Origin of the sequence: uncultured Chloroflexus sp. (assembly GCF_937951745.1) — a bacterium.
GTDB lineage: Bacteria > Chloroflexota > Chloroflexia > Chloroflexales > Chloroflexaceae > Chloroflexus.
Map to the genome: position 1 here is coordinate 1 of NZ_CALFBQ010000046.1, position 57,671 is coordinate 57,671.

Below are 57,671 nucleotides of genomic sequence, written 5' to 3' on the forward strand. Positions count from 1 at the left end.
ATTTCAACAATTTCGGCTCACGGTAGAGCACTGAAACCTGTTGATTTGAAATTGAGCGCCAATCGTAAAGTTGCTGATGATGGCCGGGTCGGTGAACAGTTTGCGGCGCATACGATTGGCATACAGATGGCCGCGACCGAGATTGGGACGGCGCTGATCCCAGTTGGAATGGGGGTTGTTGGCTAGTGGGGGTCGCTTGAGCTGATCCCGCTTGGTCTGTTAGCCGTAGATGGGGCGTTGTTACGGTGCTATCTGCTCGCGATGCGCCCTGCCTAAACGAATATCGTTTAGTAGGTCTAAATAATTTGGGTGGTCTGGTTGCGCCGCTGATAGTTTCCGCCATTTCATATTGGTAGTACAATGAGATAACGCACCGCAGCAGACGAAAGCTGTGGCGCTATACTGGCGGAGGCTCGTGTGGACATTGATATTGCGCTTGCGCGCGCATGGGCGCAGCGCGCCGGCGAGCTGCTTTTGCGCTCGTATTTTAATCGGGTGTCGCCGGAACGTAAGCTCGATAAGAGTTTGGTGACGGCGGCTGATCGCGCAATTGAAGATTGGTTGCGCGAGCAGATTCATGCCCACTATCCTGATCACGGCGTGATGGGTGAAGAACGCGAGCCGGAAGGTCTCGACCGCGAGTATGTGTGGGTCATCGATCCGATTGATGGCACCAGTTCGTTTGTCTCCGGTTTACCGATGTGGGCAGTGTCGATTGGGGTGATCCGGTGCGGGCAGCCGGTGGCCGGTGTGATCTACCTGCCGGTGTTGGGTGATTGTTATTGGGCAGTCGCTGGTGGGCGCGCGTTCTGGAATGAAACGCCGATTCATGTGGCGCCGCCGCAGCCGCCGAGTCCTAATGACTGGATTGCGATCCCTTCGACGTTTCATCGCGCCTATACGATTCACTATCCCGGTAAAGTGCGGGTGTTGGGGTCGGTGGCGGCTGATTGTTGTTATGTAGCCCGTGGGCAGGCGCAGGCGGCGATTATCGGGCGGGCAAAAGTGTGGGATGTGGCCGCTGGCTGGGTGATTGTGCAAGCTGCCGGTGGTGTGGTCTGCCCGCTAGAGGGTGAGTTGCCCGATTGGTTGACATTGCTGCGTACCGTGCGTTTGCCGGCGGCGGTGGTGATTGGTCATCCGCAACAGGTGGCGCAGGTCTGCGCGTGGGTGCGGCGGATAACGCCATGAGCGGGGAGATGGGGGGTGGGGAGATTGCAGCGCGGCTTGTGCCGCGCTTTTTGTTATAATGACGGGTATCGAATAGATTGCTTTTGCAGATGCACAAAGGAGTGTCGTATGACTGCGCCAGCCGTGCGCCATATTCGTCTTGTCACCGAAATTCCCGGCCCACGTTCGCGTGAGTTGCTGGCCCGCCGCGATGCTGCGGTGGTGGCTGGGTTGGGCCGGGCGACGCCGATTGCGATTGCTTCTGGTCACGGCGCGTTGGTGACGGATGTTGATGGGAATACCTTGATCGATTTTGTCAGCGGGATTGGCACCTTGGCGGTCGGCCATTGCCCGCCGGAAGTGGTGAGCGCAATTCAGGCGCAGGCTGAGCGGTTGATCCATGTGTCGGCGCTAGTCGGTACCTACGAGCCGTATGTGGCGTTGTGCGAGCGGCTCAATGCGCTGGCACCGATCAGCGAGCCGTGCAAGACGTTGCTGGCTAATTCGGGTGCCGAAGGGGTTGAGAATGCGATAAAGTTTGCCCGCGCTGCAACCGGACGTCCGGCGATTATTGTCTTTGATGGTGCGTATCACGGGCGCACGCTGTTGACCCTCTCGCTCACCTCGCGCACCTATTTTAAGAAGAAGTTTGGCCCTTTTGCTCCTGAAATCTATCGCGCTCCCTTCCCCTACGCCTACCGGATGGGGATGAGCGAGGCGGAGGCGGTTGAGCAGTGTTGGGCGGCGTTTGAGCGGATGCAGATCGCTGGGGTTGACCCGGAAACCGTGGCGGCGGTGTTGATCGAACCGGTGCAAGGCGAGGGCGGCTTTATCCCGGTGCCGGTGGAGTTTATGCGCCGCTTGCGCCAGTTCTGCGACCGCAATGGTTCGTTGCTGATTGTCGATGAGGTGCAGAGTGGCTTTGGCCGCACCGGTACTATGTTTGCGATCGAGCAGTTTGGCGTTGAACCAGATATCATTGTGGCTGCCAAGAGTATTGCTGCCGGGATGCCGCTAGCGGCGACCATTGGGCGGGCGCGGGTCATGGATAAAGCGCATTACGGTGGGGTGGGCGGAACCTACGGCGGCAATCCGCTGGCCTGTGTGGCGGCACTGGCGACGATTGATATCATCGAGCGCGAACGGTTGCTGGATCGGGCTAACGTGATCGGGCAGCAGATCCGCACTCACTTTGAGCCGATGCTGGCCGATGATACGCTCGATCCGCTGGTTGGTGATGTGCGCGGTTTGGGTGCGATGATCGGGATCGAGCTGGTGAAGGATCGGCGTAAGCGCACGCCGGCTGCTGCCGAAGAGGTGCTGGCGATTCTGGGTCGCGCCCTCGAACGCGGTGTGCTGGCGATGCGGGCCGGTCTATATGTGAACTGTATTCGCTTGTTGGTGCCGCTCGTGATTACTGATGATCAGCTCAATGAAGGGCTGGAAGTCTTGGTTGGCGCAATGCGCGGGTAGTACGAATAAGTGAGGGTGCAGTGTTATGCGCCCTCGCGTACTTATATTTCTGTACAGGGATTACTATGCCGATTACTGTTGTCCAAACCCAACCCGACCATATCCCGCAGTTGGTCATTCACCAGCGGGTCTGTTTTCCGACCCTCGACCCAGAGGATCACTTCAGCGCCGAGAACTTTGCTACCCATTTGCGGCTCTTTCCCGAAGACCAGCATGTGGCGCTCGACGGTAATCGCGTGGTTGGTCAGAGTAGCACCTTCCGCATCAGCGGCGATAAGGTATTTAAGCCGCATACGTTTGAAGATATTGTCGATCACGGCAATTTTGGCTATCACGATCCCAATGGCGAGTGGTTGTACGGCGCTGATATCAGTGTTCACCCCGATTACCGTGGGCGCGGTATCAGCCGCATGCTCTACGATGCGCGCAAGGCGCTGATCCGCCGGCTTGGTCTGCGCGGCATGGTTGCCGGCGGGATGTTGCCCGGTTACGTTGCTTACCGCGACCAGATGTCGGTTGAAGAATATGTAGCCGCAGTGGTGGCAGGCCGGTTGAGCGATCCGACTCTGACGCCGCAGTTGCGCAATGGCTTTACTGTGCGGGGCATGCTCTACGATCATATCCGCGACGGCAAGGTGCCCCACGCGGCGTTGATTGTGTGGGAAGCGTAGCGGTATGGTTTCGCTCAATGTCTTTCACCGCCAGAGCATGCAGCAAATTGCCGATCTCGATCAGATCAGCGACTTGCTCTTGCAGCCGCGCACCTTGATCTGGCTCGATCTCGAGCAGCCATCGCCGGCTGAGCTGGCCCTGTTGCGCGAGGAGTTTGGCTTTCACCAGCTCGCGATCGAAGATGCGTTGCAAGCGCACGAGCGGCCAAAAATTGAGACCTATCCCGGTTATTACCTGATCATTTTCTACAGCGTAGAATACGATGCTGCCGAGCGTGAATTGCGCTTTTTGCCGATCACGCTATTCGTTGGTGCGAACTATTTGGTCAGCATCCGGCCCGGCCCGATACGCCATATCGAGCAGACGCTGGCCCGCTGGCAAGCAAATGGTCATGTGCCCGGCTATCAGGTGAGCAGTGTGCTCTATGCGCTGATCGATGCCATTGTTGATGACTACTTTGTCGTGCTTGATCAGATCGGCGAGCAGATCGAAGATGTGGAAGCGGCAATCTTTCAGTATGGCCGCCAAGAAGTAGCGAATGATATCTTCATGCTCAAAAAGGATCTCCTCTTCTTCCGCCGGATTGTCGCTCCCGAACGCGATGTGCTCAATGTCTTGCTGCGCCAAGAGGTTCGCATCTTTCAGCCCCGCGAATTGGCCTATGTTCGCGATGTCTACGATCATTTGGTGCGCGTGACCGAGTCGATCGATCTCTACCGTGATTTGCTATCGAGCGCGCTCGATAGCTATCTGTCACTACAGGGCAATCAGCTTAACCAGTTGGTGAAGGTGTTGACCCTCTGGTCGATTATTCTGATGGCCTGCTCGCTGGTGGCAGGAATCTACGGTATGAATTTCGTGCTGATGCCTGAACTAGAACAACCGTGGGGCTATCCCTTTGCGCTAGGGTTAATGGCGACGATTGCGCTAGGTCTGGCAATCTATTTCAAGCGGAGGCGATGGTGGTAGCCGGGCCGGTCTTGTTGCTCGATGGCGTGCCGGCAGCAGCTCCCATTGTGCCTGAGCGGAACGTGGTTGAGTGGTCGTGCGCGGTGCCGGCAGGGGCGACGGCGCAATTGGCAATCGATGGCGAACCGCTCGAACCGTTTCTCCGCCCCGGTGACTCGATGTGGCGCTGGCGTTGGCAAGCGCCAGCGGCGGCTGGCGTGTATCCGGTGCGTTTGACCATTACCGCCGCAACGCAGGTTACGGAATGGCGCGGCACAGTCCATGTCGCTCCTTCCCTGCTCGATGCGCGCCGTTACGCTGCGTTGTTGGCCGATCTGGTTCAATTGGCACCGGCGCTTGCCCATGCCCTGAACGGTGGCCGCTACGCTGCCGGCAGCGGTGCGTCCGGCTATCCTGATCGGGCGGCGCTGCCGGCGCTCTTGACCGGCCCGCTGACCCAACGCCTGATCGCCGCAGTGGAACGGCTGGCGCGCCAACCGCGCCAGCGCCGGTGGCAATGGGAAGGGCCGCGCGAATTGGGCATGCTCCGCGAACGGCCCGATCCGGCCCGCTGGCGGATCGCATCAGATGCTGCGCCGCTACCGCCCGCCGGTTGGCCTGATCGGGTAGGGGTGCAGGCGTACCGGCCCGATCCGCTTGAGCGTGGCCGGCAAGTGGCTGCCCAAGTACTCGACCGGCTGATCGCGAACGGGCAAGCGTTGCTGGTGATGCCGTTGCCTGCTGAGGCGCGGGTGCGGCTGGTGATGGTGATCGGGAGGTTGCGCGCAGCGCGTCTACAATTTGACGTAAATAATCAGCCGTTGATTGGGAGGCCGATGTGGCGGCCACGCAGCCGCGATGAGCGCATTGTCGCCGCCTACCAACGGCTGATGCAGCGCCGGTTGGGAGTTGGGTGGGCGCCGGAGTTGCTGGAAATACCGGTGCGCGAGGTGGCCCGCCTCTATGAGACGTGGTGCGCGGCGCGTGTTGGGTTGGATCTGCTGTCCCTCAGCGACTGGCAGGTGCACGATCAGAGCATCTTTGCCGGGCAGACGGCGCAATTGACGACGCAGCAACCTTTGCTCGTGCTGGCGCATCCTACGGGTGCTACCTTGGCATTACGCTATCAACCGCGCTATGCGCCGGATAGTCAACCGTTCCGCTCGCTCGACGATCGGGTGCGAGTGCCGGATGGAGCGATCGAGTTCACCCATCCGCGGCGCGCGCCGGGGTTGATCGTGCTCGACGCCAAGTATCGCAGCGAGGAAGGCGCGCTGCCGGCCAGCGCCATTGATGAGGGGTACAGCTATTTGGCCGGAATAGGCCATCATGACGGTAGCCGCGCAGTTGCTGCGTTGGCGTTGCTATTCCCCGGATCCGGCGCGCCGGTGGTGTATGCTAGCGGCCTCACCGCGCTGCCGCTGCTACCGGGAGAGCAGACTCGCACCTTAACCGCGTGGCTACGAGATCGCATACTTGACGCCATCATCTGAAGAGTGCGACAGATACGGCTGCAAGGCGGCCAACCGCTCCTCCACCGATGGATGGAACGAAGCTTGGTTCCATGGCAGATTCATCTCATCGAGTCGGGCTTGGCGCAGGAAGAGGGTTAAGTCGTGAGCAAACCCATGCTGCGCGGCGTATCGATCGGCAGCCAATTCGCGCTGGCGAATATAGCTACGCCAGAGCGGCGTAGTAGCCACAATACCTCCCGCCAACCAGTGTGATCAGCCCTAATGAGAAGATATACTGGGTAAACTGGCCGATCCGGGTAGGAACAGCGATTTCGACCCGCAGCACGATATAGCTCAGCGCGTCGAGCAGGCGCATGATGGGGTTGAGCAAACTCGTGATCACGTGCGTCAAGCGTATCGTGAATGACACCATCAGCCAACCGCCGGGGAACGTCAACCGATGCAGCGCCAGCGCGAGGCGCCCGTCGCTGGTATGGTAGTGTCCCAGTTCATGGGCGAGAATCGCAAGAAGATACGGGCTAGTGTACGTATCGCGGTGTAAGTAGAGGGTATGGCCAATCGCACTGGCATTGAGGTCAGGCTGATCGACAGCGTAGACGAAGCAAGGTGGGGTGATGCCGCGGTTCGCAAGCACGCGGAATGCTTCCGCAAGGATCGCTTGCTCAGTAATGGTTGGCGCTCGCCCGCGCACCTTCCAGCGCATAACCCGGTTGCCTCCCGGTGGCCCAACCCATGCCAGCAAGGAATAGCACGGCGGCCCCACGGCACCGATGATTGCCAAGGTGTGAACGGTACTAGCGCTGAAGAACGGCGAACTAGCCCAAATAATAGCAATAGCGCAACCCGACGCCGGCCATCTCAAGAGTGAGCGTCAGGCTGTAGCGTATGCCTCCCCCCATAACGCTACCCTGTCAACTTGTCCCTAGATGATGGTTGCTACCCCTGCGGCAGCATTGGCCCCCACATCAACCAACTCACCCCACGATCGGTTTGCGGCAGGTCAACAGCCGGGCGGTCACCAATCGGATACCAACGTAATGCCGTCCCGGTCTCGGTTCGTACCAATGCCACAATGCCGCTCGCATCCGGCGCCCAACGGATGAGCAACGGCGTTTCGCGAAATGGCGGGCGCAGCTTGGTAAGGGTACCGTCAGGCGATTGGCGAGTCAGGGTAAAGGTGAAACCGTCACTCACCCGCTCAACCGCGACAAAGAGCAGGTCAGAGCCGTTGAGAAATGGCGCCCGCGCAAGCACGTTAATAGCGCTGAGACGGGAAGCCTGCATCGTTTGCACGTCAACTTGCCAAACACCGGGACCTTCCGGCGGCCCAACTAACAGCAGCGCCGTCCGGTTATCGCCAAGCCATACTGCTTCGCCGCACCAACCATACATGCCGTCTGGAACACGTGGCCGGCGTAACTCCTCACTTTGTGGTTGCCAAAACACGAGTTCACAATCATCGTAGAAGGCAGCAGATGACGCTACTAACAGGGTGTCGCCTGCCGGATTCCAGAGAAACGGGGCATAACTACGAATAGAACGGCTTGGATTCAGCGGATCATCAACCGGATCATCGGCGCGCACCAGTTCAAGGTCGCCGCCGGTGGCTGGCAACCGGTACAGACCGTCGGGGAGATCGCGTACCTCGCGGTTGTTTTGGAAGCGGAGATAGATAAATTGCGCATCGGGCGACCAGCGCACGGCGCTGAGTTGATGCCCTTCCGCAAAGTACATCACCTGCGGATTGCTGCCGTCAAGCGTGGCGCGCACTAAACGATCCCCTTTCGCAGCGCCAACCACATAGACTAACCCAGCCACCGGATGGAGATCCATATCACTAATCGGCGGAATGCTCTCCAGCTCAATGCGTTCGCGGGTAAGTTGGCGGCGAGTCGCGCCATCGGACTCGATCCGCGCAATCTGGCCGCGATCAAGGACGTAGAGCTGCGCCGGTAAAAGCCGTGCGCCGGGTGTGGGCTGGATGACTTCGGGAATGGGTGATGGTGTGGGTAACGCGGGTACTGTGCTACATGAGACGAGCACGATGCTGAACAGCACACTCCAAAGTACATGTCGCATAGTGATCCTACGAGTGAAGGATGTCTGAGGCAAGGATTGTCTCACGAGTTGGGTATTGCGTAGATTTGGTAAATAACCATTGTGTATAGCGGAGGCGGCCACTTCATCATTGGTATTAGACGCTTAGGCACAGCGGTTGCCACAATCGTGTTGCTCGCGAATGGGTCGCGCTCAAACATAGTATACGCTATCTTTCGCATGCGCGATAAGATCTGACTGAACTGTGACCGGATATATAATGGAGTGTGTTAACAGCGATTTTGGCGCGAGCAAGCCGTATGAACCTCCGCCAGCTTCTTTCGACATTCTGGCCGACTGACCAGCAACTCAATCAGCTCTTTGCTGACGATCGACAGCGGGTTGCGATCTTTCTCTTGCCCATTTTTGGCTTTTTCACCGTGATAGCGGGCGGATTCGTGCTCATCACTCCTTGGCTTTACCCAACACCTCAGATTCCGTTGATTGCTGCACTCATTATGACCGCCGTGTTTGGTGGGGGGGCTTGGCTTGTGCAGCGTGGCGCGATCTACCTCGCTGGTGGGATGGTCTGCAGTGTGCTTTGGCTGGTAATTACCTTGGTAGCGCTATTTTCCGGTGGTGTGCAGAGTTCGGCGGTATTACACTACATTATTGTGACGCTCTTGGCCGGGATTAGCTTTGGCCGGCGCGGTGCGATAGGAGCGATGGCAGCTACTACCGCCACGATCGGTCTGCTCTGGTTGTTGGAGGTATCCGGACATCTGCCGGTGGGATCGCTGCTTACCACCTCGCTAGCGTATGCGATAATGTTGCTGGTGATCTTACTATTGACCGGTATCATTCTGGTCATTGTTGATATTCAATTGTCAGCGGCGTTTCTAGCGGTGCAGCAGGAAATAAACGAACGGAGCCGCACTGAGCAACGCTTACGAATGGCGTTATTAGCGGCGCGCGCCGGTGCGTGGGAATGGGATGCACCTTCTCGCACAGTGCGCTGGTCGCCGGAAAACTATCCGTTGTTGGGGCTGAATCCCCAGACGGATACGCTCACGTTTCGGCGTTGGCGCGAGCAAGTGTACGCTGAAGATCGCGCTGCCTTACAAGCGGCGATTGATCGTTCGGTTCAACGGCATGCTGAGTTCGAGATTGAATTTCGGGTTGTCTTGCCTGATGGCACCCTACGTTGGCTGCGCGTCATCGGCCAACCGATAATCAACGCTGAGGGTGCGCTGTAAGGGATGTATGGGTTGCAAATGGATGTTACTGCGCGCAAGACGATGGAAGCTGAACTACGGCGCAGTGAGCTGTATTATCGCAGTCTCGTAAATGATCTACCGGCGATGGTCTGCCGCTTTCAGTCCGATGGTACGCTCACCTTCGTTAACGACCTCTATTGCCAATTGTTTCAGCGTACCCGCGATGAATTGATTGGTTTTAACTTCTACGACCTCATTCCTCCTCCCCAACGCGCGCTAGTGGCAGAGGGGATTGCCAAACTCAGCCCAACTCAGCCGGTGATTGAGCATGAGCACGAAGTGTTGCATCCCGATGGCTCGATCGGTTGGCAGCGCTGGGTTAATCGCTTGCTGCTCGATGAGCGAGGGCAACCGGTTGAGTATCAAGCATTGGGGATGGACATTACGGCACGCAAGCGGGCCGAACTTGAACGCGAGCGGTTGATCGCCGAACTCGAAGCGCGCAATGCCGAATTAGAGCAGTTTACGTACACGGTTTCACATGATTTGAAAAGCCCGTTGATCACGATTAAAGGCTTTGCTAGTTATATCGAGCGTGATCTCGCTGCCGGCAAGCTTGAACGCATCCCATCCGATTTACAACGCATCATTTCAGCGGCGGATCGGATGTACCAATTGCTCGAAGATCTCTTGCATCTATCGCGTGCAGGCCGGCAACTCAATCCGCCGGAGCGCATCGGGCTTGGGTTGCTGATTAGTGAAGCGGCAGCCGCAGTGAGCGGGAGATTGGCGGAACGCAATGTCTACTTGCATCTCCCGCCGAATTTGCCGGAAATCTACGGCGATCGCACCCGTTTGCGCGAAGTGTTTCAGAACTTGATCGATAACGCCGCCAAATTCATGGGTGATCAGCCAAACCCTCAGATCTGGATCGAAGCACGTGCTGCTGATGAGCCTCATTTTGTGCTGGTGAGTGTGCGGGATAATGGGATTGGCATCGATCCTCGCTATACCCAGCGGATTTTTGGTCTCTTTGAGCGTCTTGAGCAGCGGGTGGAAGGCACTGGCATCGGGTTGACGCTCGTGCGCCGGATTGTGGAAGCGCACGGTGGTAAAATATGGGTAGAATCAGAGGGATTGGGGAGTGGTTCAACGTTTTATCTAACGTTGCCAACGGCGTTGCAAACCTCAGCGCCTGCAGAGAGGATAAATTCTCATGAAAGCAAGCATTGAACCAGCTATCATTCTGCTCGTCGAAGATAACCCCGACCATACTGAGCTGATCATACGGACATTGAACGATCATCGGATTCCGAACCGGATCATCCATGTCACCGATGGCGAATCGGCGCTCGATTATCTTTGGCGGCGCGCGCAGTTCGCTGATCCGGCCACCAGCCCTCAACCGGATATCGTGTTGCTTGACCTGCAACTGCCGCGGCTGAGTGGCTTGGAGGTGTTGCAAGAGATTAAGACCCGCGCCGAGACGCGCCATATTCCCGTCGTGGTCGTGACCACCTCGAGCGCCGAGCGTGATTTGCAGGCTGCCTATCAACGCTATGCGAATAGCTATTTGGTCAAGCCGGTGGATTTTCAACAGTTCACGCGGATGTTGAACGATCTCGGCGATTACTGGTTAGACTGGAATCAGACGCTCGGCGATCGGTACAGTCTTGCTACACCTTAGTCGTTAACTATCATCAGCTAATCCATATCGGGGGGAGTGCTGGAGAGTGACGCTCAATTTCTTATTGGTAGAAGATGATCCAAGCCATGTTGAACTAGCGCGGCGGGCTTTCGCACAAAGTAACGTGACGCTTACGCTGGCCTCATCACTGAGTGAGGCGCGCCAGCATATAGCTGCACAGACGTTCGATCTCATCATCTGTGATCTCTTTCTCCCGGATGGGCAAGGTGATGCGTTGTTGAGCGCTACCACGGGGCCATTGTCTTTGCCGGTCGTATTGATGACCAGCCATGGCAATGAACGGATTGCGGTGGCAGCGCTGAAGGCGGGTGCGCTCGATTATCTGGTTAAAACGCCAGCAGCGTTGTTAGATTTGCCCCGGATCGCCGAGCGCGCGTTGCGTGAGCGGCGGTTATTGATCGAGCGCCACCAGGCCGAGCAGGCATTGCAACAGAGCGAGCGACTCTTTCGGGCGATGATCGAGCGGAGCAGTGATGCGATCTCGATTGTTGATCGCCACGGTCGCATTCACTACGCGAGCCCCTCGACGCGCAATCTGGTTGGCTACCCGATTGAAGGCTTCCTCGCGCAGCCGATCGATGGTTTTGCGTTAATCCACCCTGAAGATCTCGAGCGGGTGCGTCATGTGTTTGGCGAGCTGATCCAGCATGCCGGCGCATCGGCAACGATTGAGTTTCGCGTGCGCCATGCCGATGGCAGTTGGCGCTGGCTAGAGGTCACCGGTTCCAATTGGCTTGATGATCCGGCGGTGCAGGGGGTGATCGTCAACTATCGTGATATTACCGAGCGCAAGTTGATGGAGTTACGGCTGCAATACGGCATTTTGCACGATGCGCTCACCGGCTTGCCCAATCGCTTACTGCTGAGCGATCGGCTGGCACTGGCGATCAAGCGCAGCCAGCGCAACCCGAACTATCATTATGCCCTGCTGTTCCTTGACCTCGATCATTTCAAGTTTGTGAATGATAGTTTTGGCCATCCGGTCGGCGATCATCTGTTGATGGCCATCGCCTCGCGGTTGCGCTGTTGTCTGCGCGCGGTTGATACGTGCGCGCGGTTAGGCGGCGACGAGTTTGTTGTGCTGCTGGATGATGTCGAGTCGCAAGCGGCGGCGATCCGGATTACCGAGCGCATCTTGCAGCAGCTCAGCCGTCCACTTGAGTTGGAGGGCCGGCTCTTTCATTTGTCGGCTAGCATAGGCATTGTATTTGGTACGGCCGAATATCACGAGCCGGCAGAGGTGTTGCGTGATGCTGATATTGCGATGTACCGGGCAAAGGCAGCCGGTAAGTCGCGTTATGAGATCTTTCAGCCGGAAATGCGGGAAGCGGCGCAGGCTCGCTTGGCGCTCGAAAATGAATTGCGCCGGGCCGTAATGCAACAAGAGTTTCGGGTCTATTACCAGCCCATTATTGACATTCGCTCAGGCGTCTTAGTTGGATTTGAAGCATTGGTGCGATGGGCGCACCCAACCCGTGGCATCTTGTCGCCAGCGGCATTTTTGGATGTGGCCGAGGAAGCTGGGCTGAATGATGCTATTGGTTGGCAGGTACTTGAACACGTGTGCCGGCAATTGGCGGAATGGCGCAGGATGTTGCCCCACGTGGCGACCTTGTCAGTCAGTGTCAACTTGTCGGCGCGCCAGTTTATGCTGCCTGATCTCTACTCTCGGCTTGTCCGGCTGCTTGAACAATACCGGTTGCCGCCAGCCGCGCTCAAGCTCGAATTGACCGAAAGCGTCTTGATGGAGTACAGCCGTGATGCGGCGGCGGTGTTGATGCGCTTGCGCAAATATGGTATCCAGATTGCGATTGATGATTTTGGCGTGGGCTATTCGTCGTTGAGTTATCTGGTGCAATTACCGATTGATCAGATCAAGATTGATCGCAATTTTATCGTTCAACTCGAACAGGCGCAGCATTCGCAAGCCATCGTCAGCGCGATCGTGAATTTAGCCCGCAGTCTTAATCTCGAAGTGGTCGCCGAGGGCTTAGAGACCACCGGTCAAATCGAGCGTATGCGCGCGGTTGGCTGTCAGTATGGTCAAGGCTATTTGATCGGCTATCCCTTACCGGCTGAAGATGCTACGCAGGTGTTGTTGAGTAGCGATAGACTGTTCTGACCTTAAATGTTGTCGCCATACCCTGCTACTGCCCAAAAGCAGGGTATGGCTTGGTTGCTTCAGTATGATTCGCTAATTCTTGATCATCCACTCGCACTGCCACCCAGTCAAGCGAGAAGTCGCGTGTAGTGTTGCTAGCGATTTGGTAATCCGCACCCGAAAGTTGGCATTGCTCAACTCGCTCGCGTTCCACGTGCGCCCCCATGTGTTGGTTGCGCTGCCGAGCAGGTAGGTCGTCTCACTTGTGGTCAGGGTTGCCGTTGGGTGCGCGCTCGTCTATGAAACACCGCCATCCCACGAGAGCTAGACATCCATACGCGGGTTGCCGTTGGTGCTGTCGGCGAAGGAGTCGAGCCGCACAGTGATTCCCGTGATGGTTGTGCCAGCGGGAATGCTTAGGTTGTAGTCACAATAGATGTGGCGATCTTTGCGGTGAGACGTACACGAAGTCTGGGTTCCGGTACCGCTGTCGGTGTCAACCGCAACGCCGCCGCCATCGGCATAAGCGTTGGCCGGGTTGGTCTGGAAGCCATTGTTGTTGCCCGATCCGCTGGTGACCGGCGCGTTGGCGGTTGGGCTGAGCCAACCGGTGTTGCTGGCTGTATGGGAGTAGGGTATATATTAAAGAAGCTTTCATTTCTGACAAGTCAACGCTATCGGTGTATACTCACAGAGAGGAACGAAATGTTCGGTTGGGAGTGCTGTTTGCATGGATGCCCATTGTGCCATTGACTGGTCGCCTATCCGTCACCTCTTCCCTTTTGCTATTGGTGAATATGCGCTACCCGCCGGTGTGTTGCGCTATGTTGATGAAGGTGCTGGCACGCCGGTTGTTATGCTCCACGGCAATCCAACGTGGTCATTCTTTTACCGGCGGTTGATCACGGTCTTGCGCGGGCAACGCCGCGTCATCGCGCTGGATCATCTCGGTTGTGGCTTGTCGGATAAGCCGCAGCAGTATCACTATTGCCTCGCCAACCATATTGCCAATCTCGAACAGTTGTTGGCGTATCTTAAGCTGGGGCCGATCGATCTGGTCGTCCACGATTGGGGCGGCGCGATTGGGATGGGATGGGCCGTACGCCATCCCGAATTAGTGCGGCGGATCGTCATTTTGAATACGGCTGCGTTCCTCTCGCCGCATATCCCGCTGCGGATTGCCGCCGGTAAGACGCCGAAGATTGGCGAGTGGGCGATTCGCCAGCTTAATGCCTTCGCCCTTGCCGCAACCGTTATGGCGGTGGCGCGACCATTGCCGCCGGAAGTGCGCGCCGGCTATCTCTGGCCATACCAGACTCCGGCTGACCGGATTGCGATTGCGCGTTTTGTGCAGGATATTCCGCTGCATCCGGCCCATCCCACATGGCCGATGGTCGATGCAATTGATCGCGACTTGGTCAGGTTACGTCATAAACCGGTGCGCATCTTGTGGGGCGGGCGCGATTGGTGTTTTGATGACCGGTTTTTGGCCGGCTGGCTGGCCCGTTTTCCGCATGCTGAAGTCACCCGGCTCGATGACGTCGGTCATTACGTGTTGGAAGATGCCTCCGCTGAGATGATTGCGCGGTTGGCGAATTGGTTATTGGAGAAACCTTATGAGCGTTGAACCGATCAACCCGCCGGTAGCCGAGCGGAAACCGGTGGTGATCCAGCTCCACGGCGATGAGATCGTCGATGAGTTTGCGTGGTTGGAGAACCGCGATGACCCGGCGGTGATTGCCTATCTTGAAGCTGAGAATGCATATGCCGAGGCGGTGATGGCCCCGGCGGCGGCGTTACGCGCGCAGCTTTACGCCGAGATGCGTGGCCGGATTAAGGAGGATGACCGGTCGGTGCCGGCGCCGCGTGGCCGCTATCGCTACTATGCGCGCACTGAGACCGGCGCGGAATATCCGTTGATGTGCCGGACGGAAGGCGACGATGGGCCGGAAGAGGTGTTACTCGATCTGAATGCGCTTGCAGCCGGGCATGCCTTTTGTCAGCTTGGCCCCTACGAGCCGTCGCCGAATCAACAATTACTCGCCTATGGTCTTGATACCACCGGTTCGATTATCTTCACACTGTTCATCAAAGATCTCGCTACCGGCGCGCTGCTCGATACGCCGATCGATCACGTTGACGATGTAGCATGGGCGGATGATCAGACCCTCTTTTATACTGTGTTCGATCATGCCCATCGCGCTTACCGCCTGTATCGCCATGTGCTGGGTACTTCTCCCAGTGAAGATGTACTGATCTACGAAGAGACCGACGAGCGGTTTAGCCTTAGTCTGCGCCGCACCCGCTCTGGCGCTTACCTATTGTTGACCTGCTTTAGCCATGGCGGCACCGAGGTGCGCTATCTGCCCACCGCTGCCCCCTTCGTTGAGTGGCGCGTCATCTACCCGCGCCGGCCCAACGTTGACTACTTTGTCGACCACCACGGCGATTATTTCTACATCCGCACCAACGATGGCGCCGAAAACTTCCGTTTGGTGCAAGCGCCGGTAGCCGATCCAAACGCAGCCGTTGTAGTGTTGCCGGGCCGCGACGACACGCTGATCGACCATCTCGACTGTTTCGCTGACTATCTGGTCGTCTATGAGCGGCGGGCCGGCTTGCGCCAGATCCGCATCAGTGCACCTGACGGCGCCGATCCGCGGTACATCGCTTTTCCTGAGCCAGTCTATACTTGTTGGCCGCAGGTGAATGATGAGTTTGGCACTAGCCGGTTGCGGCTGAACTACAGCTCACTGGTGACGCCGACCTCGGTGGTGGAATACGATATGGCGAACGGTATGTGGCAGGTTCTTAAGCAGGAAGAGATTCCTTCCGGCTACGATCCGTCGTTGTACGTCAGCGAGCGGTTAGCGGCGACGGCTCCCGATGGTGCGCAGGTGCCGATTTCGATCGTCTACCGGCGCGACCGTCCGCGCAAGGGCGGCCCGTGTTTGCTAGTGGGCTATGGCGCGTATGGCTACAGCTACGATCCCTCGTTCGACAGCAAACGGCTGAGCCTGATCGATCGTGGTTTTGCGGTGGCGATTGCCCATATCCGTGGCGGTCAAGAGCTAGGCCGGCGGTGGTACGAGCAGGGCCGTATGTTCCACAAGCCAAATACGTTCAGCGACTTTATCGCGTGCGCCGAGCATCTGATCGCCGAGGGCTACACCACGCCGCGCCAATTGGCCATCAGTGGCCGCAGCGCCGGCGGCTTGTTGATGAGCGCCGTGGTCAATGCCCGGCCCGACCTGTTTCAGGCCGTAGTGGCTGGCGTGCCATTTACCAATGTCGTGATCGCGCTGCTCAAATCCGATCTGCCGCTGACTGTCACTGAATGGGAGCAATGGGGCAATCCGGCGATCGAGGCCGAATACCGCCTGATGCGTTCCTACGATCCGTATCTAAACCTCAAACCGGGGGCGTACCCGCACATTCTGGCGACTGCCGGCTTGTACGACCTACAGGTACCCTATTGGGATCCGGCCAAGTGGGTGGCCAAGCTGCGCACGGTCAAAACGAATGACACGATGGTGCTGTTGCGCACCAACTTGCAAGCCGGACACGGCGGCCATTCGGGTCGCTTCGCCCGGCTGGAAGAGTTTGCGTGGGAATATGCGTTTATCTTGACGGCGTTGGGGATAGCGGAGTAGCATCCGGTAGGTAGGTGGCAGTATGGGGTGCGAGTGAGTGTCGGGAGTGGTGTTCTGCCCCCACTCGCAAAGCAATTCCTAGCGCAGGGGTATGCTCCAGAATGCCTCTGATCGTTGGCCTGCATTCATCGCGAAAGCGGCGCTAGTTGGTTAGCTTACTCGTCAACATCGAGCAGTCTGTTAGCAAGGAGCACCCATGGCTTACTCTAGCGCGCTTGATCTGAATCGTGTGCGCACCACGCCAGTCGGCGCGAATGTCGCCCGCTATCTGCCGTGGATGGCGCAACACATTCCCGATCAAACGGCAGTGATCACCGGCGTTGGGCGCGATCGGGCCGGCAAGGTGATCTACCACCGGCAGAGCTTTGCTGGCCTGCATGCGGCCAGCGATCGCTTATCATGGGGGTTGACCGCGTATGGCATCCGCCGCGGGATGCGGGTCTTGCTAATGGTGCCGGCGGGTGGGCCATTGATTAGCTTGACCTTTGCTTTGCTGAAGGCGGGTTGTGTGCCGATCTTGATCGATCCAGCTATGGGCCGGCGCAATCTGAGTCAATGTATTGCCGAGGCAGCGCCGGAAGCTATAATCGGTGTGCCACGCGCGCATCTGCTCCGGCTGATCTTCCCCCGCGCCTGCGCGACGATCAAGCGGGCCGTGTCGGTTGGCCCGGCTCTGCCCGGCGCGCCGGCATTGCGCGAACTCGAGGTCGCGATCAAGACGCCGTTTGGGCTGGCCGAAGTCGCTGCCACCGATCCGGCGGCGATCGTCTTTACCAGCGGCAGCACCGGCACTCCGAAAGGGGTGCTCTATACCCACGGTATGTTCGAGGCGCAGATCAACACCTTGCGCGAACTGTTCGGCTTCGAACCGGGTGAAATCGAGATGCCGGCCTTCCCGCTCTTTGCCCTCTTTAACGTCGCCCTCGGCATTACCTCGGCTATCCCACCAATCGATCCCACTCGCCCTGCCCAATGCGATCCGGCGGCAGTGGTTGAATGTATTCAGGACGTAGGAGTTACTTCGACCTTTGGTTCACCGGCGATTTGGGAAAAGGTGACTGCGTACTGCCTTGAGCACGATATTCGTCTGCCGTCGCTGCGACGGGTCTTGATGGCTGGCGCGCCGGTGCCGGCCCAGCTCCACGAGCGGTTGCAGCGCATTCTGACGCCTCCTGCCGACAGCTTTACCCCGTATGGCGCTACCGAAGCTCTGCCGGTCACATCGATCAGTGGACGCGCGGTGCTGGAGGCGCGCGCCGAACAGCCTTCGCCACTGGCTGGCACCTGCATCGGCTGGCCAGTGCCCGGCGTGGAAGTGGCGATTATTCCGATCAGCGATCAGCCAATCCGGTCATGGCAAGAAATCGATCGCTTGCCGGCAGGCGTGATCGGCGAGATTTGCGTGAGCGGGCCGGCTGTAACCCGCGAATATGTGGGCCGGCCCCAAGCGACCGAGCTGGCCAAGATTGCCGATGGCGATCGTGTGTGGCACCGCATGGGTGATCTTGGCTATTTCGACGAGCACGGGCGGCTTTGGTTTTATGGCCGCAAGAGCCAGCGCGTGATCACGGCTCGCGGCCCGCTGTTTACCGAACCGGTTGAGCTGCTCTTTAACCAACACCCCGCCGTCGCTCGTTCGGCACTAGTCGGGGTGGGGCCAACCGGCGCGCAACTGCCAGTTGTGATCGTTGAACTGCGCCGCGATGCCCGTATCGCGCCGGCGCCATTGGTGGCCGAATTGCGCCAATTGGCCGCTACTACCGAGATGACGGCGGTAATTCAAGATTTCCTGATCCATCCCTCATTTCCGGTCGATATTCGCCATAATGCCAAAATCTTTCGCGAGCAATTGGCGGTTTGGGCGGCCAAGCAGTTGCACGCGCCGGGGTGAGGTGTGACGCATCTGTGTCGTGTCATTGCGAGGGGGCGCAGCCCCCGAAGCAATCTCCTGCGTAAGCGTGAGCAATGCCTGTTGGCGAACGACTGCAAGGAACATAGTGTAGATGGCAACTAACCTCTCACGGACAAGCGATCATCTCTTTGGTGTGACACCATGATTGCTCTCGTTACCGGCGGCAACGGCTTTGTTGGCCGCTACCTTGTTGAACAACTCTTGGCCCGCGGCGACCATGTGCGCGTGGTAGGGCGAGGTGAATATCCTGAGTTGCAGGCGCTTGGCGTCGAGACCTTCCGTGCCGATCTCGCGACACCCGAAGCGGCGCCGGTGTTGGCCCGCGCGATGCACGGTGTGACAACGGTCTTTCACGTCGCAGCTAAAGCTGGCCTGTGGGGCCGCTACGACGACTTCTATCAGGCGAATGTCAGCGCGACCCAGCGCGTGGTGAAAGCGGCGATCCGGGCCGGTGTGCCCAAACTAGTCTATACCTCAACGCCATCGGTGGCGATTGGGATGGAGGACATCCACGGCGCTGATGAGCAGACGCCATACCCGGCCCGCTATCTTGCGCCCTACCCGCAGACCAAAGCCATCGCTGAGCGTTATGTGCTGGCGCAGACCGAGATTGCTACTGTGGCGCTGCGTCCGCACCTGATCTGGGGGCCGCGTGATCCGCATATCTTGCCGCGCCTGCTGCGCCGCGCGCGTCGCCGCGCGCTGTTGCAAATTGGCGATGGCACGAATTTGGTTGATGTCAGCTATGTCGAAAATGTTGCCGAAGCGCATATACTCGCAGCATCAGCCCTCGGCGAGCGATCGCCGGTGCGTGGAAAGGCCTATTTTATCGGCCAAGAGCGGCCAGTCAATCTCTGGCAATTTATCGGCGAGATAGTGGCCCATGCCGGCTGTCCGCCGGTGCGCGGTCGTATTCCGACCCGCGCTGCCTACCGGCTGGCAACTGGCTTAGAGTTTCTTTACGCCACGTTGCGTCTGCCCGGTGAACCGCCGCTGACCCGGTTAATGGTACACGAGCTGAGCCATTCGCACTGGTTTAGCCATGCTGCGGCTGAACGCGATTTTGGCTATACACCGCGGATCAGCATTGAAGAGGGATTACGGCGCACATTTGCTCAGTCAACAGCGTAACAGCGTTACGGAGGGCGGCAGTTTCCCTGCCGCAAGGGATAGAAGGTACAACACGGAGGCTTGGGTGCTCTTTCGCCATGTCATGATCGAAGCGGTCAGCTATGTGCTGGCCCCCCACCGCATTACGTCCGACTGGATCGAAGATCAGATCGCTGAGACGATGGAACGGCTGCGCTTCCCACGCGGAAAGCTTGAGGCGCTATCGGGCATTCGCGAGCGCCGGTTTTGGAATGAGGGCACCCTGCCCAGTACGGTGGCGACAATGGCCGCCGAGCAGCTCTTGAGCCGAGTTAATATTGATCGCGATCGAATCGGTCTGTTGATCAACACGTCGGTGTGCCAAGATTATCTCGAACCATCAACCGCCTGTTTCGTCCATCGCAATCTCGGCCTGTCGCCGCGAGCGATCAACTACGATGTACGCAATGCCTGCCTTGGCTTTCTCAACGGCATGGCCATTGCCGGGATGATGATTGAAGCGGGTACGATTGAATATGCGCTGATTGTGGATGGTGAAGGGGCGCAAGATGCGGTGATGGCGACCATCCGCCGCTTGCGCCAGCCCGAAACCACCAAGCAAGATTTGCGCGACAATTTCGCTACCCTCACTTTGGGATCGGGCGGTGCCGCGATGTTGCTCACCCACGAGTGCCTCTCGCGCAGTGGCCATCGCTTGAATGGCGTGGTGACGATGGCGGCAACCCAATACAATCACCTCTGTCTCGGCCAACCCGATTATATGAAGACCGATGCTGGTGCGCTGATGCATGCCGGTGTCGAGTTGGCGACGGCAACGTGGCGGTTGGCGCAAGAGACGCTGCCAAACTGGAGTGATCGCCAGATTGCGCTCTATGCGCCGCATCAGGTTGGCGCGCGCCACATGGCGGCGGTGACAAAAGCCTTGGGGATCACGCCGGCTAAGCTCTTTCTCAATTTCCCCACCCTCGGCAATGTCGGCCCAGCGGCGCTGCCGATTTCACTCGCCCAAGCTGCCGAAGCTGGCCGGTTGCGGCCCGGCGATCACGTCGGGTTGTTGGGGATTGGGTCGGGTCTGAATTGTTCGATGATGAGCGTGACGTGGTAGAACCGGCGGTTACGCCGCCGGGATCGTAAACCACACCAACGTGCCGGCATTAACCTTGCTTTCGACGCCGATTGTGCCGCCATGAGCTTCGACAAGGCCTTTGGCGATCGATAAGCCAAGCCCGGCGTTGTTGCCGTTATTAGCCCGGTTGCGCGCCTGATCCGCCCGGTAAAACCGCTCGAACAGATGGGGCAGGTGTTCAGGTGCGATGCCGCAGCCAGTATCGCGCACGCCGATCCGCACCTGTTTACCGGTTACTTCGGCGCTGAGCGAGATCGTGCCGCCGGTAGGCGTGTAGCGGAGCGCATTGTCAATCAAGATCAACAAAATCTGGCGCAACCGGTCAGGATCGGCGAAGACCGTACCCTCGGTCTTGGTGAGCGCGATGGTCACTCCGTGCTCGTCGCCGAGCCGGGCCGCGTGGCGTTGAACATCGGCTAGGAAATCGCTCAATTGGATCGGCTGGCGCTGGAGCGTCAATGCCCCGCTGTCGAGCCGCGAGAGCGTCAGCAGATCATCAACCAGCCGGCGCATGTGGTCGCTTTCGCTCAGCACATCGGCCAAGAGTTCGCGCTGATCCTCGTTTTCTGCATTGCGCAGCGCGACTTCGGCGCTAGCCCGTATAAGTGTTAACGGCGCGCGCAATTCATGGCTGGCGCTCGAGATGAAGCGTAGTTGGCGCGCCCATGCCTCTTCCGCTGGCCGCAACGCTCTTCCTGATAACCACCACCCTGCCGCGCCAACGATCAACGAGCCGATCAAACCAAAGCCGAGCAACCCTGTCAGCAATTGGTTCAGCACCTGCGCTTGATCGGTCAACACACGGCCCAATTGCAGCGCCGCCGGGCCGTCGGGCCGGGTCAGCCGGTAGGTCAGCAAGCGCACCCGTTGGCCGGTAGCGGTCGTGATGGTACGCAGATCCGATCCGTTGCGCAGCGCCGAATCCAGTGCTTCTTGATGAGCGAGCATTGGTAAAGCGGCGGGATTGGGGTTGAAGAGAATGCGACCTTGCGGGTCGAGTGGTAAAACAAAGATCGAAGCGAGTTCGGCATCATACGCTGTCGGCAGTACGATAGGGACAGAGGGCGGGCTGAGGTATTCGCCATTGATCTCGATCTCGATAATCTGCCCGCTGTATGCGTCAATTTTCAGCTCACTGCCATCACGCAGCTTCACTTCATACTGCCTTGCATCTTGTTCCAATTTGATGCTCTTAATCTCGCCGCCGCGCGCCGCAAGCGCAATCTGGCGCACCTCCTCAGTCGTAAGCATACGGCTGCCGGGTGCTGAGTGTTCATTGCGAAGCATCGACCAATCGGTGTCAGCAAAGACTAAGGTTGATGGCAGCGGCGCATTGAGGGAATGAAACTCGTGCGCCATCTTGTGTTGCAGCGCCAGATCGGTGATCCGCTCGAAGTAGCGTGCGACCAGCACGTAGGCGCCGCTGCCGACCAACGCAATGATCGCGACGGCGGTCAGCGCATAGAGCAGCGTAAATTGCCAACGCAACGGTTTAAGCACGTTCTGCCTCCAGCCGGTAACCGATACCGCGCACTGTCACAATCGGGTCAGCCTCACCCGGCGCGTTGAGTTTACGCCGTAAATATGAAACGTAAACATCAACCATCTGCGGTTGCACGTCATGCTCAAACGACCAGACATAATCGAGAATCTGCTGGCGAGTGAGGGTTTGGCCGGCGTTGCGCAGCAGGTATTCTAACAAGCGCCATTCGGTTGGCGTCAGATCAAGCCGGCGTTCGCCACGCCGGGCCGTGTAGCTGCGCAGATCGAGCACAATTGTGCCAAGCCGTAATTCGTTATTGCCAAGGTTGGGGTTAAAGCGCCGACTCAGCGCCCGCACCCGTGCCAGCAGCTCTTCAAAGGCAAAGGGTTTGACCAAATAATCGTCAGCTCCACTTTCAAACCCCAACACCTTATCTTCAATCTGCCCGCGTGCGGTCAGCAAGAGCAAGGCCGTTGGCAACCGTGCTGCTCGCGCGGCCCGGCAGAGCGATGGCCCATCGCGCCCCGGCAGCATCCAGTCGATCACAGCCACATCATACGCGCCCTGCAACAGCAGATCAAGTCCCCTCTCGCCATCGTGCGCGACATCAACAGTGTAACGCTCTTCGCGCAAGACGCGCTCGACAAGGCGCGCAAGCCGTTTGTCGTCTTCCACAATCAAAATGCGCACAAGTCACTCCTTACTATGTACCAACGCGAAGGTACAAAGATATTTGAGGGTGAATGCCATCCCGCGTTCTGCAGCTACCATCCCGTTCCGCGCCGATCCGCCCCGATCCGTGCCCATCCGTGGCCTTAACCTTGCTTCTCCCACCGTCCCATCCGGTGTCCGCTTCCCACCGTACTTCGCGCAACGTGGGTTTGTTTTCGTTATACCCCAGCAACCTTGGAAAAAGATTGGAATATTTCTGCTTCATTTTAAGACTCTCTTGAGCGAGCGCCAGTACTGTTACTCACGGAAAGCAGATTGCACAACGGAGGAAACCTATGTTGAAACGAATATTCCGTCCTCGTAACGTTGCTATGGCCCTCGCCGTTCTCTTCGTTGCGATCCAAGCGGTGCCAGTGTGGGCTTGGCAAACCAATCCGCCGGTGACGGGCGACGTGGCGTGGACGACCCCTGAAGCGGCGAGTATCGCCCGCCGCGCCTGCTACGACTGCCACAGTAACGAAACGGTTTGGCCGTGGTACAGCAAGATTGCACCTGCGTCATGGCTGATTACTTACGATGTAATCAAAGGGAGAAGCGAGTTGAACTTCTCACAGCCGCTGCGAGAGCCGCATGAATTGGCCCAAGAGATTGCTGAAGTTGTGCGTAGCGGTGAAATGCCGCCCCGCCAGTATCTTTTGTTGCATCCTGAGGCCAAGCTGACGCCGCAAGAGGTTCAGGCACTTGTTGCCGGTACACCCGGTGGAGCTGGGTTACAGGTTGAGCAAGAGCGGGATGATGATTAGTTGTTCTAACATTCTGTGAACCGTCATTACAACAAACTATGGAGGTACTCAAAATGAATCGCACGATGTTTCTGATCTCGGCTGCATTGACGGCATTTGTGTTGGTTGTTATTGGAGGAGTTGTTAGTCGCTTGAGTGTTACTACGCCGACTGATCAAATGCCGACGGAAATTGTGATCGAGTCAACGCCGATTGCCGTTCCAGCGCTTGACCCCGCCACCGAAGCACAGATACGTGAGCGTGAGGCGGCTTACCAAGCAGCACTCGCTGAAGCAAACCAACGCCTCGCCGAAGCAAACCAGCGTCTCGTTATTGCGCAACAGGCTCTGAATAGTCCTGCTCCTGCGGCGCCGGCTGCCCCTGCCCTTGCGGCGCCGGCTGCCCCTAACTCTGCCCCGGCCGCTCCACCTGCGCCAACATATACGGTCTCGCCGCAGCAGGCGCAAGAAATTGCCCTCGCGAATGCTGGTGGTGCAACTCTTATCCGCGCTCCTGAATTGGTTAGCTTGCAAGGAACGCCAGCTTACGAAGTCATGTTCGATCGTGGCGCAATCTACATTGATGCTCAGACGGGTACAGTGCTAGCGAATACCATTGCTGCTCCTCCGGCGGCTCAGTCTAACCCGATAAGCCCTGATCAAGCAGTTGCTGCTGCAACAGCGTATCTTGGCGGCGGGACTGTCGTCAAAGTGGAACGGGAATATGAACATGGTGTCGATGTGTACGAAGTGAAATTTAGCGATGGTAGTGAGGTGTATGTTGATGCGTACACCGGTCAAATCGCTTACGCCAAAATCAAGAATGGCGGCGGTGACAATGATGACGACGACAAGAAGAAGAAGGATGACGACGACAAGAAGAAGGATGATTAATTAAACTTACTCGCTTGTCCCCTCACAGCCGAGCTAGTCTACCGTACAGGTGATGACAGTTATGAGCGACTAGCTCGGCCCTTTCCGAAAGCTAATTCATCTCAGCTACAAGGAGTGACACTGTTATGACCGTCGCTAAAGCCCCGCGCAAACCGAATCGATTGACTGGAGTTGACGGCTTGAAAGCTGCGATTAGTGCCACCGCTGTTGCGGTGACGATTGGTGGCTGGGGATGGTTGACCTCGCAGAATCCGGTCGAAGCAACAGTATCAACCCCATCAATTATCATTGAGTCGCCGCTTGTTGAGCGCCAACCCCTGCCAGCGTGGTTGTCACAGCCGCCTTCGATGCCGGTCTTGCCAACAGTCGCACCGCTGGATATTCCTAGTCGGGAGAATGTGGCAAATGCCTCGGCAGCGCCGGCTGTGAGTGCGCCGCCGCCTGTGCCACTTGCACCGGCCGTGAGTGTGCCTCCGCCAGCGCTACCTCCACCACCGGCGCCAACCCTGCGTGAAGTCTCCGTCCCGGCGCCAGCGTCAGCACCCGCTCCGGCTGCTCGTACACGCTCATCACGCTGAGGGGATAGTCCATGCAGCAGCTCAGTTTTCGCGCAATGGGTTCTACAATCAACATCATTATTGATAGCGATAAAGCCGCTGCATACCCTGCTCTGAATGCTGCTCGCAAGACCTTCCTGCGCTACGAGCGCATGCTTAGCCGGTTTCGCCCGCAGAGCGAACTGTCGGCGCTCAACCGCCGTGCCGGCACAGGGCCGGTGCGGGTTGGGCAAACGCTATGGTGTGCAGTGCAGCAGGCGTTGCGCGCAGCACGTGCAAGCGATGGATTAGTAACACCAGCCGTTGGCGCAGCGCTGATTGCCGCTGGGTACGACCGTGATTTTACGGCACTGGCAAGCGGGGTGGTCAGGACGAGCCAGTCGGTGCCTAGCCCTGATTGGCGCTTGATTGACTGCGATGCGCATCGACGCACGATTACGCTCCCTGCCGGTATGCGTCTTGATCTTGGTGGCAGTGCCAAGGGTTGGACGGCTGCGTTAGTGGCGCGCCGCTTGGGCCGCCGGTTTCCAACTCTGGTCGATGCCGGCGGTGATATTGCTGTGAGTGGTCCGCGTCGTAATGGCTCATCTTGGCCTATTGAAGTAGCCGATCCGTTCGCACCAGATCGAGGGATCGAGCTGCTACGTATTCGACGCGGTGGGGTGGCTACGTCTGGTATTGACTATCGACGCTGGCAACAAGGCGGTCACGTCTATCATCACCTCATCGATCCGCGCACCGGCGCACCAGCAACAACCGATCTACTCAGCGTCACAGTCATCGCGCCCAATCTGCAAGAGGCCGAGCTAGCAGCCAAAACGATCTTACTCCTCGGTACCGAAGCCGGCTTGCGCTGGCTCGATACTCGACCGCAACTGGCGGGGTTGTTGGTCGGCGTCGATGGCCGAATCATCCGTACATCGACGCTTGAACACTATTGTTGGCGAGCGGGCGGATAGCAAGTAGCGAACAGAACATCGTGCATCCCCTGTCATCGCGAGGGTGTGCAGCACCTGTAAGGGCAGGGCTTGTCCCTACTCGCACCAAAGCGATCGGTGGATGGCGCATGCTCTACCCCACCCTTTCCCGGGATCGCAGTAGCTCGGCTCTACCAACGTATGGTTGGCGCGGGAGACGATTGTGTTCACTCAGCCTCTATCCTAGGATGGCGGGCAGCTTGCCCGTAGTGGGCAATCAAGATAGTAACACGTTTGTTAGCAATAATATGTAAAAGGAGAACATCGAACAATGAACACGAATCCTATTTCCACCGATCAACCAACTCCACAAGCGCAGCCGCCTGTACCGAAAGCGTCACGACCTGCTCCGCGTCCCGATCGTCAGTTAACCACAAATCCCGAACTTGTTGATTTACCGCCGGCAATGTCGATTAGCGCGCTGCTCACCTTGCTCATTGGTACGGCACTCGGCGCCTTTGCTGCCGTGATGGTCTTACCAACGTGGCTGCCCGGCCTGAGCGCCTCACTGCTAGGCAGCGAACCGAAAGCCTATTGGTACCTCTCGCGCAGCAGCGCCGTCGCCGCTTATGGGTTGCTCTGGTTGTCAATGGTCTTTGGTCTCCTGATGACCAATCGGATGGCGCGCCTCTGGCCGGGTGGGCCGGGAGCCTTTGATCTTCACCAACACACCAGCCTGCTCGGCTTAGCGTTTGCCATCTTCCACGCGCTCATCCTGCTTGGTGATCGCTATATTAGTGCGACGCTCGCTCAAGTGCTGATCCCGTTTGGTTACAGTGGCTATGAACCGCTATGGGTTGGGCTGGGCCAGCTTTCGCTGTATGGGATGGCGATCGTTGGTTTGAGCTTCTATATCAAGCAGTGGATCGGGCGCACAATGTGGCGGGTGATTCACTTCATCAGCTTTGCGATTTGGCTGCTCAGCCTGCTGCACGCCCTGTTTAGCGGCAGCGATACCGCTGTGCTCAGTGGCTTGTACTGGGCCAGCGGTGGGAGTGTACTCTTTTTGACGATCTACCGGATACTGGTTGCCTTCCAGCCAACCAAGCCGCGTCCGGCGCGCAATTCGGCCCCTAACGATCTCAGCGCCGCTAGCTCTTAGCTCGGGTGCAGCGCCGCAAGCTGCCAGTACGGGCAGAGCGCCGCTCTGCCCTCATCTCATTGCTTAAAACCATCCCCCCGTATGGGCACAGCGCCGCTGTGCCCATAGCCCCTCTGAGAAACAAATCACAACCCAACTTTACCTGCCTTGCGCTTGTTTCACCAAGTTGCAGCGGCTACACTAACTCCATGGTTGCGCGAAGAGGCACAATCAACGCAAAGGAGTGCGCAATGACGACGCTCGAACAAATGCAAACCGGCGTTGGTGTTCTGAGTCCGGCTGAGCTGTATGCTGAGCTGCTGGCCGAACAACCACTGTTCATTCTCGATGTGCGCAATGAGGTCGAGTTTGCGCGCAATCGGGTGCGCGGTCGCCAGCCTATTCCGACGCTCAACATTCCCTACTTTGAGTTTATCGAGGACGAAGAGAGTGCAATTGCCCGTGTGCCGTCCGATCAGTTGATTACGGTCATCTGCGCTAAGGAAGGCTCCTCGCAATACGTTGCTGAACTGCTAGCTGAACACGGCATGAATGCCCGCTACCTGATCGGTGGCTTCCGCGCTTGGCTCGATTTTCATGCCATTCACGAACTGGTGAACGCTAGTTGGGGGAAGATCGTGCAGATCACGCGCCCCGCTCGCGGTGATCTGAGCTACGTGATCATCAGCGCTGGTGAAGCGGCAGTCATCGATCCCGGTCTCCATATCCATCTCTACCAAGAAGTGGCAGCGGCAGCGCAAGCCGATGTGACGCGCGTGCTGCTCACCCAGCTCTCGGCTGGAAAGTTGTCCGGCGGAGCGCTGCTCGCCAATACGCGCCATACCTTGCTCTATCTGCATCCGTATGATGCATTGCATCCGCGCACCCTGCTGCCGGCTCATTTTGACTACATGCCGTTGCTTGGCGGTGAGCGACTGCCGGTTGGCCATCTGCTGATCGAAGCGCACTGGTTCCCCGGCCACACCCCCGGCCACCTCGTGTACCGCGTGATCTCGCCGGCTGGCGATCGGTTCCTGTTGACCGGCGATGCCCTGCTGCTGGCCGGTTGCGGTCGCACCGATCTGGGTGGTCATCCAGCAGCGTGGACTGACCTCCTCTTCCGCAGTCTGCACACTACGTTACCTGCACTGATCACCGATGAGACCTTGATTATGCCCTCTTCAAGCATAGGCTTGGCCGAAGCATGCGCTGATGGCATCGTCGCCGCGCTGTTTGCGAGCATCCGGGCAACGAATCCGGCGTTGCGGGCTAGCACTCCTGCCGAGCTGCTGCCGCTGGTTCAAGGCAAATCAACCGATTTGCCTGTCGCAATTGACACCATGTTGTACGCGAATCTCGGTTTGCGGCAGCTCAATGACGACGAGATTCATGAATTGGAAACCGAACCGTCGCATTGCGTTTTGGCGCGGTGAATGGAGGTTCGTTTCATTCACCATCAGGGCGGGGTAGTTGTGCCAATGCCTGTTGTACGATTGCCACAGATCAGCTATACTCTACTTCACTGAGTGGACTAGCTTTCATGTGGCGGAGGTGTCATGAATCGGACATTGACCACAACCGAGACGCTGGCGCAGGCAGTCTTGCCGCGCCGAGGATGGCTGGCCTATCCGTTAGTTGCCGACACGTTATTAGTGGTGTTAGGCAGTCTATTTGTGGCGCTTAGCGCGCAAATCCGCATTTCGCTGATGCCCTTCTCACCGGTGCCGATTACCGGGCAAACGTTGGGGGTATTGTTGGTTGGCAGTCTACTCGGCCCGCGCTTGGGTTTGGCGGCATTGCTGCTCTACCTGCTTGAAGGCGCGATCGGGTTGCCCTTCTTCGCTGGCGGCTCAGCCGGCTATACACACCTGTTCGGCGCAACTGGCGGCTATCTGATCTCGTTCCCGATCGCGGCGGCATTGACCGGCTGGCTGGCGGCGCGGGGTTGGGATCGCCGCTTCCTCACAACCGTTGCTTCGATGGCGCTGGCGACGCTCGTCATTTATCTGATCGGCGCAACGTGGCTAGCGTTCTTTATCGGGCCGGTGAATGCGATCGTGAAAGGCGTCTTGCCCTTCCTGCTCGGTGATGCGATCAAGATCGCGCTGGCTGCGGTGGCGTTACCGGGTGGTTGGCAGGCGCTGAAGTGGTTCCGTGAGCGGCCTTAAGTATTAATTTCGTTGATACTACCCTTGTCATCATAAAGTCTGGGGCGGGCCTCGTGCCGCTGTTGGGGCGGGCCTCGTGCCCGGCCCGTCGCGGGTTGGGGCGGGCCTCGTGCCGCTGTTGGGGCGGGCCTCGTGCCGCTGTTGGGGCGGGCCTCGTGCCCGGCCCGTCGCGGGTTGGGGCGGGCCGTGTGCCTAGCCCGTCCATCGCTGATCCGCCTAACCGCAGGACGTCTACAGCTCACCCTCTACTGGCACGCAACGGCTACACACCCGAAACGGGATGCCATTCTCTCTAACGACTCGCACCTCATCACGCGCGCCGCAATAGCGACACACCGACAGATTCTCGATCTCATCAGCGCGCCACAACTGGGGAGTATGGCTCAACTCCATTGGTGTCTCAGTGGTGAGTACGTCGATCCGGACACAAACCGCTGCGGGAAAAATATCGGCGACACGAGCGGCTAGGTGGTAGTGGTACGAATAGACTTCGTCGCCGATCATGATACCGTGTAAGCGGGGATGCGGTTGAATCTTCATACCTGTGCCAGCCGATCCATCAATTGCCGTAATTCAATCTCACTCAGCACGAATGGCTCATCATCAGCAAACATCAGCTCATCGAGCGCGTCGCGAATGATTGCTTCCTCGTCAAGCGGTACGATCAACTCACCCTGTTCAAGTTCGTAAAACCGGTCAAATGCCCACGCCGCCAATTGACTGCGCGAGATTCGTCCGGCCAAATGTTCGGCAATCGCCGCTACCAGATCATCGCAGGTGAGATCCATAAAGCTGCTTCCAGTTGCGCATCTATCCTCATCTTGTCACGAGCTAGCCGCTTAGGCGAGAGCATCATCACAGTGAGCGCGAAACCCGCAGCCGCGACAGCGGGCCGCTTCAGCGTGGTTGCGCGCGACATCATCGCAATCGAGCAGATCGCGCATTTCGACCAGCGTTGCTAACACCTCATCACGCACCGCAGCAGTGTACCGCAATTGAAACGTCTCATCGGCGTAGCGTAACAACCCATACGGTGGTGCGACGCCAGTTGTTTCCTCAATCAAGACCAAATAAGCCGCTAGTTGGATGAGATCTGACGGATACGGCTGCGCTACGCGCCGGTTCGGTTTCACTTCCACTGGAATCAGCGCCTGCCCCCGTTGCAGAATATAATCTGGTTTGCCGGTGAGACCAAGCCGAGCGCTGAAGAGCGGCCGTTCGAGATGGCGTTGGATGCCGGTATCAGAGCCTACCACCCGCGCCCATGGCAAACCGCTGCGCCGGCGCAACATCATCGCCAGCACTAACATCCCGACTGCGCACAGGATTAGCGCAATACCTAGCCACGCCATCAGCTTGCCCAGATCACCAAGCCTATCCCGCCTACGAACAGCCCTAACCCGATCCAGAGGAGGCGCTGGCTGGTGGCCACCAGCCGGCCGTGAAGGGCATGGCTAGCCGTCCCAGCGGTACGCCGTTCCGCGCCGTCCGGTTCTCGCCCGGCGACGCGGCGCAGCCACCATGCCCGCGCACAATAGTAATACTCGCCCAGTTCACTTGCCCGAATAATATCCATCAGCGACCAAAGATCGGCGTACCCTGTACTGCGTTAATCACATCATTCACGGTTAGCAGCGCCATTAACCCCATTAGCGCCATAAAACCGAAGGCATGCACCAGCGCTTCTTTCTCTGGCGGCAGCTTCTTACCGCGCACCCACTCGATCAGCGCAAACAGAATATGGCTGCCGTCGAGTGCTGGAATAGGCAGCAAATTAAGGATAAACAGGTTAAGGCTAAGCACCGCCGTGAGCGACCAAAATGAGATAAAGCCGTCAGGCTGGCGAATGACTTCGCCGGTGGCGCGGGCGATCCCCACCGGCCCTAGCGGTTCGCCGGCAGGTGGCGGCGTGGGGCTAAACAGGCCGGCAATCGCTGCCGGCAGATCGGCCAGCATCATAATCATCCGTCCGGTCAATTCGACGCTGTGCATAAACCCCGTGCCAATTGCCGCGATCGGGTTGATTGGCTGGTTAACCGTCTGCGCTCCATAGCTAAAGCCAAAGCCGGCGCTAAACTCGCGTCCGTCAGGCGCCATCCATGCACCCGGTGTCACTATCAACGTCACTTCGACACCGTCGCGCACCACGACTGCCTCAATTGCCGTACCTTTTCGACGCTGCGCAACCTCACGCACGATGTTTTCATCGGTTACCGGCTGGTTATCGAGGCGCACCAACTCGTCACCGGCTTGAAAACCGGCTGCTGCTGCCGGCGTGTTAGGAAAGACATTGCTGATCAGCATTCGTCCCGTTGGCGTAGGTACCCCAACCGTTGCAAACAGAACAGTAAAAATGATGACGGCCAATACAAAATTCATCAGTGGGCCGGCCAGCATTACCGGAATCTTACGCCATGGTGGGGCGGCAGCAAGACTGCCGGCGCCATAGACCGCGTCCTTCTCGCCGTCCATCCCAGCAAAGCGCACAAAACCGCCCAATGGCAACCAATTGAGCGTATACTTAATCCCGTTGCGCTCAAAGAGCACCAGTGCGCGGGGCGGGAAGCCAATCCCAAACTCCTCAACTTTAATCCCCATGCGCAGGCCAACCCAGAGGTGCCCCAATTCGTGGACGAACACCAGCAGGCTGAGCATGAGAAGGAAGACGATGACAGTTAATAATGGGTCAAAAATTCCAGTTGCAACTTGTTGCCAGATGTTGTTGAGTGTTGATGCGAGCATAATGCGCTCCAGCAGATAAGAGGAATAACGGCGACGAGCTAATTGCCCGCCGCCGCTCGTATGCATGAGTAGTGTACCGGATCGATCTAGCCACGTCAAGAGAGTCGATGCATGAATTGGCACTTACGGTCTGCGCTTGAGATAGATATTCTCAAAACCTACGCTGAGCGTAACAGTTCCTCCAGAACTTGTTGGGGTAATCGAAGTACCATCACGGGTGTATGCAGCAATAAACGAGGTTGCTGGTAATGTGATCTGGCGGGAAGTTCCATCCATTGACCAGAGGACGTCCAGCACGAAACCATTGCCGCTGAAGCGATAGGCTTCAATATCTGTTCCATAACCGGTAAATGATTGCGGCGGCACGCGCACTTCATTCAAGCGCTCAATCGCAGCCTTCATAGCTAAGAATGCAGGACGTGGTTGTTGGTTATCATCTAGTAGACCTGAACGTTGCCATCCCGGGCCTTCAAAGGTGTACCAAATATATGCTTCGACGCCCTCAGCAATTGCTCGCATCGCCGATCGAACAAGATGATTTGCCTTCGCCTGTTCAAATTGAAGAGCAGCACTGCATGCACCCAAACAGCGCAATCCAGTTTCGTTGAGAATGATAGGTTTGCTGATGCCATACCGCCGCATGACATCGCGAAGGAAATTAATTTTGCCGACCGTCAAGCCACCTTTCCCTGACCATTTAGGTGACGCTTTGCTATCAAAATCAAAGGGACTGCTGGTAGGATAGAAAACTGCGTAAGCGTGGAACGCTAAAATATCAAAGTATGGAGCGGCACCGGCACGCAGCGCACCCTCTAGAAAGTTGAATGGCTTGTCAGGAGGATCACCTATTTGGTTAGCCGGGCGATCTAGTAACAACCCACCAAAAATGATCTTTGCCCCCGGATCAGCAGCCCGAATCGCCGGAGTTACGGTGGCTAACATGCGACCGTAACGTTCACCACCATAGTATTCATCATTACTATCACCCCAACAACCAAAAGGCACATCATCAGAAACCAAATTAGCGTCTACATCCGGTTCATTGCCCAATTCCCAGTAGCGCACATAATAGGGATGTTGACTATACTTGGCAACGACCGCGCGCACAAATGCCGCAAATTCATCATGGTATTCATCGAGAATGGCTGCACAAATTTTGCTGCTACCGGTCGCCCACGACGGGTGATCGTCAACAATGGCCATCACTTGCAGGCCAAGGGCATTAGCCGCCAGCACTTCTTGTTCAAACCGCTGAAAGCTAGGGGCGCTCCAGTTGATTGGACTCGTTGCTGTGGGTTGCGCTTCGCGCCAGCTTAAGGTATTCAGCCGCACCCAGTGTGCGCCTAAATTTGTGGCTTGGGATTGAACGGTATTGGTATACAACGAACCGGAGCTAGGTTCGATACCAAAGGGACGAATATTATTTGATGAAACGATCGGTATGTAGACTGTAGTTGTTCCAGCCGGTTGCTGCGCTGCAGCTGGTAAGTTGCCAACAACACTAAGCATGAGTAGTACGATGATAATGTAGTGTTTCATAGTACCTCCATTGTTCTGTATCCATAGAACTAAGACTATATTTACTCCCGTTACGCAGCTAGAGCCTGTTATGTACTTTCGAGCATAACGGTCATGAACCGCTTTAGCACGAGCATCGCAAAGGCCAGCACATGCACTCCCGCCAAGGTCTCCAGCAACCGCTCATCATCGCGTGCCAGCCGGCGAACGCGTGCCATCCACGCGAAGCCTTGCTCAACGACCCAGCGGCGCGGCAGCAGCACGAGGCCGCGGTTGGCTTCCGCCAGTGTAACGACCTCCAGCCAGATGCCGTGGGCGTAGGCGTCGGCCGCTGGTTATTCCCCCGTATCGCCCTAGTCGACGAACGCCGCGTCGACAGACTCGCCGGTGACGGCTTGGACCTGTTCCGCCACTGCGGCGACCGGCGCGCGTTCCGGTTCGTTGGCGGGTGTGACGACCACGGCCAGCACCTAGTCCACGGATCACTCGCCACGGGGACTTTGCTGCCCTTGCGGCGTTGATGCTCGTCATCGCCAGCGCGCGCGCCGCGTTCCGGGGTCGATTGCGTGGTGCGCGCGTCAACGATCACCGCGCGGCGCAGGCACGCGCCCTTCGATGTCACGCACCAGCGCGTGCCGATCATGGACGAGCGTCTCAACGACCCCGGCCTTCAGTAGAGACGTTTCATTGCAACGTCTCTACTGCGAGACGGTAACCACGGCGGCAGATCGTTGGGCATCATGCGCCAAGGCGCTCCCGTGCGGACGATCCGGCGCAATCCGTTAAAGACCTCGCGCAGCGAGTGGTCGCGCTGCGGGGTGTCTTCGGTCATGAAAGTCAGGGAGGGAGCGACGAAGGCCCACTCCTCGTCGCTCACATCGCCTAGATAGGGTCGACGTGTCATACTGAAATCATACAAGTTTATCTCTGAAGTGCATAACAGGCTCTAGTTGAACGGGATTGCGTTCCTGCAACTTGGCATCAGCGGCACGAATGGCACGAAGATACGGTTTGGACTTGCGGGCAACGTGATTGAGATGGGTGTTGCCGTTGAGCAGTTCGCGTTGATATATCCACTCAAGGCCGCAAAGCAATGGGTGTGGGCTGGGTCATCACGGGGTGCGTGGGCGATGTGCCCGGTGAAGCGGTCGGTTTCAGCGACCGGTGACCGGATTGCCCAGTCCATCGGGTGTGAGCAATCGCGGCGATCCCGTGACTGTCCAAGGTGGTAATGCTGGTGACCAGATCGTGGATGCCGATCGAACCATCTTCGTTGGTGAAGACTGGTGTGATGAGCAGGAGCAGTCCTCCCACACTGTCCAGAACGATGGTGACTGGGTGCATCGGTTCCAGTTCCAGCGCGTCCCGCGCCGGTACCGTCCCTGCTGCTTGGCTGCCGCACGCAGCGCCCCTTGGCGGGTGCCTGTAAGCGGCATAACGAACTCCTGCTTGCGGGTGCGAATGCCAACATGCGTGTTCTTGGCGGCAGTAACCCAGAGGTCATGGATCCTATCTCTGAATGGCATCCGGTTTTTTCGGCTTGTGCTAGGAAGTCGCGATCTATCTTAGTTGCTTGGTTGGGTTTGCGCGACGCTTGTCCGTCCCTTCCTTCAGGTCAAGGGAGCGTTTGGTGTTGCGAATCGGTTCTAATCCGACAGGCCGTGCAATGCTGGGGCGGTGCGACCCACCAGTGGCACAGAGTCACAGGAACTATGTCACCCTGAGTATATCAAATACGAACTACAAAATCAAGATCCATCTTCCCCTTTGACCGCTTCATTGCTCGCTCATACGGGTTGCTGCTACCTCTGTCAGCCATCCCATCAATTCGGCAAAATACTGCTCGCGGACTGGCTTTGGCGATAAGGCCAGATCGTGCAGCCCGCCCTCGATCGCAATCATCGTCACATCATCACCCAGCATTGGGCCATCGCGCCGCATGTGGGCTACATCGAGCACAATATCAGCCCGCGTGATCTCAGGGCTACCGGGGATAGGCCATGCCGACCGCGCCGAGTGTAAGATCAAGATCGGACAGCGGATGCCAAGGCCACGCCGCAGCCGGCGTTGGGCCAGCAAGATGGCCCGCGCCGTGCCAGCCCGCATCGGAATACCATTGACCGGCTTCCAACGTTGATCAAACTCCCATTCACCGCCGGTACCGCGATAGATCGTCTCGCCGTAAACCGATGACAGTTTGCCCACGATGCGGGTAGGTTTGAGCCGGCCTAAGAGCATTACCAGCGGGATCGAAGCCCGCGTGGCACGGTCGATCATAAAATCGAAAAACGGGCTATTCAGCGCCAGCGCACCAAGCCGGTCACGCCGTCCGCCTTCAGCCGCGTAGAGCGCCGTCACCAACCCGCCCGCCGAATGGCCGTGCAAGACCAGCCATGGCCGGTTATGGGCCGTGTCGATCACCCCAATCGCTGCGTCGATGAACGGATAAAACTCGGCAATGTCGCGATAAAAACATGGGATCTGGTCGGGTTGGATAGCACGTCCGTGGCCGGGCAAATCGATCGCGTAGAACGCATAACCGTGCGCGCGGAAGACATCAGCCACATGGGTTTGGAAAAAGTAGTCGGAATAGCCATGCACGTACAGCACGGCTCGACCCGTTGCCGGCGGCTTGCACTGACGCACCAAAACCGCACGGCCACCAGCCAGATCAAGCGGCAGCGTCTCAAATCCGGCCAATGCAGGATCAGGAATCCATTGTTGTTGGGTGATGGTTGATGAAATCATAGCGTCAGCAACACTGCTTGATCGATACGATAGCACTATAACGAACGAGCAACGCCAGCTCAATGGGAAAAAAGCACTATAAGGTAGTAGATCACCGGCCCGGTGAAGAGAATACTATCGATCCGATCAAGAATCCCGCCGTGGCCGGGGATGATAAACCCAGAATCCTTCACCCCGACTTGCCGCTTAATCAGCGACTCAGCCAAATCGCCGAGCGGGCCGAAAATGCCGGCGGCCACGCCGAGAATTGCCGCCTCGATCAATGTGATTGGCAAGCCCAACAGTGGCACGCAGAACAGAGCAGTTGTAATCGCGGCAGCCATCCCACCACAGAAACCTTCCCAACTCTTCTTGGGGCTGAGAACTGGCGCCATCTTAGTGCGCCCAAAGGAGCGGCCAACAAAGAACGCACCGGTATCTTGCAACCACGTGATCGCCAGTGTAAAAAAGACCCATGCTGCGCCGGGCGGGATATGCGCGAAGGCCAGCCATCCGCCCTGTAACGGCGTTTCAAGCTGACGCAATAAGAGATAGCTGCTTAACAAGCCAGCGACGTAATACGCGCCCGCGAACGTCAATGCCCAACCGAGCAGGCTGGTCTGGCGATTTCGGCGGACAAGTTCGGCAATCAATGCACCAAGAATCGAGACGAATACCACAACGAGCACAAGATCGATTGTCGTCAGTGGTTGAAAAAAGGTGGCCGCACAGATCAACCAGCCGATTGCAATACCCTCGAACAGCCGCGGCGCATACCCGCCGTGGCGAAAGATCGCAAACAGCTCACCGATCGCCAATGCGATCACCAAGCCGGCTAACAGTGCGGTAGTTGGCGGCCACCACACGCCGGCAATGATCAAGGGCAACAGCACCACCACACTGGTGATGCGCGCAGCCAAGGTATTAGCTCGACTCGGGGAGCCCGCCGAAGCGGCGTTCGCGCCGTCCATAGTCAAGAATCGCCTGATGCAGATGTTCGGGCCGGAAATCGGGCCAGAACACCGGCGTAAACCAGTACTCGCTGTAGGCTGACTGCCAGATCAGAAAATTCGAGATCCGCCGTTCGCCGCTGGTACGAATGATCATATCTGGATCGGGCAAACCGCGGGTTGACAGATGGGCGCTAATCACATCATCAGTAATCTGGTCGGCGGGGATGCCGCTGGCGACGATCGAGCGCACTGCATCGACAATATCGGCGCGACCGCCGTAGTTAAATGCGATTGCTAACGTCAGACCAGTGTTGTGGCGGGTCAATTCAATCGCGTAATTGACCTTTTCGCGCAGATGGGGGCTTAGGCCATCGAGCCGGCCCAGATGGCGCAAATGGACATTTTGGGCATGCAGATTACGGATTTCGCGATCGATAAACTCGCCCAAAATCTGCATCAAACCCTGCACTTCCAGCGATGGCCGGTTCCAATTCTCGGTCGAAAAGGCGTACAAAGTAAGTACACGTACACCGAGCCGAGCGCACTCGGACACGATCGGTCGGATATTTTCGGTGCCGGCGCGATGGCCGGCAAGGCGTGGCAGGCCGCGCTGTTGTGCCCAGCGCCCATTGCCATCCATAATCACCGCGATATGCTGCGGAATCTTTGTGCCGGACGGTACACCATCCTGACTCATAATAATAGCGCCTCTCAGCGACAGCGTTAGACCGCCATCACTTCCGCTTCTTTTTCCGCGCCGATCTGTTCGAGATCGCGGATGCAACGGTCGGTCAACTGCTGGATCCGTTCTTGGCCGCGATGCAAGTCATCTTCGCTGATCAATTTCTCGGCTTCCAACTTCTTGAGATCATCAATCGCATCGCGGCGTTGATTACGCACCGAAATCTTGACTTCCTCGACGCGATGGCGCACCATCTTCACCAATTCGCGCCGGCGCTCTTCGGTCAGTGGCGGCACCGGCAAGCGAATGATCCGGCCATCGTTGCTCGGATTGAGGCCAAGATCAGATTGCTGGATCGCCTTTTCAATCGCTTTGATCATGCCGGCATCGTAGGGCTGGATCACGATCATCCGGGCTTCGGGAACACTAATGTTGGCCAATTGATTGAGCGGCATAGTCGTGCCGTAGGCTTCGACATGGAGATGCTCAACCAACCCTGCCGAGGCGCGTCCAGTGCGGATCGACGCCAGATGATGGCGCAACGCTTCAGTCGCTTTCTTTAAATGCGCCTCATACTCGGTTATTACATCGTTCAGCATTGCGCGCCTCCTCGCTGACTACTCACAAGCGTGCCAACATGTTCACCCATAACAATCCGTTCGATAGTGCCGGGTTCCATGGCGTTAAAGACAATAATCGGCAAGTTATTATCCATACAGAAGGTCAGCGCCGTGCTATCCATCACGGTCAGACCACGGTTCAGCGCATCGAGATAGTGAATGTGATCAAAGCGGGTTGCTGCCGGATTGCGGCGCGGATCGTCATCGTAAACGCCATCGACGCCATTTTTCGCCATCAAGATCACTTCGGCATGGATCTCGGCGGCGCGCAGTGCCGCCGCTGAGTCGGTGGTGAAGTAGGGGTTGCCAGTGCCAGCAGCGAGAATGATCACCCGCCCCTTTTCGAGATGATGGGTGGCGCGCCGCCGGATGTACGGTTCAGCCACTTCATCCATCTTAATGGCGGTCATTGCGCGAGTATCGAGGCCATGGCGCTCGAGTGCATCTTGCATCGCTAGCGCATTGATAATCGTCGCCAGCATCCCCATATAGTGCGAATGGGCGGCATCCATGCCACGTTCGATCGCGCGATGGCCGCGCCAAATGTTGCCGCCGCCTACCACAACGGCGATCTCAACCCCGTGGCGGTGAACGCGACCGATCTCTTGCGCGAGGAAGTCGAGCATATCGTAGCTAATCACCTCGCCATCGCTACCCTTGATCTGTTCACCGCTCAGTTTGATCAAAATCCGACGGTATTTTGGTTGTTGCATGGAACTACTCGCAGCAAAGCAGAGAACTAGGCGGTTTGCCCGACTGGCAAACCGCCCAATCAATGTGCGTTAAGCGCCGACTTCGTAGCGCACAAACCGCCGGACGACGATGTTCTCGCCGAGCTTGGCGATCGCTTCTTTGATCTTCTCTTCGATGGTGCGGGCCGGATCTTTGATAAACTTCTGCTCGAGCAGCACCGTCTCTTCGATGAACGCTTGGCGGGTTTGGCCACTCTCGGCTACCATCTCATCGGTCACTTCGCTCGCGCTGATAAAGCGCGGGTTGAGCGCAACGATATGCTGGGCCAGATCGTTGGCCAATTGGCCGAACTCGGCCGTGCGGGCCACAAAGTCGGTTTCGCAGCTCAGCTCAACCATTGCGGCAATGCGCGATCCATAGTGGACATACACGCCAATCAGGCCCTCGTTCGCCTCGCGCGATGCCTTCTTGGCTGCCGCCTCAATCCCGCGCTCCCGTAGAATCTCGATTGCCTTATTGATATTGCCGCCGGTCTGCTCAAGAATATCCCGGCACTCTTTGATGCCGGCGCCGGTACGTTCACGCAATTCCTTCACCAGTTCGATTGATACTGCCACAGTCTTGCTCCCTTTGCCTAAGAACCTCTATCCAATGCCGTTACCGGTAGATTAGGGTAGTGCGGATCGTGCGACGGAGGGGCATGCGCCCCCCCGTGCAACGTCGGTTTGCGCTCTTGTGACCGAAGTGCGGCAACCTCACGTCGAGGCTGCCTGCGCAGCTCTGACCTTGAGCAACCGGTCAGGTTTGGGATGCGCATATCGCAAGTGTAAACCGATCTGGGCGGATGGGGCAAGAGATATTGGCGATGAGCCGATTTTTTGCCCCTTACCCTACCCCCTATCTTGAGAGAAAGTAGCCGCCAATCAAGCCGGCTGCCTAGCTGCACAGCGATTGGTTACTCTTGGGCCGCTTCGCGCCGTCGCATCCCCTCAATGGCCGCGTCGGCGATCTTCCCCGTCATTAGCCGGATGCCCCGAATCGCGTCATCGTTGCAGGGGATGACATAATCGATCGGGTCGGGATCACAGTTGGTGTCAACCATCGCCACAATCGGAATGCTCTCTTTCGCCGCTTCGCGCACAGCTAGCTCTTCCTTGCGCGGATCAACGATAAACACAGCGCCGGGCAGCCGCTCCATTCCCTTCAGGCCGGCGAAAACGCGATTAAGTCGGACAATCTTCTCTTCGAGCTTAGCCGCCTCGGCCTTGGTTAAGCGGTTGAACTCGCCGCGGTCGCGCCGCTCTTCGAGATCGCTCAGTAGCTTCAATCGGCGCTTGATGGTGGTGAAGTTGGTGAGTGTGCCGCCAAGCCAGCGGCGATTGATGTAGAATTGGCCGGCCCGCACCGCCTCTTCCATAATCGCCTCTTGGGCCTGCTTCTTTGTGCCGACGAAGAGAATCTTCTCGCCGCGCGCAGTCAGGTCAGAGATGAACTGATACGCTTGGCTTAGGCCAGTTACCGTCTTCTGCAAATCGATAATATGGATCCCATTGCGAGCCGTGAAGATATACGGCTTCATCTTCGGGTTCCAGCGGTTGGTGGGGTGCCCAAAGTGGGCGCCAGCTTCCAGCAATTCTCGAATCGTGACGACGCGCGGCAATGCTTGAGTCATACCTTTCCTGCTCCTTCTCTGGTCGAAACCACCTCCACCCGTCGTATCTCGCAGCCTGTACCGGAGTAGGCCGGCAGGAGCGACTGCGCCTCAGGGTGTGCGTATTTGGCATTTTGCAATGCCGGCGAGCAGTATAGCATAAGGGAGCGCTGGCGGCAAGCGCCCCCTACGAACGATTGGTGAAGAATAGCCACGAAGAGACGCAAAAAGCGCAAAGGGGATGACATGCTTTCGGGCAACCGACGCTGTGGAATGAGCAGTGCTGGTATGCCGTGCCTATCATCGCGCTGGTTAGAGCAGTGCCTTCAGTGCCTCAAGCGCGGCATCGTAGTTGGGTTCTTGGCCGGCGACCGGCACGTATTCGCTGTAGCGGATCACACCCTCGCTATCCACCACAAACACAGCTCGCTGTTCGATCCGGTAGGCCGGCACGTAGGTACCATACGCCGCGCCGAAGCTCATATCGCGGTGATCCGAGAGGGTCTGGATGGCGTCGGCATTGTTAGCGCCACACCAGCGCGCCTGCGCGAAGGGCAGGTCGGCGCTGACGGTGATAAAGTTGGCTTGGCCGGCGAGCCGGGCTGCCTCTTCGTTGAAGCGGGTGGTTTGCTTGCTGCATACGCCGGTATCGAGCGAGGGTACTACGCTGATCAACAGTGGCTTACCGGCAAAATGAGCCAATGTAACCTCTTGCAGCTTGCTATTGACCAGCTTGAAGTCAGGCGCTTTGTCACCGGGCTGCAATTCCGGGCCGATGACGGTCTGGGGGCCAAAGAAGACGAACGCTTCCGGGCGCTCGATGGTCATAGTTCGTATTTCCTTTCCATCAAAGGGTGGTTCCTGCATAATGTAGTGTAGGATATGGAAGCAAGAACTGTCAATATCCGTCTGCATCCTCTCTCCCCATCTCCCATAGGCTGGAAGAAGGAGAACTGCCGGGTTAGCCCAAGAGCAGCGGAGCAGGCGTCGTTAGTCAGCCGCAGCGGGAGCGGTGGCCGGCGCGGGTCGGCGCCCGTCGGTGTAGTTGCGCAGGATTGGTACCTTCGCGGCGACCACGCCGGTCATCAGTACACAGGCCAAGCCGCCGAGTGCTATCGAGAGTTGGGGGCCAAACAGGCGGGCAGCGACGCCGGCTTCGATCTCGCCCAGTTGTGGCCCGCCGGCGAAGAAGAGCATATTGACCGCCACCATCCGCCCGCGCAGTTCGTCCGGCGTTTCAAGGTTGCGGATATTGCCGCGCACGACCATGCTTACTGTGTCGGCAGCGCCGTTGATCGCCAGCATCAGCAACGAGAGGCCGAAATGAGTGCTGAGGCCAAAAATGGCGGTGCTGAGGCCGTAGATCGCTACCGACCATAACAACAACGGCCCCTGCCGGTTGCCGGCACCCCAGATCGAACAGATCACGCTAGCAATTACTGCTCCTACCGATGGCGCGGCGTAGAGCAAACCTAATCCTTGCGGGCCGACCTGCAAAATTGATTGGGCATAGATCGGCAGCAAGGTGGTAGCAGCGCTGAAAAAGGTCGCGAGAAAATCGAGCAGCATTGTGCTCCAGATTAATGGGGTGCGCCAGACGAACTGCAACCCTTCGATCGCGGCGCGCAAGTTAATGTCGCGTTTTTCGACAGCGAGCGGTCGCGGGCGCATCAGCAGCAGCGCGACCAGAATGGCGGTAAAACTCACCACATCCACCCAATAGACCAAACCCACCCCGCCGCGCTCGATCAGCAGACCGCCGATGGTTGGGCCGACAATGGTGGCTAGTTGCCACGCCACGATATTGAGACTCAACGCGCCGGCGAGATGTTCGCGAGGGACAAGCGAGGGGATCAGCGCCTGCCGCGCCGGCAAGCCGAGCGTATTGGCGGCGGCGGCGAGAGCGGTGACGGCGTAGATGACCCACAGCGCGGCCAGACCAAGATTCGCCGTCAAGGCCAGCACCAGTGAGCAGAGCATCATCGCGATCTGCGCGCCAATCATCAAATGCCGACGGTCAACCGCGTCGGCCAGCACGCCGCTGCCTAGCGCCAGCAACACCAGCGGCACGAGCCGCGCTGCGCCGATTGCACCTAGTGCCAGCGGGTCACCGCCGGATAATTCGAGGATGTGCCAGCTCACTGCCGCCCGTGTCATTTCGGTGCCGCTGAGCGAGACAACATTGCCGAACCAGAGCAAGCGAAAATCGCGTGAACGAAATGCGGCAAGTGGGATGTGGGTGGTCATTGTTGGTGTTCAGTACAAAGCAATGGTGCAGACGGACTTATCAGTTAAGTACATATTTGATGATACAAGTATAACAGAGGACTGCCAAGAGGTACCAGATGTGAATGGGTGGGGTTACGACAGGCGTGTTAATTGTCGCACTGCTTCGCGTAGCAGAGCCGTGATAATCGCAGCGTCGCGTTGGCTACGTGCAGCACGAGTGATGATTGTGCGCAGGCGTTGATGGAGTGCGCGGCCATTGCCACTTTTGACAAACTTAGTCGCAGTGAGCAGTTCGTCGACGATCGCAGAAAGCTGATCAAGCGTTGCAAGATCGGCGGGCGGTTCAGCGGGTGGTGCGGGTGGCGCTGGTGGTGGCGAAACCTGTTGCAGTTCGTAGAGCGTGAGTAGCACGGCTTGGGCAAGGTTAAGCGTAGAGCACGTCGGATCGACCGGCAATCCAATGATCTCATGGCAGCGACTCAGTTCGGCGCGGCTGAGGCCATTGTCTTCTGCACCAAAGAGCAAACCCACTGGGCCGGCATGCACAGCCCGTTGGCGCGTTTCTACCGCCCACTGCCGTTTCAATCCACGCCTTCCGCGAGGGAAGGCGACCGCAATATCTAGTGTACCACACATCTCTTTTGAGAACATCGTTACGCCACGGTACGCCGGGGTGAGGGCGATCGCTCGTGCCAACCAAGTACCGCACATCAGCAACAGCGCTGGTCATATCGGTGTAGCTGGTCAACGTCGCTAAGATTGGTTCGGGACGATGCGCAACTGCCGCGATAAGCTCGTGATCGAACGGGGCCGGCGCGACGAGCCGCAGATGGCGAAAACCGGTGTTGAGCATTGCTCGTACCACTGCGCCAATGTTACGGGGGTTTTGGGGGCGGTCGAGAATGACAATGATGTCGTTCATACCATACCCAGAGCGGTGATGATTTGACGTTGCAACGACAACCTCTGTACGATCAGCTCATTTCAGAATGTAGTATGTGGCCCGCTTATCACCCACTTTCAGTAGCAACCCTCGCCCAACCAGATCCGACAGATCACGGCGGATCGTTTCAGCACTCACGTCAGGATACATCTCTTGCAGATCACGGTTGGTAATGCGCTGGTGCTCAACTACGAAGAGCAATGCCTGAATTTGGCGATCATTGAGTCCCATCCGCCGCCACGCAGTGGTATCAACGCCGCCGGGCAGCGATTCGGCCATCGGTTGGCCGGGCAAAACAACAAGAAAGCCGGCAGCCGTCTCGCGGAAGGTAGCGGGAGGAAGCCCAGCGGCAGCCAATTGGCGCAGCATACGGTCGATCCCATAACCGAGACGCTCAACCAGACCGAGATCGGCTAACACCTGCACGATGGCCGGATTGCGTGAAAAGCGTTCGGCACGGATGTTCTCAAGGGTAACGTGACCGGGAAGGCGACCGGGTGAATAGACTTCAAGCCGGTCGCTGAAGAGCGTGATACGAATGCCTTCGCCGTGAACGGTGTAATCGCGGTGAGCGACCGCATTCACCAGCGCTTCGCGGACTGCACCGGGAGGGAACTGCGTCCAATCTTCACGTTCGAGACCAACCATCCGCGACCCGCGCCGCATATGCTCGTTGAGCCAGCGTTCGGCGCGGCGAATAGCTTCGGGCAGCGGTGCGCAAATATCTTCCCGCTCGAAGACATCAGCCGGCTCGCGCCCACGGTAGCGCACGAGCGTGATCTCGGCGTGGGGGAAACGCAACGCGACATCGCGGCTAAAGAGGAGCAAGCCGGCGTTGGTTGGCACACCATCGATCAGGCAGCCGCGCCGGGTAAGTAGGGCAAGCGGATCATCACCGGCGGGCGGCCCAACGCGACGGGCGTAAGCGGCGACCAGATCGGGGTCAAGTTCGGCGAACGTAGCATCAGGCGGTGCTTGTCGCTCCCAACCGAGTTCAGCCCGTTCGCTGAACAGGCGATGCAGCGCAGCCGGCGAGAGCGGCTGATTACTTGCACCTTCGCGACGGAGGTAACGGCCATTGACCGCGTAGACGTAGGGTAGGCCGGCTGGCACTTCCACCACTAAGATTGGCATCTCTTGATAGACAATCACGTGTGGCAGTGGAATAATCAACGGTGGTGTACAGGAAAGCGCAGCCGCCAGTACCAGTTCGGTCGCAGCAGCGGGGTCGCGCAGCGGGCCGAGCTGCGTACCGCGCCCGCCACTGATGATCAATGTGCCACCGTGGGCATTCGCCAACGCCGCCAGTGTCTCGGCGATCTCGTCGAGGCGTTGGCGATCACCGGCAAAGGCGAGGCGCGGCCCCGGCGGTTGGCCGGGCAAGGCGGCAATGGGGGACGATTCCATGCAAACCTCCGCCATAGAGCGAACACAAGTGCTATTATAGCATTATCTCGCACCTGACGTGGTGTGGAAGCTTGGTCGGAATGCATTAGATGGTACGCTGACCGGTGCCGGCATCATACCGCTCCTAACATCTCTATCTCTAGAGTAGCAAAAACATGTATGGTATACTTATTTGCGTCGTTGTACTAGACACCTTGCTAGAAAAGGAAAACTAATGACTCGTGTAGGATACGTTTTCACTACGTTTTTTGCGATCACTGTCACGATTGCACTGCTTTCACTGATACCATTACCAATTCCATTCATTACCGATTTCATCATGCTCTATGTTTCAACAGTAGGTCTCAAGCAAGAGATTGGATTATACGACTATACAGCACAATACGCCTTAGCGTGGCAATTGTTCGGCTCGGAAATGGAAAATATTACGTTTCCATATTACGTATATCCACCTTGGTTAGGGTATAGTTTTTTCTTCCTTGGCTGGTTAACACCTGATCATGCCGCTCGAGTTTGGTTTTGGATAAATCTCACGATGCTTGCTACGAGTATGATGTTCATCACAATCTCATGGCCATTGAAATGGCGACTGATCGCCTTTCTCCTAATGATTTTCTCTCCAGCAATTATCAGTTTCCTTATTGTCGGTCAATTTGTAGCTCCAGTGCTGCTTGGCATTGCAATTGCTATCTACGCTGCATCACGCCAATCGGCTAGTCTCTTCGCAATAGGGATGTTGCTGATGACGTTCAAACCGCATGTGGGATTATTGCCCTTCGTAACTGCGGGAACATGGTTGTTGTTACAGCGCACGCCTTGGCAACGACGAGCGTTAGGCGGAGTAGTTATCGGTATTGTTGCGCTGCTCGTAAGCGCATCGTTGATGTATCCGCAGTGGTTGCGTGATTACCTTGCAATGATCGAAGCATTTCGTAGTTTGCCAACGTTTGGCGTATGCGAGATTTGCTCAGCCGGATCGGTAATGTTAGTGCGCATCGCACTTGGCTATCCGAGTACGTCGGTTGCATTATTTGTTGGGATGATCTTTGTCATCGTAACCGGATTATGGTTGTTATGGAAAACTAGATGGTCGCCTAGCTTTCATCTTACGGCATACTGGTCAATGTTGACGGCAATCCTTGCAATTCCGTATTTTAATAACTACGATCATATTTTCTCTCTGTTGCCATTTCTGTGGTTGTTGAAAACGAGCAAACAGTCTCGTGACTATGTGGCATTAGGAATTGCTTTTCTCTTGCCATGGATCGGGGTTATACTGCAAAATCGCCTCTTCTTTGCCGTCGGATTAGTTGGACAGACGGTTGTTCTCTTTGTGCTCTTTGTCTACCGATTAAGAACAAAATCTCAAACAGAAATGCTTGCTGTATTGTAAGAGTTGTATGCCCTCTGCTCGTACTCATGATCTCATCACTGTCCTTAGCTGCGCAGCGCTCACGCCGCTCGCATATCACGCTTACCTCGAACACAGGCAGCTCGATCCGAACGCTGCCCTCGTGTGTAGTCTGTGGTTGGGCGGCGCGCATCTGCTTTCGGGGATCATGTTCTCGCCTGACCTCGACATCGACTCGGCGATTGACAATCGCTGGGGGATCTTTTTCTGGGTCTGGCGGCCCTATATGTGGTTGATCCCGCACCGCGCCTTCTGGAGCCATAGTCTGGTCATTTCGCCACTATTGCGGCTCGGCTATTTCGCGGCGGTCGTGTACGGGTTGCTGCTGGTCGTCCTCTGGCTGCTAGGGCAACTCGGCCTCACGACGCTCGCCTATCATCGCGAATTAGCCGCGTGGGTGCAGGAATTGGTGACAGCGCATCCCACTGAGGCTTGGGCCTTCATTATCGGTTTCTGCACCGGTAGCGCCGCACACACGATCGCCGACTGGCTGGTAACGAAAGGCAATTGGCTGCTGGGAGGGTATGGCCGGCGATTGCGACGGCGCTATCGCAACCACGATCAATGGCTGCCACGCCACGAACGGCAGCGGCGGTGAACTGTTTGGCTGTTGAATACGTCTTATTTAAGATAGGAAAAAGAGAGTAAGGCATTGCGCCTTGTTTGAGGTTGTGGCGCAAAGAGCGTCGCGTGATAAAGAAAGGTACAAGTTATGCGCCTGCAATCGGTTGACCGCTTTTTGCTGGGCATTGTTGGCGGCACCGTGGTCTTGGCGACGATCGCGGTCGTGATTGTGTTTACGCGCCCCGCGCCAGAATACCGGGCCGGCAACGGGCCGGAAGACGTGGTGTTCAACTACATCCTAGCGGTGCAACGCGGCGACTACGATCGCGCTTATGGCTATCTCGCGCCAACACTGCCCGGCTATCCGCTCAGCGCGCAAGAGATGCGCGAGCAATTGCGGCGGTTCGGCGTTTCTGATAGCGACACGAGCTACGCGATCATCAATACCGAAATCAACGGAAATCGGGCTACCGTGACGGTACAGGAAACGAATGTTTATCGCGGTGGTCTACTTGGCAGCTCACAATCAAGCAACAACTTTACGATGGAGCTAGAGCAAACGGCTGCCGGCTGGCAACTGACCAGCAGTTCCGGCTGGCGGATCTGGATGTGGTGCTGGGAACAGAAGGAGGGCTGCTGATGGCAGTCGTACGGCGATGGTATCTCTACATCAGTGCCACAATCGGCTTGCAAGGATTTGCATGGTCGCTGATCTGGCTGCTGTACGGCGTCTGGTTAGCACCTATCCAAGCCTCGATCAGCACAACTGCTTTTCAACTAGCGGCGCTCGCGATCTGTTTACCACTCTGGCTGATCCATTGGCTATGGGGCGAGCGGCTAGCGCGGCGTGATCTCGACGAGCGTGCGTCAGCAGTGCGCAAGCTTTACTTGTATGGCAATCTGGCAGCGTTTTTGATCCCATTGACTGGCAGTGTCTATGATTTGCTCGACACTGTATTCGGATTGCTTGCCGGCGTGGACCGCACCGATCCACAAGCGCACATCTGGTACGGTGTGATAGCCTCGCTGGTGTTAGGGTCGCTTTTTACCTATCACAGCGTAGTAGCGCGCAATGATGCCCATCAAGTACCGCTGGCTGGTGCGGGGGCACTGGTGCGGCGGGTTTACTTGCTCTTTGCTGCCGGGGCCGGCTTGGTGATTTGGACGAATGGCGTAAAGGATCTGATCCGGCTGATTTTCGGCTCAGCGAGTGGTACCACTGTCGTCCAACTCTTCATCAGCGCCATTCTCAACGTGTTTATCGGTCTCATCGTCTGGTTAGGCCACTGGTGGCGGGCGCAGCGTCTCTTTGCTAGCACCGGTGAAGACGAGCGCGGCTCGGCGTTTCGCAAGTTCTACCTCTATCTGGTAATTGTCGTCGCTTCCATCACAGCAGTGACAAACGCCACTTTCTTGTTGGCTGGAGTGTTCCGTAGTATGTTAGGCCTGCGGGTCGAAGGCAACCTCATCGACGTACTGGCGCCGATGATCGTCTTAACGGTGGTTGCGCTCTACCACGCTTCCGTCATCCAAACCGATGCAACGGCGATTGCTGAAGGGCCGCAGCAGGCGGGGGTGCGGCGGCTGGCGTGGTATTTGGTCGCTGCGATTGGCCAAGTGGCAGCTCTGGTCGGGCTTGGCGGTCTGCTCAGCGTCATTATTCGCGGGCTTGCCAGCGCTGACGCGATCACCGATCTGCGTGAACCGTTAGCGTGGTTCGGTGCGATTCTGGTTGTGGGCTTGCCGATCTGGGTGGTATGCTGGCGGCAAGTTCAGCGCGCGGCAGCCACACCCGGCGAGATAAGCGTCGCCGAACGAAGCTCGCTAGTGCGGCGGATCTACCTCTTTGGTTTTTTATTTATCGCTTCGCTCACCCTCCTCTCCGCCTTGATCTACATACTCTTCCGGTTGATCAGCATTGCGCTGGGGGAGCCATTCAGCGGCAACTTGCTAGTCGATCTGGCGCAGGCGATTGCATATAGTCTGATAGCTATTGGCGTACTGGTCACACATGGGTTAGTATTGCGCACCGACACGCGGATGCGCGAAGCGGCTGAATTGAGCCGGCAAGCGCAAGTGCGAGTAGCGGTGTTGGCTGAGGGCGCATTAGCCGAGCAGATCGCCAGCGTGTTGCGCCAGCAGTTCCCGCAACTGGCGCTTACTATTGCCGGTGTTGGGTCTGAAGCCGAAACACAACTGGCCAGCGCCGATCTGATTGTTGGCGTGTGGGAACCAAGCGGCGATTCTAACCGGCTCGATCGCTATCCGGCACGAAAGCTGCTAATACCCTTGGCTAATATGAATTGGGCATGGGTTGGGATTGAGCCGGCAGTGGTGGCGAATATTCCAGTGCAGCTTGCGCAAGCGGTACGGCAGACGCTCGCCGGCGAACCGTTACGGCCACAGCGTGGGGTTGGGGCAGGAGTGGTGATAGGGGGAATTATCGCGATCATTACGGTTATTTTCGTGATGGTTGGGCTAGTACAGGTGGCATTATTTACGTTTAGGTAAATACCTATTGCACATCCACTAGGGACGATTTGCAGCCTCACAGGATGCGACCCGCCAAGGGGTTACCGGACGACCGCATCGGTGGGTTCTGCTTCATTCGCCCGATCGAGTGCAATATCGGCTAGCGCCGCCGGATCGTTGCGTGGTTCGAGGTGCGTAAACACCGTGCTGTTAGGGACCGCAGCGCGCACGGCGGCCTCGACCTGTTCGGCTACCGTGTGCGCCTGCTGAATGCTCCACGTGTCGGGCACGAGCAGGTGGAACGAGATAAAGCGGCGCGCGCCGGATTGGCGAGTGCGCAAGGCGTGATAATCACAGCCATATTCATCGAGATCAGCAAGCGCGGTCTGAATAGCCGCTAACTCGTCATCAGGCAGCGCAGTATCCATCAATCCCAGCACTGCCCGGCGCACTAGTTGGATGCCGGTCATGGTAATGTTCACCGCTACCGCTAGCGCAATCAACGGATCGAGGATATACCAGCCGGTGAGCGCCACCAAACCGATCCCGGCCACCACTGCTATTGACGTCCACACATCAGTCATTAAATGTTGGCCATCGGCCTCAAGGGTGAGCGAGTCGTGTTTGCGGCCAGCGCGGAGCAACACCATCGCCACTGTACCGTTAATCAACGTAGCGATACCGGCTACCGCTAAACCAGCGACAGTATGGTCGAGCGGCTGTGGCGCAAACAGGCGCTGGAACGCTGCCCAACCAATCCCGCCGGCAGCGATAATAATCAGTCCTCCTTCGATCACCCCGGCGAAATATTCGGCTTTGCCATGACCATAAGCATGATCATGGTCGGCGGGACGGGCGGCGATAGTCAGCATCCAGAGCGCCATTACTGCGGCGGCGAGATTCACCAGCGACTCAAGCGCATCGGCCAGCAAGCCGATCGAATCGGTCAGCCAGTACGCAACCAGCTTGAGACTGATCGTCGCTACAGCGGCGGCAATCGAAAGCCAAGCATAACGGGTAAGGGTGTATCGCTCGCTCACGTTCATACTCCTCTGTATTTCCCATCACTTGCAAGGATAGCCGGAACAATACGGTTTTGGCAAGATCGCAGCCGATTCTTTGGTCGGCGTGATCAGACAATTTTGCGATCACGAAATGTGGCGATTGCTTCTCGTGTATACTACGAATAGCGAGCATAAAGCATAGAGGTTTCTGGCAAGGAGCGCCGTCACATGAAGATTTACACGCGCACTGGCGATAATGGTGAAACAGCTCTGTTTGGCGGCCCACGAGTACGGAAAGATGTGCTGCGGGTCGAAGCTTATGGCACTGCCGATGAATGCAATTCGGCGATTGGTGTGGTGCGGGCATCCGGAGTTGATCCAGCACTCGATGCGGCGCTAGCGGTAGTGCAAAACCAACTGTTTGTGGTGGGATCGGATCTGGCTGCACCAGAGGACTCGCCCTATATCCCACGGGTAACGGCTGAGATGACGGCTTTCCTCGAAGCGCAGATCGATGCGATGGAGGCCGAATTAGCGCCGCTCAAGCAGTTTATTCTGCCCGGCGGCACTGCTGCTGCGGCGTATTTACATTTGGCCCGCACCATCTGCCGGCGCGCCGAGCGGGTAGTGGTCTCGTTAGCCGCTGAAGAAGCGATCAATCCTGAGCTGGTGCCGTACCTCAACCGGTTGTCAGATTTTCTGTTTGTTGCGGCGCGTATTGCCAATGCACGGGCCGGTGTGGCTGATGTGCCGTGGCAGAAATCGTAGCGGCGGGTGAGAGAGCAGGTTGGCGGTTTGGAATGCAGCAGTGAGACTACCGCACGCCATAGTGAAGACAGATTCCGGTGCGGTAGTCTCACTGCCGCACGCCGTATTATGAAGATAACGTTCCCAGCAGTTGGTTGAAAAACGCCGGGTCGAAATAGTAAATTGTGCCGCCGGCAACCGCGAGCGCCAGCACAATCGCGAGCGTGACAATCAGCCAGCGGGGCGGAGCGCGGCGGGTAATGCGCGTGTTGACGTTACCGACGGTAAATGAAAACGACGGCCCTTTATCGTCAACTTGGTAGCGAGAGCGATATTCGGCCTCGGCAGCCGCTGAGTCGATACCGAAATAGCTCGCATAGGCGCGCATCATGCGCAGTGCCGCCGGGCCACGCGGCAAGAGCGACCAATGCTCATCTTCGATCGCCTGCAAGTAGTACATGCGCACCTTGATATCGTTTTCAATTTGCACCAGCGTCAGATGGCGGCGCTGGCGCTCGGCGCGCAAACGATGACCAAAGCTGGCCTGCTCTTCGCTCTCGGTCAACTGGCGGATCGGCGTGGTCTCAGTATTGCGCAGCAGTGCCAGTTCCTCGGCCTCGCTCATAAAGACCGGCTCAGGCTCTTCCTCGGCAGGGCGACGCTTGCTTGGCATTGCAGGAAGCTCCTCGACAATGGCGGCGCTTGCGGATGGTTTGGCTGGCGCAATGACTGGCGCTTCCGGCAACATGCGGGCTTGAATACGGGCCAACAACTCACCGGTGCGGTAAGGCTTCGTGACATAATCGGCAGCGCCAGCGGCAAACCCGCGCATGACATCTTCTTCCAACCCGGCGCTACTGAGCACAATCACCGGTTGTAATGCCGTCAGGCGGGGCAGCGCCTCCCAGCCAGCACCACGCTCGGTACGCACCTCGAGCAATACCAGATCGGGATGCTCGCGGGCACATTCGCGTTCAGCTTGGGCAATGATGCTGCTATTCAGCACACGATAGCCGGCTTCGCTCAGTTGTTCTTTAAGTTTCGCCGTAAAGGCGACATCATCGTCTATAATGAGAATAGTGCGCATAATGGTATCGTCAGGTAGTGCCGCGCGCAATTCCTGTCGCGCGCTGCGGTATTATACCATGCTCGCTTATTCACTGCCGTGGTGGATGGGAATCGCCACGAAAAATGAAAATGGTGATAGGTGTCATTTGAGGGATGCTTGGCCACGTCGTGGGAGATGGCTTCGCCTCGCTCCGCTCGGTTCGCAACGACAACAGGGAGCAGGGGTGAAAAGTCCTTAGCTGCTCCTGCCTCGCGGCGCGGGAGCTGAAGCCTCCACCCCAGCCCGCCCCCTCCGAGGGCGGGAAAAGACACCTCCCGCCCCCAGCGGGGCAGTTGCGCAGATAAGCGAGAGAGATCAAGCGTTCAAAGACGTGAACACACATCATTAATGGTACCATTCAGACATATACACCAACATGCAGACACGATACGATGTGATAGTGGTTGGGGCCGGCCACGCCGGTTGCGAGGCGGCCTATGCAGCGGCCCGGCTGGGGTGCCGGACGCTGTTGTTGACGATTGATCTCGACAAGCTGGCCCATATGTCGTGCAATCCGAGCATTGGCGGGCCGGCAAAGGGTCATCTGGTGCGAGAAATTGATGCGATGGGCGGCTTGATGGGCCGTATCGCCGACCGCAGCGCCATCCAGATCCGCTTGTTAAACGAGAGTAAAGGGCCGGCGGTGCAATCATTGCGGGCGCAATGTGATAAGCGACTCTATGCCCGGTTGATGAAAGAGGCGCTCGAGCGCGTGCCGAACCTTGATCTGCGCCAAGCGATGGTGGAACGGGTTGCGCCGCCGAATGCTGATACGCAATGTTTTACCGTGACGACTCATACTGGCTGGCGGTACCTCGCGCCAGCAGTGATCTTGACTACCGGTACCTTTTTGCGTGGACGGGCCATCACCGGCGAGGCTATGTGGGGGGCGGGGCGGGCTGGCGAAGCGCCGGCGATGACGCTAAGCGAAGATCTTGCCGCGCTCGGCTTTCCACTGGTGCGACTTAAGACAGGTACGCCTCCGCGCTTGGCGGCAGCGACCATCGACTTCTCGTTGACCGAATTGCAGCCGGGCAGCGACAAGCCGCTGGCGTTCGGCCACTACTACGCCGAATTGGGTGAAACGATACCGCCGCCAGACTATCACGGCCCGCCGGCGCCGGTCTATCCGCATCCACAACTCGATGGCTGGCGCCCACAGTTGCCCTGCTACCAAGTGCATACGACGCCAGAGTTCCACTCCATCATCCGCGACAACCTGCATCGCGCCCCGCTCTTCAGCGGCATCATTGAGGGAGTGGGGCCGCGCTACTGCCCCAGCATCGAAGACAAGATCGTGCGCTTTGCCGACAAAGAGCGCCACAGCCTCTTTCTCGAACCGGAAGGCTGGACGACGGCTGAGGTGTATGTGCAAGGGTGCAACACCTCGCTGCCTGAAGATGTGCAGTGGGCGATGCTGCGCTCGATCCCAGCGTTGCGCCACGTCGAGCTGATGCGGATCGGCTATGCCATCGAATACGACGCGGTTGCGACCGGCGAGATTACCGCCGATATGCAGACACGACGGTTACGCGGGCTGTTCTTTGCCGGGCAGATCAACGGCACGACCGGCTACGAAGAGGCGGCGGCACAAGGGTTGATGGCCGGCATCAATGCTGCGCACTACGTGCAGGGCAAACCGCCGGTGATTTTGGGCCGGGCCGAGGCGTACATCGGCGTCTTGATCGACGATCTGACCACCAAAGAGATTCGCGAGCCGTACCGTATGTTTACTTCACGGGCGGAATACCGGCTGCTCTTGCGCGGCGACAATGCCGATCTGCGCTTAACGCCGCTTGCCTACCGGCTAGGATTGATCGATGGCGAGCGGGCAGCGGTGGTTGAAGCGCGGCGCGCGCAGATTGAGCAGGCCGTGCAGCAAGCGCGCGAGCGGCGGATGTTTCCAGCGGCGGCAATCAACGCAGCATTGGCAGAGCAGGGCATCAAGCCACTGAGCCAACCGGCGACGGTGGCCGAAGTGCTGGCCCGGCCTGAAGTGCGCTACGAACAGCTCCGCACCGCTATTCCTGATTTGCCAGAGCTAACGCCAGCAGTAGCCGAGCAGCTTGAGATTGCTTGCAAATATAGCGGCTACATCGCCCGCCAAGAGCGGGAAGTGGCACGCATGCAGAAGATGGAGCACCGGCGCATTCCGCCCGATTTCGACTACGCGGCGCTGCCGGGATTGCGCAACGAAGCGCGGCAGGTATTGATGAAGTTCCGCCCGGCGACGTTGGGGCAGGCCGGGCGGTTAGCGGGCATCAATCCGGCTGATGTGGCGATTGTGTTGTTTGCGCTGGAACGGCGGATGGCGGTGCCTGCAACACCGTCGCAATTGCCGTCACCACCCGCTCCAGATCAGCCTGTTCGATGATCAGAGGCGGCAACAGACGCAACACGTTGGGGCCGGCGGGCAAGGCCAGCACGCCGTGATCGAGCAGGGCGGCAATCACTGGTTGCGAACGGCTCTTGAGTTCGAGACCGACCAGTAACCCCAAGCCGCGCACCTCGCGCACGGCAGGCAGATTAAGAGCGCGCAACGCCTGAAGCAACCACGCACCCTTGGCCGCCGCCTGCTCAGGGATGCGCTCTTCGCGATAGACGCGCAGGGCGGCACGAGCGGCGGCACAAGCCAGCGGGTTGCCGCCAAAGGTCGAACCGTGCGTTCCCGGCGGCAAGGGGCCAAACCGCTCGTGAATAGCGACGGCGCCCATCGGCACCCCAGCAGCGATACTCTTGGCCAAAATCAGGAGATCGGGAGTCACCCCGCTGTGTTCAATCGCAAACAACTTGCCGGTACGGCCAAACCCCGTCTGCACTTCATCAACCAACAACAGCGCGCCATTAGCCGCACAAATCTCAGCGACGCCCTCAAGATAGCCGGCAGGAGCGGGCCGCACGCCACCTTCACCTTGCACCGGCTCAACCAGCACTGCCGCCGTCTGCGGGCCAACCGCAGCACGGAGCGCATCGAGATTGCCGTAAGGCACGTGGCTAAATTCCGGCACCAGCGGCAAAAATGGCTCGCGATACTTACTCTCCCACGTTGCGCTCAGCGCTCCCATTGTGCGGCCATGAAACCCGCGCATGGTCGCGATAATGCCGGGCCGCCCGGTGAGCAAGCGAGCAAACTTGAGCGCCGCTTCAACCGCTTCAGCCCCGCTATTGCAGAAAAAGAGGCGGGACGGAAAGGGCAAGGCTGCGGCTAATTCACTGAGATACGCCGCGCGCACATCGTTCGGGAAAATTTCCGGGCAACTGATCAGCCGTTCGGCCTGCTCGCGAATCGCGGCCACAATCGCCGGGTGGTTATGGCCAAGGTTGGCGGCACCCTGCCCACCCACGCAATCAATGTACATCCGGCCTTCGGCGTCGTACAGATGGGCACCCTCGCCGCGCACAATCGCCAGCGGGCGCTTGGGGTACAGACCGCTGGTATACTGCGCCTCTTGGGCAATAATATCGGCATTTGTCACGAAGGTATGCGTCACTCTGGTCTCCTTTCCACCAACCCGGCCCGCTCAAGCGCGGCGCTGACCAAAGGCCAAATTGCGCGATGATCGGCCACATTCTGGTCGCGGCGGGTGCGAATCTCGATCAGATGCAGCCCGCCGGCTAAACTCGTTTGCAGGGCAGCTTGGGCCGCCGACCAATCAGTGGCCAGCGTATAACGAGCGCCGTGCAGCGCGGCCAGCGGCGCAAAATCGATCCCATGCGGAGTGCCGAACAACAACTCAAACTGGTCGGTCTCGCTCGCTTGGGGCAAAAACGAGAAGATACCGCCGCCATCATTGTTGATCAGCAGAATAGTGGCATTGAGCTGGTGCAACCGCGCCGCAATCAACCCATTCGTATCGTGTAGCAGGGAAAGATCGCCGAGTACCATTACTAGCGGTGTCGCGCCGCCGGCTGCCAACCCTAAACCGGTGGATACCAACCCATCAATCCCATTTGCGCCACGATTCCCAAGCACCGCCAGCGGCAGCGCACGCGGGCCAAGAAAACTATCGCAATCGCGCACCGGCATCGAATTGCCGACGAACAGTGTCGTGCCGGCAGGCAACCACTCGCCAAGCCGGGCAAACAACCCCGGCTCGCTGATTGCCGGCTGGGCCAACAGATGCTCCGCCATCGTCTCACGAGCCAGCCGCTCGGCGGTCAGCCACGCGCGCAACCAGAGTGTCGGCCCTTCGCGTTGGGAAGAAGCCAGCGCATCGGCTAGCGCCACGCAAAACCAATGCTCGTCCACCGGCAGATGCTCGACGGCGAGGCTAGTTGGATCGCGCCAACCGGCCCCGCCATCGATCACGATCTGACGCGCCTGCGGATGGCGTTGTAAATAAAGCAACACCGGTTTGCTGGTCGGCATCGCGCCGAACCGTAGCACCACTTCAGGGGCATACGCAGCGGCAAACCGCTCATCGCGCAGAAATGCATCATACGCACCGAGTACCAACTCATCGACGTGTGGCCCATAGCGCACGCCAGAGAGCGGATCGGCCAAAATCGGGAAGCGCAAGCGATAGGCCAATGTCACCACCAGCGAGCCAAGATCGGGCGGGCAATCGGGGCCAGCGATAATCAACCCGCGCCGGTACTCAACAAGGCTCGTCGCCAGCGTTGCCAGCTCAGTCCCGCCGAGCATACGGCGTGCCGGCGCCACCTGCACCGGCGTAGCCGGTGTCGCCAGCAACGACACTAACAGTGCGCGGTCAGGCACCAACGGCTCGCGGAAGGGCAGATTAAGATGAACCGGCCCAGCGGGAGCGCTGCGTGCTGTCCCAATTGCTCTGCCGAGCGTAGCACGCAAAAACGGCACGAGCGACATCTGCGGCGTTGGCAAATCAACAAACCAGCGCACATTCCGACCAAAAATCCCTATCTGGTCTATCGTCTGCGGCGCGCCATTATCGCGCAGTTCAGGCGGACGGTCAGCGGTGAGCAACAACAGCGGCACGCGGGCAAGATTGGCCTCAACGACTGCC

General features: G+C 57.9%; 55 protein-coding genes and 2 pseudogenes (1 of these 57 running past the window's edge). 28 read left to right on the forward strand and 29 right to left on the reverse strand.

Annotated elements, in window-relative coordinates; translation table 11 throughout:
* The 6 genes and pseudogenes from Q1A59_RS11155 to Q1A59_RS11180 all read left to right on the forward strand — a co-directional run.
* Positions 1-186 (forward strand): annotated as a pseudogene (locus Q1A59_RS11155) (MFS transporter); the annotation flags it as partial.
* Positions 187-417: 231 nt separating this feature from the next.
* On the forward strand, positions 418-1,191 hold the full coding sequence (locus tag Q1A59_RS11160) for an inositol monophosphatase family protein (protein ID WP_298490583.1): 774 nt from the start codon (positions 418-420) through the stop codon (positions 1,189-1,191).
* A gap of 108 nt (positions 1,192-1,299) precedes the next feature.
* Positions 1,300-2,643 carry an aspartate aminotransferase family protein gene (locus Q1A59_RS11165; protein ID WP_298407177.1) on the forward strand — a complete coding sequence of 448 codons (1,344 nt, stop codon included), beginning with the start codon at positions 1,300-1,302 and terminating at the stop codon, positions 2,641-2,643.
* Between the two features lie 65 nt (positions 2,644-2,708).
* A complete protein-coding gene (locus Q1A59_RS11170; protein WP_299644979.1) occupies positions 2,709-3,314 on the forward strand; it encodes a GNAT family N-acetyltransferase in 606 nt (201 codons plus the stop codon).
* A 4-nt stretch (positions 3,315-3,318) separates the two neighbouring features.
* Entirely contained in the window at positions 3,319-4,284 is a 966-nt protein-coding gene (gene corA / locus Q1A59_RS11175; RefSeq protein WP_298407183.1) for a magnesium/cobalt transporter CorA, read from the forward strand.
* Complete coding sequence (locus Q1A59_RS11180) at positions 4,275-5,756, forward strand: nuclease domain-containing protein (RefSeq protein ID WP_299644980.1); 1,482 nt, start codon at positions 4,275-4,277, stop codon at positions 5,754-5,756. The genes corA and Q1A59_RS11180 overlap by 10 nt, the downstream gene beginning before the upstream one ends.
* Here the strand turns inward: Q1A59_RS11180 and Q1A59_RS11185 are convergent.
* The 3 genes from Q1A59_RS11185 to Q1A59_RS11195 form a co-directional block, all read right to left on the reverse strand.
* The gene (locus tag Q1A59_RS11185) at positions 5,724-5,966 is read right to left on the reverse strand and encodes a hypothetical protein (protein ID WP_298407189.1); all 243 of its coding nucleotides are present in this window, start codon (positions 5,964-5,966) and stop codon (positions 5,724-5,726) included. The genes Q1A59_RS11180 and Q1A59_RS11185 overlap by 33 nt on opposite strands.
* Positions 5,941-6,519 (reverse strand): M48 family metalloprotease, encoded by a 579-nt coding sequence (locus Q1A59_RS11190; protein WP_298407192.1) that lies wholly within the window; start codon positions 6,517-6,519, stop codon positions 5,941-5,943. Before Q1A59_RS11190 ends, Q1A59_RS11185 begins: the two co-directional genes overlap by 26 nt.
* A 155-nt stretch (positions 6,520-6,674) precedes the next feature.
* Positions 6,675-7,817, reverse strand: coding sequence for a hypothetical protein (locus tag Q1A59_RS11195; RefSeq protein ID WP_298490586.1), 1,143 nt, complete (start codon positions 7,815-7,817; stop codon positions 6,675-6,677).
* A gap of 278 nt (positions 7,818-8,095) precedes the next feature.
* Between Q1A59_RS11195 and Q1A59_RS11200 the strand changes: the two genes are divergently transcribed.
* The 9 genes from Q1A59_RS11200 (at position 8,096) to Q1A59_RS11240 (ending at position 20,581) form a co-directional block, all read left to right on the forward strand.
* Complete coding sequence (locus Q1A59_RS11200; RefSeq protein WP_299644981.1) at positions 8,096-9,031, forward strand: PAS domain-containing protein; 936 nt, start codon at positions 8,096-8,098, stop codon at positions 9,029-9,031.
* An 18-nt stretch (positions 9,032-9,049) separates the two neighbouring features.
* Positions 9,050-10,225 (forward strand): ATP-binding protein, encoded by a 1,176-nt coding sequence (locus Q1A59_RS11205; RefSeq protein ID WP_299644982.1) that lies wholly within the window; start codon positions 9,050-9,052, stop codon positions 10,223-10,225.
* Positions 10,209-10,679, forward strand: coding sequence for a response regulator (locus Q1A59_RS11210; protein ID WP_298407200.1), 471 nt, complete (start codon positions 10,209-10,211; stop codon positions 10,677-10,679). The genes Q1A59_RS11205 and Q1A59_RS11210 overlap by 17 nt, the downstream gene beginning before the upstream one ends.
* Positions 10,680-10,725: 46 nt before the next feature.
* The gene (locus Q1A59_RS11215) at positions 10,726-12,822 is read left to right on the forward strand and encodes a bifunctional diguanylate cyclase/phosphodiesterase (protein ID WP_299644983.1); all 2,097 of its coding nucleotides are present in this window, start codon (positions 10,726-10,728) and stop codon (positions 12,820-12,822) included.
* A gap of 709 nt (positions 12,823-13,531) precedes the next feature.
* Positions 13,532-14,428, forward strand: coding sequence for an alpha/beta fold hydrolase (locus Q1A59_RS11220; RefSeq protein WP_298407058.1), 897 nt, complete (start codon positions 13,532-13,534; stop codon positions 14,426-14,428).
* Complete coding sequence (locus tag Q1A59_RS11225) at positions 14,418-16,454, forward strand: S9 family peptidase (RefSeq protein ID WP_298407060.1); 2,037 nt, start codon at positions 14,418-14,420, stop codon at positions 16,452-16,454. Before Q1A59_RS11220 ends, Q1A59_RS11225 begins: the two co-directional genes overlap by 11 nt.
* A gap of 196 nt (positions 16,455-16,650) precedes the next feature.
* The gene (locus Q1A59_RS11230; RefSeq protein WP_298407061.1) at positions 16,651-18,345 is read left to right on the forward strand and encodes a fatty acid CoA ligase family protein; all 1,695 of its coding nucleotides are present in this window, start codon (positions 16,651-16,653) and stop codon (positions 18,343-18,345) included.
* A 162-nt stretch (positions 18,346-18,507) separates the two neighbouring features.
* On the forward strand, positions 18,508-19,497 hold the full coding sequence (locus Q1A59_RS11235; RefSeq protein ID WP_298407063.1) for an NAD-dependent epimerase/dehydratase family protein: 990 nt from the start codon (positions 18,508-18,510) through the stop codon (positions 19,495-19,497).
* 64 nt (positions 19,498-19,561) lie between these two features.
* Positions 19,562-20,581: a 3-oxoacyl-ACP synthase III gene (locus Q1A59_RS11240; RefSeq protein ID WP_298407065.1), complete on the forward strand. Its 1,020-nt coding sequence runs from the start codon at positions 19,562-19,564 to the stop codon at positions 20,579-20,581.
* 9 nt (positions 20,582-20,590) lie between these two features.
* Here the strand turns inward: Q1A59_RS11240 and Q1A59_RS11245 are convergent, their stop codons facing one another.
* Complete coding sequence (locus tag Q1A59_RS11245) at positions 20,591-22,102, reverse strand: ATP-binding protein (protein WP_298407068.1); 1,512 nt, start codon at positions 22,100-22,102, stop codon at positions 20,591-20,593.
* Entirely contained in the window at positions 22,095-22,775 is a 681-nt protein-coding gene (locus tag Q1A59_RS11250; RefSeq protein WP_298407071.1) for a response regulator transcription factor, read from the reverse strand. Before Q1A59_RS11250 ends, Q1A59_RS11245 begins: the two co-directional genes overlap by 8 nt.
* A 317-nt stretch (positions 22,776-23,092) precedes the next feature.
* Between Q1A59_RS11250 and Q1A59_RS11255 the strand changes: the two genes are divergently transcribed.
* From Q1A59_RS11255 to Q1A59_RS11285, 7 genes are all read left to right on the forward strand, one after another.
* Positions 23,093-23,560, forward strand: coding sequence for a heme-binding domain-containing protein (locus tag Q1A59_RS11255; RefSeq protein ID WP_298407073.1), 468 nt, complete (start codon positions 23,093-23,095; stop codon positions 23,558-23,560).
* A gap of 53 nt (positions 23,561-23,613) precedes the next feature.
* Positions 23,614-24,432, forward strand: a complete 819-nt coding sequence (locus Q1A59_RS11260; RefSeq protein WP_299644984.1) for a PepSY domain-containing protein — start codon at positions 23,614-23,616, stop codon at positions 24,430-24,432.
* A 125-nt stretch (positions 24,433-24,557) separates the two neighbouring features.
* A complete protein-coding gene (locus Q1A59_RS11265) occupies positions 24,558-25,010 on the forward strand; it encodes a hypothetical protein (RefSeq protein WP_298407077.1) in 453 nt (150 codons plus the stop codon).
* 11 nt (positions 25,011-25,021) lie between these two features.
* The gene (locus Q1A59_RS11270) at positions 25,022-25,948 is read left to right on the forward strand and encodes an FAD:protein FMN transferase (protein WP_298407079.1); all 927 of its coding nucleotides are present in this window, start codon (positions 25,022-25,024) and stop codon (positions 25,946-25,948) included.
* Positions 25,949-26,237: 289 nt separating this feature from the next.
* Positions 26,238-27,068, forward strand: coding sequence for a hypothetical protein (locus tag Q1A59_RS11275; protein ID WP_298407082.1), 831 nt, complete (start codon positions 26,238-26,240; stop codon positions 27,066-27,068).
* Between the two features lie 230 nt (positions 27,069-27,298).
* Entirely contained in the window at positions 27,299-28,480 is a 1,182-nt protein-coding gene (locus Q1A59_RS11280; protein WP_299644985.1) for a rhodanese-like domain-containing protein, read from the forward strand.
* A gap of 123 nt (positions 28,481-28,603) precedes the next feature.
* Positions 28,604-29,215 carry a biotin transporter BioY gene (locus Q1A59_RS11285; protein WP_298407089.1) on the forward strand — a complete coding sequence of 204 codons (612 nt, stop codon included), beginning with the start codon at positions 28,604-28,606 and terminating at the stop codon, positions 29,213-29,215.
* A 231-nt stretch (positions 29,216-29,446) separates the two neighbouring features.
* Here the strand turns inward: Q1A59_RS11285 and Q1A59_RS11290 are convergent, their stop codons facing one another.
* The 20 genes and pseudogenes from Q1A59_RS11290 to Q1A59_RS11385 all read right to left on the reverse strand — a co-directional run bounded on the left by Q1A59_RS11290 (position 29,447) and on the right by Q1A59_RS11385 (position 45,380).
* Complete coding sequence (locus Q1A59_RS11290; protein ID WP_298407092.1) at positions 29,447-29,755, reverse strand: hypothetical protein; 309 nt, start codon at positions 29,753-29,755, stop codon at positions 29,447-29,449.
* On the reverse strand, positions 29,752-30,003 hold the full coding sequence (locus tag Q1A59_RS11295) for a hypothetical protein (RefSeq protein ID WP_298407094.1): 252 nt from the start codon (positions 30,001-30,003) through the stop codon (positions 29,752-29,754). Before Q1A59_RS11295 ends, Q1A59_RS11290 begins: the two co-directional genes overlap by 4 nt.
* A gap of 51 nt (positions 30,004-30,054) precedes the next feature.
* Positions 30,055-30,567, reverse strand: coding sequence for a Dna2/Cas4 domain-containing protein (locus tag Q1A59_RS11300; RefSeq protein ID WP_298407098.1), 513 nt, complete (start codon positions 30,565-30,567; stop codon positions 30,055-30,057).
* On the reverse strand, positions 30,567-30,791 hold the full coding sequence (locus Q1A59_RS11305) for a hypothetical protein (RefSeq protein WP_298407101.1): 225 nt from the start codon (positions 30,789-30,791) through the stop codon (positions 30,567-30,569). The genes Q1A59_RS11300 and Q1A59_RS11305 overlap by 1 nt, the downstream gene beginning before the upstream one ends.
* On the reverse strand, positions 30,791-31,957 hold the full coding sequence (locus Q1A59_RS11310; protein WP_299644986.1) for an RIP metalloprotease: 1,167 nt from the start codon (positions 31,955-31,957) through the stop codon (positions 30,791-30,793). Before Q1A59_RS11310 ends, Q1A59_RS11305 begins: the two co-directional genes overlap by 1 nt.
* A 123-nt stretch (positions 31,958-32,080) precedes the next feature.
* Positions 32,081-33,496, reverse strand: coding sequence for a cellulase family glycosylhydrolase (locus tag Q1A59_RS11315; protein ID WP_299644987.1), 1,416 nt, complete (start codon positions 33,494-33,496; stop codon positions 32,081-32,083).
* A 68-nt stretch (positions 33,497-33,564) separates the two neighbouring features.
* Positions 33,565-34,379, reverse strand: a pseudogene (locus Q1A59_RS11320) (IS5 family transposase).
* A gap of 250 nt (positions 34,380-34,629) precedes the next feature.
* Positions 34,630-34,911, reverse strand: coding sequence for a hypothetical protein (locus Q1A59_RS11325; protein WP_299644988.1), 282 nt, complete (start codon positions 34,909-34,911; stop codon positions 34,630-34,632).
* A 340-nt stretch (positions 34,912-35,251) separates the two neighbouring features.
* Complete coding sequence (locus Q1A59_RS11330; RefSeq protein WP_299644989.1) at positions 35,252-36,223, reverse strand: alpha/beta hydrolase; 972 nt, start codon at positions 36,221-36,223, stop codon at positions 35,252-35,254.
* Positions 36,224-36,282: 59 nt separating this feature from the next.
* The gene (locus Q1A59_RS11335) at positions 36,283-37,122 is read right to left on the reverse strand and encodes a phosphatidate cytidylyltransferase (RefSeq protein ID WP_298402432.1); all 840 of its coding nucleotides are present in this window, start codon (positions 37,120-37,122) and stop codon (positions 36,283-36,285) included.
* Between the two features lie 4 nt (positions 37,123-37,126).
* Entirely contained in the window at positions 37,127-37,852 is a 726-nt protein-coding gene (locus tag Q1A59_RS11340; RefSeq protein ID WP_298402431.1) for an isoprenyl transferase, read from the reverse strand.
* A 26-nt stretch (positions 37,853-37,878) separates the two neighbouring features.
* Complete coding sequence (gene frr, locus Q1A59_RS11345) at positions 37,879-38,436, reverse strand: ribosome recycling factor (protein WP_298402430.1); 558 nt, start codon at positions 38,434-38,436, stop codon at positions 37,879-37,881.
* A complete protein-coding gene (gene pyrH, locus Q1A59_RS11350) occupies positions 38,430-39,170 on the reverse strand; it encodes a UMP kinase (RefSeq protein ID WP_299644990.1) in 741 nt (246 codons plus the stop codon). Before pyrH ends, frr begins: the two co-directional genes overlap by 7 nt.
* A 69-nt stretch (positions 39,171-39,239) precedes the next feature.
* Positions 39,240-39,767: a translation elongation factor Ts gene (locus Q1A59_RS11355; RefSeq protein WP_066790369.1), complete on the reverse strand. Its 528-nt coding sequence runs from the start codon at positions 39,765-39,767 to the stop codon at positions 39,240-39,242.
* A gap of 338 nt (positions 39,768-40,105) precedes the next feature.
* Positions 40,106-40,822, reverse strand: a complete 717-nt coding sequence (rpsB, locus tag Q1A59_RS11360; protein WP_298402428.1) for a 30S ribosomal protein S2 — start codon at positions 40,820-40,822, stop codon at positions 40,106-40,108.
* Positions 40,823-41,113: 291 nt separating this feature from the next.
* Positions 41,114-41,629, reverse strand: a complete 516-nt coding sequence (tpx, locus tag Q1A59_RS11365) for a thiol peroxidase (RefSeq protein WP_298402427.1) — start codon at positions 41,627-41,629, stop codon at positions 41,114-41,116.
* Positions 41,630-41,791: 162 nt separating this feature from the next.
* Entirely contained in the window at positions 41,792-43,048 is a 1,257-nt protein-coding gene (locus Q1A59_RS11370; protein ID WP_298402426.1) for an MFS transporter, read from the reverse strand.
* 114 nt (positions 43,049-43,162) lie between these two features.
* Positions 43,163-43,615 (reverse strand): TrmH family RNA methyltransferase, encoded by a 453-nt coding sequence (locus Q1A59_RS11375; protein ID WP_298402435.1) that lies wholly within the window; start codon positions 43,613-43,615, stop codon positions 43,163-43,165.
* Entirely contained in the window at positions 43,497-43,952 is a 456-nt protein-coding gene (locus tag Q1A59_RS11380) for a TrmH family RNA methyltransferase (RefSeq protein WP_366917437.1), read from the reverse strand. Before Q1A59_RS11380 ends, Q1A59_RS11375 begins: the two co-directional genes overlap by 119 nt.
* A 57-nt stretch (positions 43,953-44,009) precedes the next feature.
* Positions 44,010-45,380, reverse strand: a complete 1,371-nt coding sequence (locus Q1A59_RS11385; protein WP_298402424.1) for an ATP-binding protein — start codon at positions 45,378-45,380, stop codon at positions 44,010-44,012.
* Between the two features lie 214 nt (positions 45,381-45,594).
* On the opposite strand from Q1A59_RS11385, the gene Q1A59_RS11390 reads away from it, so the two are divergent.
* The 4 genes from Q1A59_RS11390 to Q1A59_RS11405 all read left to right on the forward strand — a co-directional run bounded on the left by Q1A59_RS11390 (position 45,595) and on the right by Q1A59_RS11405 (position 49,866).
* On the forward strand, positions 45,595-46,773 hold the full coding sequence (locus Q1A59_RS11390; RefSeq protein ID WP_299644991.1) for a glycosyltransferase 87 family protein: 1,179 nt from the start codon (positions 45,595-45,597) through the stop codon (positions 46,771-46,773).
* 7 nt (positions 46,774-46,780) lie between these two features.
* A complete protein-coding gene (locus Q1A59_RS11395; protein ID WP_299644992.1) occupies positions 46,781-47,389 on the forward strand; it encodes a metal-binding protein in 609 nt (202 codons plus the stop codon).
* Between the two features lie 114 nt (positions 47,390-47,503).
* A complete protein-coding gene (locus Q1A59_RS11400; RefSeq protein ID WP_298408693.1) occupies positions 47,504-47,995 on the forward strand; it encodes a hypothetical protein in 492 nt (163 codons plus the stop codon).
* Entirely contained in the window at positions 47,995-49,866 is a 1,872-nt protein-coding gene (locus Q1A59_RS11405; protein WP_299644993.1) for a DUF5671 domain-containing protein, read from the forward strand. Before Q1A59_RS11400 ends, Q1A59_RS11405 begins: the two co-directional genes overlap by 1 nt.
* Positions 49,867-49,928: 62 nt before the next feature.
* Here Q1A59_RS11405 and Q1A59_RS11410 read toward each other — a convergent pair whose 3' ends face one another.
* Entirely contained in the window at positions 49,929-50,867 is a 939-nt protein-coding gene (locus tag Q1A59_RS11410) for a cation diffusion facilitator family transporter (RefSeq protein WP_366144882.1), read from the reverse strand.
* A 192-nt stretch (positions 50,868-51,059) separates the two neighbouring features.
* On the opposite strand from Q1A59_RS11410, the gene Q1A59_RS11415 reads away from it, so the two are divergent.
* Positions 51,060-51,599 carry a cob(I)yrinic acid a,c-diamide adenosyltransferase gene (locus Q1A59_RS11415; protein WP_298408668.1) on the forward strand — a complete coding sequence of 180 codons (540 nt, stop codon included), beginning with the start codon at positions 51,060-51,062 and terminating at the stop codon, positions 51,597-51,599.
* Between the two features lie 106 nt (positions 51,600-51,705).
* Here the strand turns inward: Q1A59_RS11415 and Q1A59_RS11420 are convergent, their stop codons facing one another.
* The gene (locus tag Q1A59_RS11420) at positions 51,706-52,665 is read right to left on the reverse strand and encodes a response regulator (protein ID WP_299644994.1); all 960 of its coding nucleotides are present in this window, start codon (positions 52,663-52,665) and stop codon (positions 51,706-51,708) included.
* Positions 52,666-53,062: 397 nt separating this feature from the next.
* Between Q1A59_RS11420 and Q1A59_RS11425 the strand changes: the two genes are divergently transcribed.
* The gene (locus tag Q1A59_RS11425; RefSeq protein ID WP_299644995.1) at positions 53,063-55,060 is read left to right on the forward strand and encodes a tRNA uridine-5-carboxymethylaminomethyl(34) synthesis enzyme MnmG; all 1,998 of its coding nucleotides are present in this window, start codon (positions 53,063-53,065) and stop codon (positions 55,058-55,060) included.
* Here Q1A59_RS11425 and Q1A59_RS11430 read toward each other — a convergent pair.
* Together Q1A59_RS11430 and menD are read right to left on the reverse strand one after the other, a co-directional pair.
* Positions 54,948-56,177, reverse strand: coding sequence for an aspartate aminotransferase family protein (locus tag Q1A59_RS11430; RefSeq protein WP_298408660.1), 1,230 nt, complete (start codon positions 56,175-56,177; stop codon positions 54,948-54,950). The two genes, Q1A59_RS11425 and Q1A59_RS11430, sit on opposite strands and share 113 nt — an antisense overlap.
* Positions 56,174-57,671: the 3' portion of a 2-succinyl-5-enolpyruvyl-6-hydroxy-3-cyclohexene-1-carboxylic-acid synthase gene (menD, locus tag Q1A59_RS11435; protein WP_298408656.1), read on the reverse strand. It continues 275 nt past the right edge of the window; 1,498 of the gene's 1,773 nt are visible here — the last part of the coding sequence; its start codon lies beyond the right edge, outside the window — the gene reads right to left on this strand; the stop codon is at positions 56,174-56,176. The genes Q1A59_RS11430 and menD overlap by 4 nt, the downstream gene beginning before the upstream one ends.

Bases quoted from the DNA above. Each gene is read 5' to 3' on its own strand.
- Q1A59_RS11390 (WP_299644991.1), top strand. From the start codon at position 45,595: ATGACTCGTGTAGGATACGTTTTCACTACGTTTTTTGCGATCACTGTC.
- Q1A59_RS11310 (WP_299644986.1), bottom strand. From the start codon at position 31,957: ATGCTCGCATCAACACTCAACAACATCTGGCAACAAGTTGCAACTGGA.
- Q1A59_RS11180 (WP_299644980.1), top strand. From the start codon at position 4,275: ATGGTGGTAGCCGGGCCGGTCTTGTTGCTCGATGGCGTGCCGGCAGCA.
- Q1A59_RS11420 (WP_299644994.1), bottom strand. From the start codon at position 52,665: ATGCGCACTATTCTCATTATAGACGATGATGTCGCCTTTACGGCGAAA.
- Q1A59_RS11385 (WP_298402424.1), bottom strand. From the start codon at position 45,380: ATGGAATCGTCCCCCATTGCCGCCTTGCCCGGCCAACCGCCGGGGCCG.
- Q1A59_RS11295 (WP_298407094.1), bottom strand. From the start codon at position 30,003: ATGGATCTCACCTGCGATGATCTGGTAGCGGCGATTGCCGAACATTTG.
- Q1A59_RS11395 (WP_299644992.1), top strand. From the start codon at position 46,781: ATGCCCTCTGCTCGTACTCATGATCTCATCACTGTCCTTAGCTGCGCA.
- Q1A59_RS11230 (WP_298407061.1), top strand. From the start codon at position 16,651: ATGGCTTACTCTAGCGCGCTTGATCTGAATCGTGTGCGCACCACGCCA.
- Q1A59_RS11325 (WP_299644988.1), bottom strand. From the start codon at position 34,911: ATGCCGCTTACAGGCACCCGCCAAGGGGCGCTGCGTGCGGCAGCCAAG.
- Q1A59_RS11300 (WP_298407098.1), bottom strand. From the start codon at position 30,567: ATGGCGTGGCTAGGTATTGCGCTAATCCTGTGCGCAGTCGGGATGTTA.
- Q1A59_RS11405 (WP_299644993.1), top strand. From the start codon at position 47,995: ATGGCAGTCGTACGGCGATGGTATCTCTACATCAGTGCCACAATCGGC.
- frr (WP_298402430.1), bottom strand. From the start codon at position 38,436: ATGCTGAACGATGTAATAACCGAGTATGAGGCGCATTTAAAGAAAGCG.
- rpsB (WP_298402428.1), bottom strand. From the start codon at position 40,822: ATGACTCAAGCATTGCCGCGCGTCGTCACGATTCGAGAATTGCTGGAA.
- Q1A59_RS11170 (WP_299644979.1), top strand. From the start codon at position 2,709: ATGCCGATTACTGTTGTCCAAACCCAACCCGACCATATCCCGCAGTTG.
- Q1A59_RS11380 (WP_366917437.1), bottom strand. From the start codon at position 43,952: ATGAACGACATCATTGTCATTCTCGACCGCCCCCAAAACCCCCGTAAC.
- Q1A59_RS11285 (WP_298407089.1), top strand. From the start codon at position 28,604: ATGAATCGGACATTGACCACAACCGAGACGCTGGCGCAGGCAGTCTTG.
- Q1A59_RS11260 (WP_299644984.1), top strand. From the start codon at position 23,614: ATGAATCGCACGATGTTTCTGATCTCGGCTGCATTGACGGCATTTGTG.
- Q1A59_RS11255 (WP_298407073.1), top strand. From the start codon at position 23,093: ATGTTGAAACGAATATTCCGTCCTCGTAACGTTGCTATGGCCCTCGCC.
- Q1A59_RS11370 (WP_298402426.1), bottom strand. From the start codon at position 43,048: ATGACCACCCACATCCCACTTGCCGCATTTCGTTCACGCGATTTTCGC.
- Q1A59_RS11195 (WP_298490586.1), bottom strand. From the start codon at position 7,817: ATGCGACATGTACTTTGGAGTGTGCTGTTCAGCATCGTGCTCGTCTCA.
- Q1A59_RS11200 (WP_299644981.1), top strand. From the start codon at position 8,096: ATGAACCTCCGCCAGCTTCTTTCGACATTCTGGCCGACTGACCAGCAA.
- Q1A59_RS11235 (WP_298407063.1), top strand. From the start codon at position 18,508: ATGATTGCTCTCGTTACCGGCGGCAACGGCTTTGTTGGCCGCTACCTT.
- Q1A59_RS11210 (WP_298407200.1), top strand. From the start codon at position 10,209: ATGAAAGCAAGCATTGAACCAGCTATCATTCTGCTCGTCGAAGATAAC.
- Q1A59_RS11330 (WP_299644989.1), bottom strand. From the start codon at position 36,223: ATGATTTCATCAACCATCACCCAACAACAATGGATTCCTGATCCTGCA.
- Q1A59_RS11340 (WP_298402431.1), bottom strand. From the start codon at position 37,852: ATGAGTCAGGATGGTGTACCGTCCGGCACAAAGATTCCGCAGCATATC.
- Q1A59_RS11280 (WP_299644985.1), top strand. From the start codon at position 27,299: ATGACGACGCTCGAACAAATGCAAACCGGCGTTGGTGTTCTGAGTCCG.
- Q1A59_RS11270 (WP_298407079.1), top strand. From the start codon at position 25,022: ATGCAGCAGCTCAGTTTTCGCGCAATGGGTTCTACAATCAACATCATT.
- Q1A59_RS11265 (WP_298407077.1), top strand. From the start codon at position 24,558: ATGACCGTCGCTAAAGCCCCGCGCAAACCGAATCGATTGACTGGAGTT.
- pyrH (WP_299644990.1), bottom strand. From the start codon at position 39,170: ATGCAACAACCAAAATACCGTCGGATTTTGATCAAACTGAGCGGTGAA.
- Q1A59_RS11220 (WP_298407058.1), top strand. From the start codon at position 13,532: ATGGATGCCCATTGTGCCATTGACTGGTCGCCTATCCGTCACCTCTTC.
- Q1A59_RS11225 (WP_298407060.1), top strand. From the start codon at position 14,418: ATGAGCGTTGAACCGATCAACCCGCCGGTAGCCGAGCGGAAACCGGTG.
- Q1A59_RS11205 (WP_299644982.1), top strand. From the start codon at position 9,050: ATGGATGTTACTGCGCGCAAGACGATGGAAGCTGAACTACGGCGCAGT.
- Q1A59_RS11400 (WP_298408693.1), top strand. From the start codon at position 47,504: ATGCGCCTGCAATCGGTTGACCGCTTTTTGCTGGGCATTGTTGGCGGC.
- Q1A59_RS11315 (WP_299644987.1), bottom strand. From the start codon at position 33,496: ATGAAACACTACATTATCATCGTACTACTCATGCTTAGTGTTGTTGGC.
- Q1A59_RS11305 (WP_298407101.1), bottom strand. From the start codon at position 30,791: ATGGATATTATTCGGGCAAGTGAACTGGGCGAGTATTACTATTGTGCG.
- Q1A59_RS11290 (WP_298407092.1), bottom strand. From the start codon at position 29,755: ATGAAGATTCAACCGCATCCCCGCTTACACGGTATCATGATCGGCGAC.
- corA (WP_298407183.1), top strand. From the start codon at position 3,319: ATGGTTTCGCTCAATGTCTTTCACCGCCAGAGCATGCAGCAAATTGCC.
- Q1A59_RS11165 (WP_298407177.1), top strand. From the start codon at position 1,300: ATGACTGCGCCAGCCGTGCGCCATATTCGTCTTGTCACCGAAATTCCC.
- Q1A59_RS11275 (WP_298407082.1), top strand. From the start codon at position 26,238: ATGAACACGAATCCTATTTCCACCGATCAACCAACTCCACAAGCGCAG.
- tpx (WP_298402427.1), bottom strand. From the start codon at position 41,629: ATGACCATCGAGCGCCCGGAAGCGTTCGTCTTCTTTGGCCCCCAGACC.
- Q1A59_RS11425 (WP_299644995.1), top strand. From the start codon at position 53,063: ATGCAGACACGATACGATGTGATAGTGGTTGGGGCCGGCCACGCCGGT.
- Q1A59_RS11415 (WP_298408668.1), top strand. From the start codon at position 51,060: ATGAAGATTTACACGCGCACTGGCGATAATGGTGAAACAGCTCTGTTT.